The sequence below is a fragment of the Puniceibacterium antarcticum genome (assembly GCF_002760615.1).
GTDB classification, from domain to species: Bacteria; Pseudomonadota; Alphaproteobacteria; order Rhodobacterales; family Rhodobacteraceae; genus Puniceibacterium; species Puniceibacterium antarcticum.
In genome coordinates this window covers 1-52,333 of record NZ_AWWI01000117.1, presented here as the reverse complement: position 1 = coordinate 52,333, position 52,333 = coordinate 1, and the positions used below count along the sequence as shown (strand labels likewise).

General features: G+C 60.9%; 67 protein-coding genes and 1 tRNA gene. 52 read left to right on the top strand and 16 right to left on the bottom strand.

Annotated elements, in window-relative coordinates; translation table 11 throughout:
- The first annotated feature begins 212 nt into the window (after positions 1-212).
- From rpsJ to rplP, 10 genes are all read left to right on the top strand, one after another.
- Positions 213-521: a 30S ribosomal protein S10 gene (gene rpsJ / locus P775_RS16450; RefSeq protein ID WP_047995998.1), complete on the top strand. Its 309-nt coding sequence runs from the start codon at positions 213-215 to the stop codon at positions 519-521.
- 14 nt (positions 522-535) lie between these two features.
- Positions 536-1,414 (top strand): 50S ribosomal protein L3, encoded by an 879-nt coding sequence (gene rplC, locus P775_RS16445; RefSeq protein ID WP_099911986.1) that lies wholly within the window; start codon positions 536-538, stop codon positions 1,412-1,414.
- Positions 1,411-2,028 carry a 50S ribosomal protein L4 gene (gene rplD / locus P775_RS16440; protein WP_099911985.1) on the top strand — a complete coding sequence of 206 codons (618 nt, stop codon included), beginning with the start codon at positions 1,411-1,413 and terminating at the stop codon, positions 2,026-2,028. The genes rplC and rplD overlap by 4 nt, the downstream gene beginning before the upstream one ends.
- A complete protein-coding gene (locus tag P775_RS16435; protein WP_099911984.1) occupies positions 2,025-2,321 on the top strand; it encodes a 50S ribosomal protein L23 in 297 nt (98 codons plus the stop codon). The genes rplD and P775_RS16435 overlap by 4 nt, the downstream gene beginning before the upstream one ends.
- Before the next feature lie 449 nt (positions 2,322-2,770).
- On the top strand, positions 2,771-3,793 hold the full coding sequence (locus P775_RS16430) for a collagen-binding domain-containing protein (RefSeq protein WP_099911983.1): 1,023 nt from the start codon (positions 2,771-2,773) through the stop codon (positions 3,791-3,793).
- Between the two features lie 444 nt (positions 3,794-4,237).
- Entirely contained in the window at positions 4,238-5,080 is an 843-nt protein-coding gene (rplB, locus tag P775_RS16425) for a 50S ribosomal protein L2 (RefSeq protein ID WP_099911982.1), read from the top strand.
- Between the two features lie 3 nt (positions 5,081-5,083).
- Positions 5,084-5,362 (top strand): 30S ribosomal protein S19, encoded by a 279-nt coding sequence (rpsS, locus tag P775_RS16420; RefSeq protein WP_099911981.1) that lies wholly within the window; start codon positions 5,084-5,086, stop codon positions 5,360-5,362.
- A gap of 3 nt (positions 5,363-5,365) precedes the next feature.
- Positions 5,366-5,746 carry a 50S ribosomal protein L22 gene (gene rplV, locus P775_RS16415; protein WP_099911980.1) on the top strand — a complete coding sequence of 127 codons (381 nt, stop codon included), beginning with the start codon at positions 5,366-5,368 and terminating at the stop codon, positions 5,744-5,746.
- Positions 5,746-6,468, top strand: coding sequence for a 30S ribosomal protein S3 (gene rpsC, locus P775_RS16410; protein WP_099911979.1), 723 nt, complete (start codon positions 5,746-5,748; stop codon positions 6,466-6,468). The genes rplV and rpsC overlap by 1 nt, the downstream gene beginning before the upstream one ends.
- A gap of 3 nt (positions 6,469-6,471) precedes the next feature.
- Positions 6,472-6,885: a 50S ribosomal protein L16 gene (gene rplP / locus P775_RS16405; protein WP_099911978.1), complete on the top strand. Its 414-nt coding sequence runs from the start codon at positions 6,472-6,474 to the stop codon at positions 6,883-6,885.
- Between the two features lie 108 nt (positions 6,886-6,993).
- On the opposite strand, the gene P775_RS16400 is transcribed toward rplP, so the two are convergent.
- On the bottom strand, positions 6,994-7,392 hold the full coding sequence (locus P775_RS16400) for a SpoIIAA family protein (protein ID WP_099911993.1): 399 nt from the start codon (positions 7,390-7,392) through the stop codon (positions 6,994-6,996).
- A gap of 146 nt (positions 7,393-7,538) precedes the next feature.
- Positions 7,539-8,105, bottom strand: a complete 567-nt coding sequence (locus P775_RS16395) for a SpoIIAA family protein (protein WP_099911977.1) — start codon at positions 8,103-8,105, stop codon at positions 7,539-7,541.
- Between the two features lie 130 nt (positions 8,106-8,235).
- On the opposite strand from P775_RS16395, the gene P775_RS16390 reads away from it, so the two are divergent.
- From P775_RS16390 to P775_RS16330, 13 genes are all read left to right on the top strand, one after another.
- Complete coding sequence (locus P775_RS16390) at positions 8,236-8,856, top strand: TIGR02466 family protein (RefSeq protein WP_099911992.1); 621 nt, start codon at positions 8,236-8,238, stop codon at positions 8,854-8,856.
- A 211-nt stretch (positions 8,857-9,067) separates the two neighbouring features.
- Positions 9,068-9,271, top strand: coding sequence for a 50S ribosomal protein L29 (rpmC, locus tag P775_RS16385; RefSeq protein WP_099911976.1), 204 nt, complete (start codon positions 9,068-9,070; stop codon positions 9,269-9,271).
- A 13-nt stretch (positions 9,272-9,284) separates the two neighbouring features.
- A complete protein-coding gene (gene rpsQ, locus P775_RS16380) occupies positions 9,285-9,530 on the top strand; it encodes a 30S ribosomal protein S17 (protein ID WP_099911975.1) in 246 nt (81 codons plus the stop codon).
- A 59-nt stretch (positions 9,531-9,589) separates the two neighbouring features.
- On the top strand, positions 9,590-9,958 hold the full coding sequence (rplN, locus tag P775_RS16375; protein WP_047996064.1) for a 50S ribosomal protein L14: 369 nt from the start codon (positions 9,590-9,592) through the stop codon (positions 9,956-9,958).
- Positions 9,958-10,269, top strand: a complete 312-nt coding sequence (rplX, locus tag P775_RS16370) for a 50S ribosomal protein L24 (RefSeq protein WP_099911974.1) — start codon at positions 9,958-9,960, stop codon at positions 10,267-10,269. Before rplN ends, rplX begins: the two co-directional genes overlap by 1 nt.
- The gene (gene rplE, locus P775_RS16365) at positions 10,262-10,825 is read left to right on the top strand and encodes a 50S ribosomal protein L5 (RefSeq protein ID WP_099911973.1); all 564 of its coding nucleotides are present in this window, start codon (positions 10,262-10,264) and stop codon (positions 10,823-10,825) included. The genes rplX and rplE overlap by 8 nt, the downstream gene beginning before the upstream one ends.
- A gap of 14 nt (positions 10,826-10,839) precedes the next feature.
- Complete coding sequence (rpsN, locus tag P775_RS16360) at positions 10,840-11,145, top strand: 30S ribosomal protein S14 (protein ID WP_099911972.1); 306 nt, start codon at positions 10,840-10,842, stop codon at positions 11,143-11,145.
- Between the two features lie 12 nt (positions 11,146-11,157).
- A complete protein-coding gene (gene rpsH / locus P775_RS16355) occupies positions 11,158-11,550 on the top strand; it encodes a 30S ribosomal protein S8 (RefSeq protein WP_099911971.1) in 393 nt (130 codons plus the stop codon).
- Positions 11,551-11,562: 12 nt separating this feature from the next.
- Entirely contained in the window at positions 11,563-12,096 is a 534-nt protein-coding gene (rplF, locus tag P775_RS16350; protein WP_099911970.1) for a 50S ribosomal protein L6, read from the top strand.
- 11 nt (positions 12,097-12,107) lie between these two features.
- Positions 12,108-12,467, top strand: coding sequence for a 50S ribosomal protein L18 (rplR, locus tag P775_RS16345; RefSeq protein WP_099911969.1), 360 nt, complete (start codon positions 12,108-12,110; stop codon positions 12,465-12,467).
- 128 nt (positions 12,468-12,595) lie between these two features.
- The gene (gene rpsE, locus P775_RS16340) at positions 12,596-13,183 is read left to right on the top strand and encodes a 30S ribosomal protein S5 (protein ID WP_099911968.1); all 588 of its coding nucleotides are present in this window, start codon (positions 12,596-12,598) and stop codon (positions 13,181-13,183) included.
- A gap of 12 nt (positions 13,184-13,195) precedes the next feature.
- Entirely contained in the window at positions 13,196-13,387 is a 192-nt protein-coding gene (rpmD, locus tag P775_RS16335) for a 50S ribosomal protein L30 (protein WP_099911967.1), read from the top strand.
- Between the two features lie 191 nt (positions 13,388-13,578).
- A complete protein-coding gene (locus P775_RS16330) occupies positions 13,579-14,019 on the top strand; it encodes a GFA family protein (protein ID WP_099911966.1) in 441 nt (146 codons plus the stop codon).
- A 67-nt stretch (positions 14,020-14,086) separates the two neighbouring features.
- On the opposite strand, the gene P775_RS16325 is transcribed toward P775_RS16330, so the two are convergent.
- On the bottom strand, positions 14,087-15,094 hold the full coding sequence (locus P775_RS16325; RefSeq protein ID WP_099911965.1) for a zinc-dependent alcohol dehydrogenase family protein: 1,008 nt from the start codon (positions 15,092-15,094) through the stop codon (positions 14,087-14,089).
- A gap of 250 nt (positions 15,095-15,344) precedes the next feature.
- On the opposite strand from P775_RS16325, the gene rplO reads away from it, so the two are divergent.
- The 17 genes from rplO to P775_RS16240 all read left to right on the top strand — a co-directional run bounded on the left by rplO (position 15,345) and on the right by P775_RS16240 (position 31,234).
- Complete coding sequence (rplO, locus tag P775_RS16320; protein WP_099911964.1) at positions 15,345-15,836, top strand: 50S ribosomal protein L15; 492 nt, start codon at positions 15,345-15,347, stop codon at positions 15,834-15,836.
- A gap of 110 nt (positions 15,837-15,946) precedes the next feature.
- Complete coding sequence (gene secY, locus P775_RS16315; protein ID WP_099911963.1) at positions 15,947-17,311, top strand: preprotein translocase subunit SecY; 1,365 nt, start codon at positions 15,947-15,949, stop codon at positions 17,309-17,311.
- A complete protein-coding gene (locus tag P775_RS16310) occupies positions 17,308-17,952 on the top strand; it encodes an adenylate kinase (RefSeq protein WP_099911962.1) in 645 nt (214 codons plus the stop codon). The genes secY and P775_RS16310 overlap by 4 nt, the downstream gene beginning before the upstream one ends.
- Before the next feature lie 314 nt (positions 17,953-18,266).
- The gene (gene rpsM / locus P775_RS16305; protein ID WP_099911961.1) at positions 18,267-18,635 is read left to right on the top strand and encodes a 30S ribosomal protein S13; all 369 of its coding nucleotides are present in this window, start codon (positions 18,267-18,269) and stop codon (positions 18,633-18,635) included.
- A gap of 15 nt (positions 18,636-18,650) precedes the next feature.
- Positions 18,651-19,043, top strand: a complete 393-nt coding sequence (gene rpsK, locus P775_RS16300; RefSeq protein ID WP_099911960.1) for a 30S ribosomal protein S11 — start codon at positions 18,651-18,653, stop codon at positions 19,041-19,043.
- A 113-nt stretch (positions 19,044-19,156) separates the two neighbouring features.
- Positions 19,157-20,173, top strand: coding sequence for a DNA-directed RNA polymerase subunit alpha (locus tag P775_RS16295; RefSeq protein ID WP_099911959.1), 1,017 nt, complete (start codon positions 19,157-19,159; stop codon positions 20,171-20,173).
- Positions 20,174-20,365: 192 nt separating this feature from the next.
- The gene (gene rplQ / locus P775_RS16290) at positions 20,366-20,782 is read left to right on the top strand and encodes a 50S ribosomal protein L17 (protein WP_099911958.1); all 417 of its coding nucleotides are present in this window, start codon (positions 20,366-20,368) and stop codon (positions 20,780-20,782) included.
- 191 nt (positions 20,783-20,973) lie between these two features.
- Entirely contained in the window at positions 20,974-22,353 is a 1,380-nt protein-coding gene (locus tag P775_RS16285; protein WP_099911957.1) for a trypsin-like peptidase domain-containing protein, read from the top strand.
- 3 nt (positions 22,354-22,356) lie between these two features.
- On the top strand, positions 22,357-23,670 hold the full coding sequence (locus P775_RS16280; RefSeq protein ID WP_099911956.1) for a replication-associated recombination protein A: 1,314 nt from the start codon (positions 22,357-22,359) through the stop codon (positions 23,668-23,670).
- A 60-nt stretch (positions 23,671-23,730) separates the two neighbouring features.
- Entirely contained in the window at positions 23,731-24,108 is a 378-nt protein-coding gene (gene crcB / locus P775_RS16275; RefSeq protein ID WP_099911991.1) for a fluoride efflux transporter CrcB, read from the top strand.
- Positions 24,105-25,145, top strand: a complete 1,041-nt coding sequence (locus tag P775_RS16270; RefSeq protein ID WP_099911955.1) for an RluA family pseudouridine synthase — start codon at positions 24,105-24,107, stop codon at positions 25,143-25,145. Before crcB ends, P775_RS16270 begins: the two co-directional genes overlap by 4 nt.
- Positions 25,145-25,843 (top strand): HAD-IA family hydrolase, encoded by a 699-nt coding sequence (locus P775_RS16265; RefSeq protein WP_099911954.1) that lies wholly within the window; start codon positions 25,145-25,147, stop codon positions 25,841-25,843. Before P775_RS16270 ends, P775_RS16265 begins: the two co-directional genes overlap by 1 nt.
- On the top strand, positions 25,840-26,559 hold the full coding sequence (locus tag P775_RS16260) for an ATP12 family chaperone protein (RefSeq protein WP_099911953.1): 720 nt from the start codon (positions 25,840-25,842) through the stop codon (positions 26,557-26,559). The genes P775_RS16265 and P775_RS16260 overlap by 4 nt, the downstream gene beginning before the upstream one ends.
- 197 nt (positions 26,560-26,756) lie before the next feature.
- Positions 26,757-27,773 (top strand): amino acid ABC transporter substrate-binding protein, encoded by a 1,017-nt coding sequence (locus P775_RS16255; protein ID WP_099911990.1) that lies wholly within the window; start codon positions 26,757-26,759, stop codon positions 27,771-27,773.
- 137 nt (positions 27,774-27,910) lie between these two features.
- Positions 27,911-29,125, top strand: a complete 1,215-nt coding sequence (locus tag P775_RS16250; RefSeq protein ID WP_099911989.1) for an amino acid ABC transporter permease — start codon at positions 27,911-27,913, stop codon at positions 29,123-29,125.
- A 1-nt stretch (position 29,126) separates the two neighbouring features.
- Positions 29,127-30,419, top strand: coding sequence for an amino acid ABC transporter permease (locus tag P775_RS16245; RefSeq protein WP_099911952.1), 1,293 nt, complete (start codon positions 29,127-29,129; stop codon positions 30,417-30,419).
- Positions 30,420-30,466: 47 nt separating this feature from the next.
- Positions 30,467-31,234 (top strand): amino acid ABC transporter ATP-binding protein, encoded by a 768-nt coding sequence (locus P775_RS16240; RefSeq protein WP_099911951.1) that lies wholly within the window; start codon positions 30,467-30,469, stop codon positions 31,232-31,234.
- A 24-nt stretch (positions 31,235-31,258) separates the two neighbouring features.
- Here P775_RS16240 and P775_RS16235 read toward each other — a convergent pair whose 3' ends face one another.
- The 7 genes from P775_RS16235 to ttcA all read right to left on the bottom strand — a co-directional run bounded on the left by P775_RS16235 (position 31,259) and on the right by ttcA (position 38,802).
- Entirely contained in the window at positions 31,259-31,747 is a 489-nt protein-coding gene (locus P775_RS16235) for a SixA phosphatase family protein (protein WP_245875725.1), read from the bottom strand.
- Between the two features lie 104 nt (positions 31,748-31,851).
- Entirely contained in the window at positions 31,852-32,742 is an 891-nt protein-coding gene (gene argB / locus P775_RS16230; RefSeq protein ID WP_099911950.1) for an acetylglutamate kinase, read from the bottom strand.
- 140 nt (positions 32,743-32,882) lie between these two features.
- Positions 32,883-33,533, bottom strand: coding sequence for a ribosome biogenesis GTP-binding protein YihA/YsxC (yihA, locus tag P775_RS16225; protein WP_099911949.1), 651 nt, complete (start codon positions 33,531-33,533; stop codon positions 32,883-32,885).
- On the bottom strand, positions 33,533-34,276 hold the full coding sequence (locus P775_RS16220) for an MOSC domain-containing protein (protein ID WP_099911948.1): 744 nt from the start codon (positions 34,274-34,276) through the stop codon (positions 33,533-33,535). The genes yihA and P775_RS16220 overlap by 1 nt, the downstream gene beginning before the upstream one ends.
- Positions 34,273-36,102: a membrane protein insertase YidC gene (yidC, locus tag P775_RS16215; protein WP_099911947.1), complete on the bottom strand. Its 1,830-nt coding sequence runs from the start codon at positions 36,100-36,102 to the stop codon at positions 34,273-34,275. Before yidC ends, P775_RS16220 begins: the two co-directional genes overlap by 4 nt.
- A 171-nt stretch (positions 36,103-36,273) precedes the next feature.
- On the bottom strand, positions 36,274-37,821 hold the full coding sequence (locus P775_RS16210; protein ID WP_342749660.1) for an EAL domain-containing protein: 1,548 nt from the start codon (positions 37,819-37,821) through the stop codon (positions 36,274-36,276).
- Positions 37,822-37,929: 108 nt separating this feature from the next.
- Complete coding sequence (gene ttcA, locus P775_RS16205) at positions 37,930-38,802, bottom strand: tRNA 2-thiocytidine(32) synthetase TtcA (protein ID WP_099911945.1); 873 nt, start codon at positions 38,800-38,802, stop codon at positions 37,930-37,932.
- Between the two features lie 300 nt (positions 38,803-39,102).
- Between ttcA and P775_RS16200 the strand changes: the two genes are divergently transcribed.
- Together P775_RS16200 and P775_RS16195 are read left to right on the top strand one after the other, a co-directional pair.
- Complete coding sequence (locus tag P775_RS16200; RefSeq protein WP_099911944.1) at positions 39,103-39,552, top strand: RES family NAD+ phosphorylase; 450 nt, start codon at positions 39,103-39,105, stop codon at positions 39,550-39,552.
- Between the two features lie 250 nt (positions 39,553-39,802).
- Positions 39,803-40,345 carry a DUF3833 family protein gene (locus tag P775_RS16195; RefSeq protein ID WP_099911987.1) on the top strand — a complete coding sequence of 181 codons (543 nt, stop codon included), beginning with the start codon at positions 39,803-39,805 and terminating at the stop codon, positions 40,343-40,345.
- Positions 40,346-40,396: 51 nt separating this feature from the next.
- Here the strand turns inward: P775_RS16195 and P775_RS16190 are convergent, their stop codons facing one another.
- From P775_RS16190 to rpmH, 4 genes are all read right to left on the bottom strand, one after another.
- The gene (locus tag P775_RS16190; protein WP_099911943.1) at positions 40,397-40,657 is read right to left on the bottom strand and encodes a hypothetical protein; all 261 of its coding nucleotides are present in this window, start codon (positions 40,655-40,657) and stop codon (positions 40,397-40,399) included.
- A 490-nt stretch (positions 40,658-41,147) separates the two neighbouring features.
- Complete coding sequence (gene yidD, locus P775_RS16185) at positions 41,148-41,369, bottom strand: membrane protein insertion efficiency factor YidD (protein WP_099911942.1); 222 nt, start codon at positions 41,367-41,369, stop codon at positions 41,148-41,150.
- The gene (gene rnpA, locus P775_RS16180) at positions 41,366-41,782 is read right to left on the bottom strand and encodes a ribonuclease P protein component (RefSeq protein ID WP_099911941.1); all 417 of its coding nucleotides are present in this window, start codon (positions 41,780-41,782) and stop codon (positions 41,366-41,368) included. The genes yidD and rnpA overlap by 4 nt, the downstream gene beginning before the upstream one ends.
- A 24-nt stretch (positions 41,783-41,806) precedes the next feature.
- Positions 41,807-41,944, bottom strand: coding sequence for a 50S ribosomal protein L34 (rpmH, locus tag P775_RS16175; protein WP_089270676.1), 138 nt, complete (start codon positions 41,942-41,944; stop codon positions 41,807-41,809).
- Positions 41,945-42,237: 293 nt separating this feature from the next.
- Between rpmH and P775_RS16170 the strand changes: the two genes are divergently transcribed.
- The 5 genes from P775_RS16170 (at position 42,238) to P775_RS16150 (ending at position 46,800) form a co-directional block, all read left to right on the top strand.
- Positions 42,238-42,972 carry a TVP38/TMEM64 family protein gene (locus P775_RS16170; protein WP_099911940.1) on the top strand — a complete coding sequence of 245 codons (735 nt, stop codon included), beginning with the start codon at positions 42,238-42,240 and terminating at the stop codon, positions 42,970-42,972.
- A 3-nt stretch (positions 42,973-42,975) separates the two neighbouring features.
- A complete protein-coding gene (locus tag P775_RS16165; RefSeq protein ID WP_099911939.1) occupies positions 42,976-44,394 on the top strand; it encodes a dihydrolipoyl dehydrogenase family protein in 1,419 nt (472 codons plus the stop codon).
- Between the two features lie 20 nt (positions 44,395-44,414).
- Positions 44,415-45,797 carry a sensor histidine kinase gene (locus P775_RS16160; RefSeq protein WP_099911938.1) on the top strand — a complete coding sequence of 461 codons (1,383 nt, stop codon included), beginning with the start codon at positions 44,415-44,417 and terminating at the stop codon, positions 45,795-45,797.
- A 65-nt stretch (positions 45,798-45,862) separates the two neighbouring features.
- Positions 45,863-45,939: transfer RNA gene (locus P775_RS16155), tRNA-Arg, on the top strand.
- Between the two features lie 357 nt (positions 45,940-46,296).
- On the top strand, positions 46,297-46,800 hold the full coding sequence (locus tag P775_RS16150; protein ID WP_099911937.1) for a GNAT family N-acetyltransferase: 504 nt from the start codon (positions 46,297-46,299) through the stop codon (positions 46,798-46,800).
- A gap of 246 nt (positions 46,801-47,046) precedes the next feature.
- Here the strand turns inward: P775_RS16150 and P775_RS16145 are convergent, their stop codons facing one another.
- Positions 47,047-48,006, bottom strand: a complete 960-nt coding sequence (locus P775_RS16145; RefSeq protein WP_180287477.1) for an ice-binding family protein — start codon at positions 48,004-48,006, stop codon at positions 47,047-47,049.
- Positions 48,007-48,272: 266 nt separating this feature from the next.
- Here P775_RS16145 and P775_RS28135 point away from each other — a divergent pair, with 266 nt between their 5' ends.
- Positions 48,273-48,566: a hypothetical protein gene (locus P775_RS28135; RefSeq protein ID WP_180287476.1), complete on the top strand. Its 294-nt coding sequence runs from the start codon at positions 48,273-48,275 to the stop codon at positions 48,564-48,566.
- 119 nt (positions 48,567-48,685) lie between these two features.
- Here the strand turns inward: P775_RS28135 and P775_RS16135 are convergent, their stop codons facing one another.
- Entirely contained in the window at positions 48,686-49,282 is a 597-nt protein-coding gene (locus P775_RS16135; protein WP_099911935.1) for a YceI family protein, read from the bottom strand.
- A gap of 46 nt (positions 49,283-49,328) precedes the next feature.
- Here P775_RS16135 and P775_RS16130 point away from each other — a divergent pair, with 46 nt between their 5' ends.
- The 4 genes from P775_RS16130 to P775_RS16115 form a co-directional block, all read left to right on the top strand.
- On the top strand, positions 49,329-49,538 hold the full coding sequence (locus P775_RS16130) for a hypothetical protein (RefSeq protein ID WP_099911934.1): 210 nt from the start codon (positions 49,329-49,331) through the stop codon (positions 49,536-49,538).
- Positions 49,539-49,558: 20 nt separating this feature from the next.
- Positions 49,559-50,284, top strand: coding sequence for a CDP-alcohol phosphatidyltransferase family protein (locus P775_RS16125; protein WP_180287475.1), 726 nt, complete (start codon positions 49,559-49,561; stop codon positions 50,282-50,284).
- A gap of 14 nt (positions 50,285-50,298) precedes the next feature.
- Complete coding sequence (locus tag P775_RS16120) at positions 50,299-51,882, top strand: sulfatase-like hydrolase/transferase (protein ID WP_342749659.1); 1,584 nt, start codon at positions 50,299-50,301, stop codon at positions 51,880-51,882.
- Positions 51,879-52,333, top strand: a 455-nt coding sequence (locus tag P775_RS16115) for a lysylphosphatidylglycerol synthase transmembrane domain-containing protein (RefSeq protein WP_143520935.1), incomplete at its 3' end; no start/stop codon positions are given. The genes P775_RS16120 and P775_RS16115, both read left to right, overlap by 4 nt.

Genomic DNA, 52,333 nt, shown 5'->3' with positions numbered 1-52,333 from the left:
CGCCATCCGCGAAGGCGGCCGCACCGTCGGTTCGGGCGTCGTCTCCAAAATCCTCGAGTAAGGCAGGCCTCGGGTGCGCCGTTCAGGTGCACCCTCGGAACCACCCCTCGTTGGGTGCGCAGCTTTGCGCACCTCACCAATACGGGTTCGATGAGGGGGCAGGATGAACCTGCCTCCTCCTCTCAACTCAAACGCCGCGAAAGGCCAAGATCATGCAAAGCCAGAACATTCGCATTCGGCTCAAGGCTTTCGACTACCGCGTCCTGGATGCCAGCACGCAGGAAATCGTCAACACAGCCAAGCGGACCGGTGCCGCTGTGCGCGGGCCCATCCCGCTGCCGAACAAGATCGAGAAATTCACTGTTCTGCGTGGACCCCACGTGAACAAGAAATCTCGTGATCAGTTCGAAATCCGGACGCACAAGCGTCTTTTGGACATCGTTGATCCGACCCCCCAGACCGTGGACGCGCTGATGAAGCTCGACCTCGCCGCTGGTGTGGATGTCGAGATCAAGGTTTAAGGGGGCAGAAACAGATGCGCTCTGGAATCATAGCAAAGAAAGTCGGCATGACCCGGCTTTTCATGGAAGACGGCAAGCAGATCCCTGTGACCGTTCTCCATGTCGACAACCTTCAGGTCGTGGCGCAGCGTACTGCTGACGCACACGGGTACACAGCTGTTCAGCTGGGCACCGGCACGATCAAGGCGAAAAACGTCAGCCAAGCGATGCGCGGTCACTTTGCCATCGCCAAGGTAGAACCCAAGCGCAAAGTCGCTGAGTTCCGCGTGGCTGCCGAAAACCTCATCGCCATTGGCGAAGAGATCACAGCTGACCATTACTTTGAAGGTCAGTTCGTGGACGTTTCCGGCACCTCGATCGGTAAGGGTTTTGCCGGTGCGATGAAGCGTCACAACTTCGGCGGCCTTCGGGCGTCGCATGGTGTGTCCGTTTCGCACCGTTCGCACGGCTCCACCGGTCAGTGTCAGGATCCGGGCAAAGTCTTCAAAGGTAAGAAGATGGCCGGTCACATGGGCGCTGCCAAAGTCACGACGCAGAACCTGCAAGTGGTCAAGACCGATGCCGAGCGTGGCATCATCATGATCAAAGGCGCTGTGCCGGGCTCCAAAGGTGGTTGGGTGACGATCAAGGACGCGGTCAAGAAACCGACGCCCGAGAACATCATTCTGCCCGCGGCCCTGCGTTCCGCTGGTGAAGAAGCCAAGCGTCTGGCCGAGGAAGCTGCAGCCGCAGCCGCCGCGGAAGCCGCAGCAGCAGAAGCAGCAGCAGCAGAAGCCGCAGCAGCCGCCGAGGCAACCGCACTGGCCGAGGCCGAAGCCCAGATCGAATCCGATAAGGGTGAGGCCAACGACCAGAGTGAAACCCTGGACGAGAACAAGGAAGGCGACAAATGAAACTCGACGTGATCAAACTTGACGGCGCGACTGCCGGATCGGTCGAGCTGGGCGACGAGATTTTTGGTCTCGAACCCCGCGCCGACATCCTGCACCGTGTGGTCCGCTGGCAGCGCAACAAAGCGCAGGCCGGTACACACTCGACGCTGGGCCGCTCTGAAGTGTCCTACTCGACCAAGAAGATCTATCGCCAGAAGGGCACCGGCGGCGCACGCCACGGGTCCCGCAAGGCACCGATCTTCCGTTCGGGTGGTATCTACAAGGGCCCGACGCCGCGCAGCCACGCACACGAACTGCCCAAGAAGGTTCGCGCGCTGGGTCTGAAGCATGCACTGTCCGCCAAGATGAAGGAAGGCTCGCTCATCATCATCGAGAGCGCCGAATCCGATGGCAAGACAGGCGCACTGGCCAAGCAGATCAAATCGCTTGGTTGGAAGCGCACGCTGATCATTGACGGCGCCGCCGTGAATGAAGGCTTTGCAAAGGCAGCGGCCAACATCGAAGGTCTGGATATCCTGCCGTCGATGGGCGCAAACGTCTATGACATCCTTCGCCGTGACACGCTCGTGCTCACCAAGGCGGGTGTCGAAGCATTGGAGGCTCGACTGAAATGAGCACTAAGGCAGAACATTACGACGTGATCCGCAAGCCGATCATCACCGAAAAATCGACCATGGCGTCGGAAAACGGTGCGGTCGTGTTCGAGGTCGATATCGCGTCCAACAAGCCCCAGATCAAAGAGGCCGTTGAGTCGCTCTTTGGTGTCAAGGTCAAGGCCGTGAACACCACGATCACCAAGGGCAAGGTCAAGCGGTTCCGCGGCCAGCTCGGTCGTCGCAAGGACGTCAAGAAGGCTTATGTGACGCTCGTTGAGGGCAACACAATCGACGTGACCACCGGTCTCTGAACCGATTGAACGTTGAAAAATTTGACCCCGGCTGCGCAAGCGGCCGGGGTTTTCTGTTCTCAAAGCCCTTTGTTTCCTGTTACGACCTTTCCGGGTGGTGCCGTCGCGTGCGATCGCTGTTGCAACACACGCGGCAGGCGGCCCACATGGCGGGCCCGCGCGGTACGACAGCCCCCCGCGGGCGCACAGACCTCTCGCAGGAAGCGGCAGGCGGGCTGAGAATTCAAACTGTGCGTGGTGCCTGGCCCGGAGGGCTGACGTTCCGAATTCCACCGATCGTGACACCCAAAAAAGGTCAGACGCGGGGATGTGGCCCCGAGGGCTTAAATCGTGACGTAGCGTAATCTTACCAATACGTTAAGCAAATTGTTAAAATTTTATTGCCAGAACACAGATTTCCTCCTAATCCACACTCGTGAAATGTTACAACTTTTATGAGTGATTGATTAATGAGCAGATTTCTCTATCTCACCGTTGCCGCCGTTCTGGCGGCCGGAAATGCGAACGCCGCCGTCCTCACAGGTGCGGACCTTCTCAACCAGTTCAACGTCATCACCCTTGGTGATCTCGACTTTGGCGAAGAAATTGATGGCCGCGTCTATGTAGGCGGCAACATGAATGTCAGCCAGACCCGGCAGGTCTACAGTAAACCTTACCGGACACCTGCATCCAGCTTCGATGAACTGGTGGTCGAGGGTAATATTACCGGCGAAGGCATCAACATTAACAATGCCGGCGACGTATCCGTGCGCGGCAGTGTGACCAACACCAATCTGGAGCTCAACGGTAATGGAACTGCCACCATCGGTGGCACGCTTACGGCCAAGGGGAGCCAGGGCACAAAGCTGACGGGGCAGTCCGGCACGGCCGGCTTTGATGACCGCTTTCCGACCGACGTCGCCAAGACAATGACCGATCTCTCCACCAGTCTGGCCGCTGAAACGACCACCGCCGCACCGACCCTCACCTCTGGCGGCACGCTGGAGTTCAAGGCGAGCGGATCCCTCAGCGATGTGTTCGTCTTTTCACTGGCCTACAGCGATTTTTCGAACTTCCTTGGCTCAGTCGTCCAGAACCTGAACATCGGCGGGCTCGACGGCGTTTCGGCAATCATCAACGTGACCGGCGTCGGCGCCAACAACGTATCCCTGTTTGGTTTTGCGGGCGGCGGCAATCTTGAGGCGGCTGACAACGTTATCTGGAACTTTGCCGATGCCACCGGCACCCTGTCCATTCAGAAGCAGTTTTTCGGCTCGATCCTCGCGCCACTGGCGAACGTGACAAACACCACCCCGTTTGAGGGCACGCTTGTCGCAAAAACTGCAAGCCTGCGTGGCGAGGCGCATGTGCAAGGCTATACCGGCACCCTCCCGACGGTTTCGGCTGTTCCGCTGCCCGCTGGGGTTGCACTGCTGGCCTTCGGCATGGCGGCGCTTGGCGTGGTTGGTCTGTCGCGCCGTCGGCACGCCTGAGCGCTGCCAACACGGGCAGTCCGGCAACCGGCTCCCTATAAATATCCTGAAGGTTGAGGCGTGCATGGCACGCCTCTCGTCGTTTTGAGCGCGGGCCCGTCCTGACGGTGTACACGGGCTGTAACACGATCCGACCGCACCCTGGCTCTCTTTGATAACGCAATCCGCGCTTGATCGCACAGGCCCTGTCTTTCCCGCGTCAGCCACTTGACCGCCGCCCGCGACTCCCCTAAACGACCACATCGGCCCAGCCCCGGATTCGTCCGGGGCTTGCCTTTTGTCCATCGCGGGTCCGCCCGTGGGTCGGACACGATACATCGGGGACCTTAGGGGCCCTATACTCAGGTCACCCAAGTCAACCGTTTCTAGCGAAACGATGACGCCGGGGGGCTTTAACATAGGCGGGGGCATACCCCTGCCATTTGCTAACGGAAGACAGAAAGCATGGCACTCAAGTCGTATAAGCCGACGACGCCGGGCCAGCGCGGGCTGGTGCTGATCGACCGTTCGGAACTGTGGAAAGGACGCCCCGTCAAAGCTCTCACTGAGGGTTTGACGAAATCGGGCGGTCGGAACAATACCGGACGGATCACATCGCGGCGCCGCGGTGGTGGGGCGAAACGCCTTTACCGGATCGTAGATTTCAAACGGAACAAATTCGACGTATCGGCCACCGTGGCCCGCATCGAATATGACCCCAACCGGACCGCGTTCATCGCGCTGGTGCAGTATGATGATGGCGAACAGGCCTACATCCTCGCGCCGCAGCGTATGGCCATCGGTGACCGTATTGTTGCCGCCAAAAAGGCCGACATCAAGCCGGGCAATTCCATGCCGTTCTCGGGCATGCCGATCGGTACGATCGTCCACAACATCGAACTGAAGCCCGGCAAAGGCGGCCAGATCGCACGCGCCGCTGGCACCTATGCCCAGTTTGTTGGTCGTGATGGCGGTTACGCTCAGATCCGCCTCAGCTCAGGTGAACTGCGTCTGGTGCGTCAGGAATGCATGGCCACCGTCGGTGCCGTGTCCAACCCCGACAACTCCAACCAGAACTTCGGTAAAGCCGGCCGGATGCGCCATTATGGCAAGCGTCCTTCTGTTCGCGGTGTCGTTATGAACCCGATCGACCACCCGCATGGTGGTGGTGAAGGTCGGACCTCTGGTGGTCGTCACCCGGTTACTCCGTGGGGCAAGCCGACCAAGGGTGCAAAGACCCGCAACACAAACAAGGCGTCGCAGAAGCTGATCATCCGCTCGCGTCACGCCAAGAAGAAAGGGCGCTAATTAATGGCTCGCTCTGTATGGAAAGGCCCCTTCGTTGACGCCTATGTGCTCAAGAAGGCCGAAGCGTCCCGCGAAAGCGGTCGCAACGAAGTGATCAAGATCTGGTCGCGCCGCTCGACGATCCTGCCCCAGTTCGTGGGTCTGACGTTTGGCGTCTACAACGGTCAGAAACATATCCCGGTAAACGTCTCCGAGGACATGATCGGTCAGAAGTTCGGTGAATATTCGCCGACACGGACCTACCATGGCCATGCGGCTGACAAAAAAGCGAAGCGGAAGTAAGCCATGAGCAAGGATAAAAATCCCCGCCGCGTGGCCGACAACGAAGCAATGGCAAAACTGCGCATGCTTCGCACCAGCCCGCAGAAACTGAATCTGGTCGCAGCGATGATCCGCGGCAAGAAGGTTGACAAGGCCCTGACGGACCTGACCTTCTCAAAAAAGCGGATCTCGGACGATGTGAAGAAATGCCTTCAGTCGGCCATCGCCAACGCCGAGAACAACCACAATCTTGACGTGGACGAGCTGATCGTGGCCGAGGCCTATGTCGGCAAGAACCTCACGCTCAAGCGCGGTCGCCCGCGTGCACGTGGCCGGTTCGGCAAGATCGTGAAACCGTTCTCGGAACTCACCATCAAGGTGCGTCAGATCGAGGAGCAAGCCTAATGGGTAACAAGACCAATCCGATCGGGATGCGGCTGCAGATCAACCGCACCTGGGATTCCCGCTGGTACGCAGACACCAAGGATTACGGCAACCTCCTGCTGGAAGATCTCGCCATCCGCGCGTTCATCCACAAAGAGTGCGTCCAGGCCGGTGTGTCCCGCGTCATCATCGAACGTCCGCACAAAAAGTGCCGCGTGACGGTGCACACCGCCCGTCCGGGTGTCATCATCGGCAAGAAAGGTGCAGACATCGAAGGCCTGCGTCGCAAGCTGGCCGCGATGACCAAATCCGAACTGCACCTCAACATCGTTGAGGTCCGCAAGCCGGAACTGGACGCGCGTCTGGTTGGCGAAAGCATCAGCCAGCAGCTCGAACGCCGGGTGTCCTTCCGTCGCGCCATGAAGCGCGCCGTGCAGAACGCCATGCGTATGGGTGCCCAGGGTATCCGTGTGAACGTCGCGGGCCGCCTTGGCGGTGCCGAGATCGCCCGGACCGAATGGTATCGTGAAGGTCGTGTGCCGCTGCACACGCTCCGCGCGGACATCGATCACGCACATGTCGAAGCTGCAACAGCTTACGGCATCATCGGGATCAAGGTCTGGATCTTCAAAGGCGAGATCATGGAGCACGACCCTCAAGCACGTGACCGCAAGTCACAGGAACTCCAGGACGGCCCGTCACCCCGTGGTGCTGGCGGCGGTCGTCGCGATGATCGGAGATAAGCGATGCTTCAGCCAAAGCGTACAAAATTCCGCAAACAGCATAAGGGCCGGATTTCCGGTCTGGCCAAAGGCGGTAGCGACCTGAACTTCGGGACCTTCGGTCTCAAGGCACTTCAGCCCGAGCGTGTGACAGCGCGTCAGATCGAAGCGGCTCGCCGCGCGATGACACGTCACATGAAGCGTCAGGGCCGTGTCTGGATCCGCATTTTCCCGGATACACCGGTCACTTCCAAACCCACCGAAGTTCGGATGGGTAAGGGTAAAGGCTCCGTCGATTTCTGGGCCTGCAAGGTCAAGCCGGGCCGCGTCATGTTCGAACTCGACGGCGTGGACGAAACCACCGCACGTGAGGCCCTGCGCCTTGCCGCGATGAAGCTGCCGATCAAAACCCGTGTTGTCCTCCGCGAGGATTGGTAACCGGGTCGCGGGCTTACCCCCGCGGCGATAAATGCAAAAGCCCCCGCCGAGCGATCGGCGGGGGCTTTTGTGTTTTTGAAAACCCTTGCGTCGCGAGGGCTGGATGTGTCAGGCCGTGACGGGCCGCGCATCGACAAAGTTCCAGGCGCCGGTCTCTTCCGTCTTGTCGAACGCTTTCGCCTCGACCGGAATGATCTTGTCCATGAACCCGATCATCGACGCCGCGCTGTCGGGCGCGCCGATGACCGCATATTTTGCCACATGGCTCAGCGCGCGGAACCGCGACTGGATCACATCGCCGTCCAGCATGCTGTCCCAGTCGCTGCCGGTGAAATCGCTCAGGTCCAGCAGCATGTTCACCTTGTCGGTCTCGTCAAAGACGGTGTTCATGTACTTGGCCATCGCCTCGGACGCGTCATCGTCGATGCGCCCGGAGATGCGGAACGCATAGACCTTGGGGTTATCCGTGGGGATCTGCTTGATCGGTCCGTGTGCAAACGTCTGCATGGTGTCTTCCTCCATTACGTTGCCGGAAGAACCCGCACCGCGGACATTTGGTTCCTTTTGCAGGATTGCGGGCTGCCCGCACGGCCTGCGCAATGGCCGATGGTGCAGGGCAGGCGCCTCCGACAGCTTGCGCCGTCGGCTTCGCCTCAGCTCGGGCAGACCTGCACCCTTTGGCGCGCGGCGCGGCGTTTGTTGGGGTTGCGCCCGCTAACCGCGTTGCGCAGATCCACAAGCTCCGGCAGGTGATGATCCTGATCGTCAGCGCAGAAAAAGATCTTGAGGTCGTCTTCATAGCTCTGCACGTCGGGCAGGTCTGCATCCGGCAAGGACAGCACGCCCTGCTCCGCACTATTCTCTTGCGGTTCGCACAGCCAGCTCATGGCGGCCTCTTGCTCGGAAAGGGGAAAGACCATGACGGGGCAGGGGATCAGGACGGGCATGATCCGGTTGAGCGCGCCACGAGTCACAATCACCGCCACCCGGTCAAACTTGTTCCAGTATGTCAGCCCCATCTTCGCATCAACAAAGAGCGCCCGCAGCGAAGAGTGATGGTAGCTGTTCTCGATCCGCACCAACAGCCGCAGTCGGTCGTGTTCGCAAAGCGCACTTTCCAGTGCGGGGATCAGTATCCTTTCATAGTCCGCTTCGGTCACCGTCCCCTTGACGCGAAAGCCTAGCATGCCATCCTCCGGGATAGACATCATCTCGATCATTGCCGTTTTTTCCTGACGTGATTCGTTGAGACCTTAGGCCTTATACTGGTATTTTGGCTGGCCGTCATTGATCTGCGGCAAAAGGTCGGCGGCTCTCGCCATGCCTGTGCGGCTGGGCTATGACGCTGCCATGACACAAATTGATTCCCTCTTCGTGACCCGCCTCTACCGAGCCCATCTGTCCGAACATGGCAAACCCGTGGATCTGACCGAGATGGAAGCCTCCTGCTATTCGATCGCCCAGGATGATGAAGCCGGGCAGGAGTGGTGCGAGGAAAACGACTATGTCGGCTACACCTCCTATGCCTCGCTCACCGATCTTGGCTGGCGCTTTCCGATCTTCAAGGATCTGACCAAGGTGCTGGACAAACACGTCGCCGCCTTTGCCAAGGATCTGGCATTCGAGCTCGACAGCAAAAAGCTCAAGCTCGAAGACATCTGGATCAACATCCTGCCCGAGGGTGGGGTGCACAGCGGCCACATCCATCCGCATTCGGTGATCAGCGGCACGACCTATGTGACGATGCCCAAGGGCGCCAGCGCGATCAAATTCGAAGATCCCCGCCTGCCGATGATGATGGCCGCCCCGACCCGCAAGAAAAAGGCCCCGCAAGAGCTGCGCCAGTTCGTCTACATCGCCCCCGAAGCGGGCGAGGTGCTGCTGTGGGAGTCCTGGCTGCGCCACGAAGTCCCGCTCAACCTTGCGGAAGAAGAGCGGATCTCGGTAAGCTTCAACTACAGCTGGGGCTGAGGGGCAGACTGCCGGCCCGGCTTTCTGCAGGCCGCTGAAACGTGCTGCGTGCAAGACTATTTCGGGCCTAGTCTTCATCAAACTGTCGTCAGGCCTTGCCATAAGGCATATCCCCCTGTATGCGACCCCCTCATCATGGACTCCACCGGAATCAGGGTGACCCACGCAAATCGGCATGGGGCCTACCGGTGATGTTGAAAGGAAGGGCGACATGAACGCCAAGGAACTGCATGACAAGACACCGGACCAGCTCCGGGAAGAACTTGTCTCTCTGAAAAAAGAAGCCTTCAACCTGCGTTTCCAGCAGGCCACCGGCCAGATGGAAAACACATCGCGCATGAAGATCGTGCGGCGTGAAGTGGCGCGGGTCAAAACCGTGCTGAACCAAAAGGCCGCTAACGCGGCTGCAGAATAAGGGAGCCTGACAGATGCCCAAACGTATTCTTTCCGGCACCGTGACAAGCACCGCCAACGCCCAGACCGTTACGGTCAAGGTCGAGCGCCGCTTCAAGCACCCGGTTCTGCAAAAGACAATCCGTAAGTCCAAAAAGTACCGGGCTCACGACGAAGCTGAAAAGTTTCAGGTTGGGGACATGGTCCGCATCATCGAATGCGCGCCCAAGTCCAAGACAAAGCGCTGGGAAGTCGTTCTCGAAGAGACAACGACCAACTAGTTTGATCGAAACCATGGGGAGAAGGCTAACCAAGCCCCCCAAAGGTCAGGAGAAACCACATGATCCAGATGCAGACCAATCTGGATGTAGCTGACAACTCCGGCGCACGCCGGGTGCAGTGCATCAAGGTTCTGGGTGGTTCCAAGCGTAAGTACGCATCCGTGGGCGACATCATTGTCGTCTCGGTCAAGGAAGCCATCCCACGCGGTCGCGTGAAAAAAGGGGACGTCCGCAAGGCCGTCGTCGTTCGCACCGCCAAAGAAGTCCGTCGCGATGACGGCACAGCGATCCGTTTCGATCGTAATGCTGCCGTGATCCTGAACAACGCAGGCGAGCCTGTCGGTACCCGTATTTTCGGACCGGTTGTGCGCGAACTGCGTGCCAAGAACTTCATGAAGATCATCTCGCTTGCGCCGGAGGTGCTGTAATGGCTGCTAAACTCCGCAAAGGCGACAAGGTCATCGTTCTTGCAGGCAAGGACAAGGGCACCACGGGCACCATCACGACTGTCGACCCCAAGTCGGGCAAGGCAATCGTCGAAGGCGTGAACATGGCGATCCGTCACACCAAGCAAAGCCAGAGCACTCAAGGCGGCCGCGTCCCCAAGGCGATGCCGATCCAGCTGAGCAATCTGTCTTTGGTTGATACCAACGGCAAGGCAACCCGTGTCGGCTTCAAGATCGAAGGCGACAAAAAGGTTCGTTTTGCCAAGACCACGGGGGACGTGATCGATGCTTGATACAGAAAACTATACCCCACGGCTCAAGGCCCAGTTCAACGACACCATCAAGGCCGCTCTGAAAGAAGAGTTCGGCTATTCCAATCTGATGATGGTGCCGCGTCTGGACAAGATCGTGCTGAACATCGGCTGTGGCGCCGAAGCTGTCCGTGACAGCAAGAAAGCCAAGTCGGCACAGGATGACCTGACCACGATCGCAGGCCAGAAGGCTGTTGTGACCAAGGCCAAGAAATCCATCGCTGGTTTCCGGGTGCGTGAAGAAATGCCGCTCGGTGCCAAGGTGACTCTGCGCGGGGATCGTATGTACGAATTCCTCGACCGCCTGATCACCGTGGCAATGCCCCGCATCCGCGACTTCCGTGGCGTGTCGGGCAAGTCGTTTGATGGCCGCGGCAACTATGCCACCGGTCTCAAGGAACACATCGTCTTCCCGGAAATCAACTTTGATAAAGTTGACGAAAACTGGGGCATGGACATCGTGATCTGCACGACTGCCAAGACCGACGCAGAAGCCAAAGCGCTGTTGAAAGCTTTCAACATGCCGTTCAACAGCTAAGGGGAAATCAGAACATGGCAAAAAAATCCATGATTGAGCGCGAGAAAAAGCGCCAGCGTCTGGTGAACAAGTATGCTGCCAAACGGGCAGAGCTGAAAGCCGCCGCCACCGATGAGAGCAAGCCGTTCGAGGATCGCTTCAAAGCGCGTCTCAAACTGGCCGAACTGCCGCGCAACAGCTCGGCAACTCGTCTTCACAACCGCTGCCAGCTGACGGGGCGTCCGCACGCCTATTACCGCAAGCTGAAAATCAGCCGTATCATGCTGCGCGACCTGGGCTCCAAAGGCCAGTTGCCCGGCATGGTCAAGTCAAGCTGGTAAGGAGGGCATGATATGAACGATCCTATCGGCGATATGCTCACCCGGATCCGCAACGCACAAATGCGTGGCAAATCCACTGTGATGACACCCGCCTCCAAGCTGCGTGCCTGGGTTCTCGACGTTCTCGCGGACGAAGGTTACATCCGCGGCTACGAAGCGACCACTGGCGTCGACGGTCACCCGGCCATCGAAATCAGCCTCAAGTACTTTGACGGCACTCCTGTTATTCGCGAGATCAAGCGTGTTTCCACGCCCGGTCGCCGCGTCTACCTCGGTGTCGAAGATATCCCCGTGGTCCGTCAGGGCCTGGGTGTGTCGATTGTCAGCACGTCGCGTGGCGTGATGTCGGATGCACATGCACGGGCGGCCAATGTTGGCGGCGAAGTGCTTTGCACGGTGTTCTAAGGAGAACTGGTAATGTCTCGTATTGGGAAAAAACCGGTCGGCCTGCCTTCGGGCGTGTCTGCAACGCTCTCCGGTCAGACCATCGAAGTGAAGGGTTCCAAGGGAACCCAGAACTTCACAGCCACCGACGACGTGACTTTGACCGTGGAGAATGACGAAATTACCGTCACGCCCCGCGGCAAGTCCAAGCGCGCGCGCCAGCAGTGGGGCATGACTCGCACAGTTATTGCGAACATGGTTCACGGCGTGTCCGACGTCTTCAAGAAAGAGCTTGAAATCCGCGGCGTGGGTTACCGGGCGCAGCTTCAGGGCAGAGTCCTGAAACTGAACCTCGGCCTCAGCCACGATGTCAACTTTGAAATCCCTGAAGGAGTTACGGTCACTGCACCGAAGCCAACCGAGATCATCGTGGAAGGTCACGATTTGCAGCTGGTTGGTCAAGTGGCCGCAAATATTCGCGAATGGCGCCGCCCCGAGCCCTACAAAGGCAAAGGCATCCGCTACAAAGGCGAATATATCTTCCTGAAGGAAGGCAAGAAGAAATAAGGACGCGCAAAATGGCAAACAGTAAAAGAGATCTGTTCCTGAAGCGCCGTCTGCGCACACGGAACAAGCTGCGGGCAGTGAATGCAGGGCGCTTGCGCCTGTCGGTTCACCGCTCCAACAAGAACATCAGCGTTCAGCTGATCGACGATGTGAATGGCGTGACGCTTGCTTCGGCTTCTTCTCTCGAGAAGGATCTGGGCATCCTCGGCAAAAACAATCTGGAAGCCGCCGCCAAGGTGGGTACCGCGATTGCAGAGCGCGCCAAAAAGGCTGGTGTGGAAGAAGCTTACTTCGACCGCGGCGGCTTCCTGTTCCACGGCAAGGTGAAGGCTCTGGCCGACGCCGCACGCGAAGCAGGTCTGAAGATCTAAACCACGGCGTAGGGGGCCCGTTACTGGGCCCCCTCGATGATCCGGGGGCCACTGCCGCAGGGTGGGGGCCCACCAGGGATCGAGTTATTTTTGGTGCTTCTGGCGCCACAGTATAAGGATGCCTGTACATGGCAGAACGTGATAACCGTCGCGGTGGTGGGAACAATCGCCGCGAAGAATCCAATCCGGAATTCGCCGATCGCCTGGTTGCGATCAACCGGGTGTCCAAGACCGTCAAGGGTGGTAAGCGCTTTGGCTTCGCCGCACTTGTGGTTGTTGGCGACCAGAAGGGCCGCGTCGGCTTCGGCAAGGGCAAGGCCAAAGAGGTCCCCGAGGCGATCCGCAAGGCAACCGAGCAGGCCAAGCGCAAGATGATGCGCGTTCCCCTGCGCGAAGGCCGCACGCTGCACCACGACATGGAAGGCCGTCATGGCGCCGGTCGCGTGATCATGCGCTCTGCACCGCAGGGTACCGGGATCATCGCCGGTGGTCCGATGCGTGCCGTGTTCGAAATGTTGGGCATTCAGGACGTGGTCGCAAAATCGACCGGTTCGCAGAACCCCTACAACATGATCCGTGCAACGCTGGACGGTCTGGGCAAAGAAACGTCGCCCCGCATGGTCGCACAGCGCCGTGGCAAGAAGGTCGCTGACATTCTTGGCCACAAGGAAGAAGCTCCCGCTCCCGAAGCGGCTGCCGAGTCGGCAGAAGCGTAAGGATCTGAACAAATGGCAAAAACCATCGTCGTCAAGCAGATCGGCTCCCCGATCCGCCGCCCCGCGAAACAGCGTCAGACCCTTATCGGTCTCGGCCTGAACAAGATGCACAAGACCCGCGAACTTGAAGACACTCCCGCCGTGCGCGGCATGGTCAACAAGATCTCGCACCTTGTCACCATTGTTGAAGAGCGCGGCGAGTGATCGCCCGCTGACAGGCCTCGGCCTGTCGAGAGATACAAGCGCCCTCCGGGAAACCGGGGGGCGTTTTCGCGTTTTCCGGCCCTTCCATTGCCCGGGGTGATCCGAAAGTCCGTATCGCCTTTTGCCCGCATTTATTGTCCCCTCCGCTCGGCGCGCCAGGCCCATGGCGCGACCCTCAGGAGGAGAAATTCATGACCAGTCCCTATGCAGGCGGATGCGAACACGTTCACATCAAGGCAAGTGCCGAGCCGATCGACAACCACGAATGCCATTGCAATGTCTGCAAGGGCGTGACCGGCCAGCAGCACACCCATGTCGCGTTCTTCAACTACGGTGATGTCTCGGTCGATCATCCCGAAAAGATGAAACGCCAGCCCTTCAACGCGGCAAACCCGAACGGCCCGCTGGAGCTGTGCACCTGCGCGGATTGCGGCGCGGCGCTGATGCTGGATGACAAGGAAAAGCGCATTCGCGTCGCTGTTCCCAATGTCATGGGCTATGATGACGCGGCTTTCCCGACGGCAAGCTATCACGCCTTCTATGACGAATCGAAGCCCTATGAAAAACCCTCAGACGGCCGCCCGGTCTATGAAGGCCTGCGCCCAGATTTCACTTGGCCCGCTTCGGCCTGATCCCAGGGATCAGCGGATAGGAAAAGCCCCGGCACTGCCGGGGCTTTTGACGTTCAGGGCAGGGGCGTCAGATCTCCAGGGTGATCTTGCCGAAATGCGCGCCGCTCACCTCATGGGCAAAGGCCTCTGCGATATCGTCCAGCGCAAAGCTGCGGTCCAGCACCGGGCGCAGGCCTGTCGTCTCCATCGCGCGCACCATGTCGCGCTGATGGGTGGCACTGCCCACGATCAGCCCCTGCAGTGTCTGGTGGCGCGCCATCAGCTTGGCGGTCGGAACCTCGCCGGACCGTCCGGTCAGCACCCCGATCAGCGCCATGTGACCACCGATGCGGCAGGCGTCGATGGACTGACCCAGCGTCGCAGGGCCACCCACCTCGATCACGTGATCAACACCGCGCCCGCCGGTCATCTCGGCAATGCGCCGACCCCAATCCGCATGGGTCTTGTAATTGACGCCACCCGCCGCGCCCATCTCGCGCAGACGCTCCAACTTGACGTCTGACGACGAGGTCGCGAACACCCGCGCGCCCATGGCCCGCGCGATCTGCAGCGCATAGATCGACACGCCCCCGGTGCCCAGCACCAGCACATCATCCCCGGCCTTCAGCCCGCCATCCACCACCAGCGCGCGCCAGGCCGTCAGGCCTGCGGTGGTGATGGTTGCGGCCTCTGAATGGCTCCAGCCCTTGGGCGCATGGGTAAAGGCGCTGGCAGGCAGCGTGACATGGGTGCGGGCAAACCCGTCGACCCCGTCGCCCGGCGTGGTGGAAAAATTGTCAATCGGCGGCGCGCCGTCCTGCCAATGCGGAAAGAACAGCGACACAACATTGTCCCCTGCGCTAAAGGTTGTGACGCCCGCGCCAACCGCCTCGACCACACCGGCGCCGTCGGACATCGGAATGCGCCCGTCCTCGGTCGGCATCTTGCCTGTCACCACGCCAAGGTCATGGAAGTTCAGGGAACTGGCATGCACCCGTACGCGGATCTCTCCTGCAGCGGGGGCTGGCGCCTCTGCCATTTCAACAACCTGCAGATTCTCAAGCCCTCCCGGGGCTTTCAGCCTGATCGCTTTCATTGCCTGTCCTTTTTGGTTATGTCGTCCGGGCACCACAGGGATGCGGCGCCGTCTGTGCTCACCTAAGCACGGACTGCCCCAGATCAATGTCCGCAGATCGGATGGGGTGTCACACGATTGCACTCTTGAACCGGGACGGCTGCGCGTCTATACGCCCCCGGTGGTCCTATGGGGCCCGACTCATATTTGACAACGCCGTGTTTGCCCACTCCGTCGCTGGAGGGCAGTTCCGGCAAAAGGAGAAGCGACAATGAAACTGCATGAACTTCACGACAATCCCGGTGCCACCAAAAAGCGCAAGCGTATTGGTCGCGGTGCGGGTTCCGGCATGGGTAAGACCGGTGGCCGTGGTATCAAGGGTCAGAAGTCCCGTTCGGGTGTGGCGATCAAGGGCTACGAAGGCGGCCAGATGCCGCTCTACCAGCGTCTGCCCAAGCGCGGCTTCAACAAGCCGAACCGCAAGTCCTTTGCTGTCGTCAACCTCGGCCTGATCGAGAAATTCGTGAACGAAGGCAAAATCGACGCCTCCGCACAGATCACCGAAGACGTGCTGATCGCCTCGGGTCTGGTCCGTCGCAAGCTGGACGGCATTCGTCTGCTGGCCAAGGGCGTGTTCAGCACCAAGCTGGACGTTGCCGTGACCGGCGCTTCGAAATCCGCGGTTGAAGCGGTCGAAGCGGCAGGCGGGTCCGTCACGATCACTGCCCAGGTTAAAACTGCCCAGGTTAAAGCGGCCGAATAACCGGTTGTGAGCGGCGCTCGCGCCGCTTACATTCGTTTCAGGTTTTCCCCGACGCCGCCCGAGCCGTTAAACCGCTCCGGGCGGCGTTTGTCTGACAAGAGAGATCCCTTATGGCATCCGCAGTAGAACAAATGGCCTCGAACACGAGCTGGGCTGCTCTGGGCAAGGCGACGGATCTGCGCAACCGCATCATCTTTACGCTCGGTCTGCTCATCGTCTATCGCCTTGGCACCTACATTCCCGTTCCCGGCATCGATGGCGGGGCGCTGCGTGACTTCATGCAGCAGGCCCAGCAGGGCATCGGCGGCATTCTCACCATGTTCACCGGCGGCGCGCTGGGGCGGATGGGGATCTTTGCGCTGGGGATCATGCCCTATATCTCGGCCTCGATCATCATCCAGCTTTTGACCTCGATGGTTCCCTTCCTTGAACAACTCAAGAAAGAGGGCGAACAGGGCCGCAAGAAGATTAACCAGTACACCCGCTACGGCACGGTGTTCCTGGCCACATTCCAGGCATACGGCCTGTCCAAAGGCCTTGAATCCGGCAGCCTCGTCACCGATCCGGGCCTCTACTTTCAGGCCTCCTGTGTCATCACCCTTGTCGGCGGCACGATGTTCCTGATGTGGCTTGGCGAACAGATCACAGCGCGCGGCATCGGCAACGGCATCTCCCTGATCATCTTTGTCGGCATCATCGCCGAAGTCCCCGCAGCCCTGGCACAGTTCTTTGCCTCCGGCCGGTCGGGCGCCATCAGCCCGGCAGTGATCATCGGCGTGATCCTCATGGTCGTGGCGGTCATCATGTTTGTGGTGTTCATGGAACGCGCGCTGCGCAAGATCACCATCCAGTATCCCCGCCGTCAGGTGGGCATGAAGATGACCGAAGCGCAGAATTCACACCTGCCGATCAAGGTGAACCCGGCGGGCGTCATCCCGGCGATCTTCGCCAGCTCCCTGTTGCTGCTGCCGACCACGATCGCGACCTTCAGTCAGACGGGGTCCACTGGTGTGGTCATGTCGACGATCCTGGCCTATTTCGGCCCCGGTCAGCCGCTCTACCTGCTGTTCTTCGCCGCGATGATCGTGTTCTTTGCTTATTTTTACACCTTCAACGTCTCGTTCAAGCCGGATGAAGTGGCCGAAAACCTCAAGAACCAGAACGGCTTTGTTCCCGGCATCCGCCCGGGCAAGAAAACCGCCGATTATCTGGAATATGTGGTCAACCGGGTGCTGGTTCTGGGCGCGGCCTACCTTGCCGCTGTCTGTCTTCTGCCTGAAATCCTGCGCAGCCAGTTCGCCATTCCGTTCTACTTTGGCGGCACGTCCGTGCTGATTGTGGTCAGCGTAACCATGGACACCATCCAGCAGGTGCAAAGCCATCTTCTGGCCCATCAATACGAAGGTCTCATTCAAAAGTCGCAGCTGCGCGGCAAGAGTAAGGCCCGCAAGACCAAGGGACCGTCACGTCGATGAACATCATACTGATCGGCCCGCCGGGTGCGGGCAAAGGGACACAGGCGCGGATGCTTGTGGAAGAACGCAACATGATCCAGCTGTCCACCGGCGATATGCTGCGCGAAGCCCGCGACAGCGGAACAGAGATGGGCCTTGTTGTGGCGGACGTCATGGCGCGCGGCGATTTGGTCACGGATGAGATCGTGATCGGCCTGATCCGCGAAAGGCTGCAGGGTGACACGGCGGGGGGGCTGATCTTTGACGGCTTCCCGCGCACGCTCAAGCAGGCAGATGCTCTGGGCGAACTTCTGGCCGACCTGGGCCAGAGCCTTGATTACGTGATCGAACTGCGCGTCAACGATGACGCGCTGGTCGACCGGATCACCGCACGCTCCACCTGCGCCACCTGTGGTGAGGTGTATAACGACAACATCAAGCCGGTCCCGGCCGATGGCAAATGCTCGAACTGTGGCGGCACGCACTTCAAGCGCCGCGCCGATGACAACGAACAAAGCCTCAAGAAGCGCCTGATGGAATATTACAAGCAGACCTCGCCACTGGTCGGCTACTACTACGCCAAGGGGCAGTACAGCCGCGTTGACGGCCTGGCCGAAATGGATGACGTGCACACCGCCATCACCCGGAAGCTCGACGCCTGACACAGCCGTCCGCTGATCCGCTGACGCCTCATGGATGTCTGCGGGTCGGCTCCCCTTTCCTGAATCAGGGGGCTGTGTCGCCGCTGACCCACTCCGTCGCAGGTTGTCGCGGGGATGCGTCACAATCGGACTTGACGCCTGTTCCGAATCCCCATACCCACCCCTATCTCTGCAAGAGAATCGCCTTTGCGGGTTGTTTCGCCTCAATTCGCAAGAACACCTGATCAGCCGAAAGCCCGCAGGCACCTGCCACGGGCCTGATGTTGTGAAAAAAGGGTCTGGAGCTACGGACCCGCAACGAAAAGGAATGACACGTGGCACGTATCGCCGGCGTAAACATCCCGACCCACAAACGGGTCCCGATCGCCCTCACCTATATCACCGGAATTGGCCCCTCGCTGGCCAAGGAAATCTGCACAGCCGTGAACATCGACGAAACCCGTCGCGTGAACGAACTGTCCGACGCCGAAGTGCTCTCCATCCGTGAGCATATCGATGCGAACCTGACCGTCGAAGGCGACCTGCGCCGTGAGACCCAGATGAACATCAAGCGTCTGATGGACCTTGGCTGCTACCGTGGCCTGCGTCACCGCCGCAACCTGCCGGTTCGCGGTCAGCGGACCCACACCAACGCTCGCACCCGCAAAGGCCCCGCTAAGGCCATTGCTGGCAAGAAGAAATAAGGGAGGGCTGACAACATGGCACGCGATACAAGACGCGCAAGCAAGAAGAAAGTCTCCAAGAACATCGCCGCAGGTGTGGCGCATGTGAATTCTTCTTTCAACAACACCAAGATCCTGATCTCCGACGTGCAGGGCAATGCCATTGCATGGTCCTCGGCCGGCACCATGGGCTTCAAAGGGTCGCGTAAATCGACACCTTACGCTGCTCAGCTCGCCGCCGAAGATGCCGGCAAGAAAGCTCAGGAACACGGCGTGAAAACCATCGAAGTCGAAGTGCAGGGCCCCGGTTCGGGACGTGAATCCGCACTGCGCGCTCTGGCAGCTGTCGGTTTCAACATCACTTCGATCCGTGATGTGACCCCGATGGCCCACAACGGCTGCCGCCCGCCGAAACGCCGCCGGGTCTGATTTCACACTCTTCTGGTTGGGGCTGCGCCTGTGTGCACGGCCCCAATCCGTCATTTTAACCTCGGGCGTTTTTGCCTTTAGGACATGAGGCAAAAGCAGGAATGGAGGGACGTATGATCCACAAGAACTGGGCTGAACTGATCAAGCCAATGCAGCTTGAAGTGAAGCCGGGCAATGATCCGACCCGCGTCGCGACCATCATCGCGGAACCGCTTGAGCGCGGCTTTGGTCTGACCCTCGGAAACGCGCTGCGGCGCGTGCTTCTGTCGTCGCTGCAGGGGGCTGCCATCACCTCTGTGCAGATCGACAACGTGCTGCACGAATTCTCGTCCGTGGCCGGTGTCCGTGAAGACGTGACAGACATCGTTTTGAACCTCAAGGGTGTTTCTCTGCGCATGGAAGTCGAAGGGCCGAAACGCCTTTCGATCAATGCCAAGGGCCCCGGCGTGGTCAAGGCCGGTGACATTTCCGAATCCAACGGTATCGAGATCCTGAACAAGGATCACGTGATCTGCCACCTCGACGACGGTGCGGATCTGTTCATGGAACTGACTGTGAACACCGGCAAGGGTTATGTTTCGGCTGACAAGAACAAGCCGGAAGATGCCCCCATCGGCATGATCCCGATCGATGCGATCTATTCGCCGGTCAAAAAGGTCGCTTACGACGTCCAACCCACCCGCGAGGGCCAGGTGCTGGATTATGACAAGCTGACCATGAAGATCGAAACCGACGGATCGCTGACACCCGAAGATGCCGTGGCCTATGCTGCGCGCATCGTTCAGGACCAGCTGTCGATCTTTGTCAACTTTGACGAACCGGAATCGGCCAACCGTCAGGATGATGACGATGGTCTGGAATTCAACCCGCTCCTCCTCAAGAAGGTGGACGAGCTGGAACTTTCCGTCCGTTCGGCAAACTGCCTCAAGAACGACAACATCGTCTACATCGGCGATCTGATTCAGAAAACCGAAGCCGAGATGCTGCGCACCCCGAACTTTGGCCGCAAGTCGCTGAACGAGATCAAAGAGGTTCTGTCGGGCATGGGTCTGCACCTTGGCATGGATGTCGAGGACTGGCCGCCAGACAATATCGAAGACCTTGCCAAGAAGATGGAAGATACTTTCTAAGATTGGCTTAACAGAATGCGGGAATGCCCCTTTTGGGGCATTCTCCATACCCGGAGCCATATGGTTTCCATACGCGATCCATACGGTTTCCATACCACCCCGACCCGGGCAAATCCGCCCCAATGACGGGCAAGACACGCATCTTGCCCCGGACAAAGCATAGAGCCACATAAGGCTTAAAGGAGACATAAAATGCGTCACGCAAAAGGCTACCGCCGCCTGAACCGGACCCACGAGCACCGCAAGGCACTCTGGGCCAACATGTCAGGCTCGCTCATCGAGCACGAACAGATCAAGACCACGCTGCCCAAAGCCAAAGAGCTTAAGCGCGTGATCGAAAAGCTGGTAACCCTCGGAAAACGCGGCGATCTTCACGCCCGTCGCCAGGCCAATGCCCAGCTCAAGCAGGACATGCACGTTGCCAAGCTGTTCGAAGTCCTCGGCCCGCGCTATGCGGAACGTCAGGGTGGCTACGTCCGCGTTCTGAAGGCCGGTTTCCGTTATGGTGACATGGCGCCGATGGCGATCATCGAATTCGTCGACCGCGACGTCGACGCCAAAGGCGCGGCTGACAAGGCCCGCCTCGCAGCCGAAGAAGCCGCCGCATAAGATCCTTTCAGGATCAAGAGTTTAGAGGCCCTTGCCATTGTTGGCGGGGGCCTTTTTCGTTGGCGTCCCGCCGGTTGCGGCGTGGTGCAGTTGCGTATTTGGAAAGAGAAGAAGCAGGGGGCCGTGCCCATGCCCCAGCCTTGCAATCAGTGCCCCCGGGGCGCATATCTGAACCCTGAGGGAGACCGCATATGTTCCGCATCATTCTGATTTCATTCATGCTTCTGGCGACGAGCCTGTCGGCACAGGTTCAGAAGGTGCCGGGGTCTCAGGCGGAAATATCCCTGAGCTTTGCGCCGCTGGTCCGCGCGGCGGCCCCGGCCGTGGTGAACATATACGCCAGCCGCGTGGTACAGGCGCGCTCGCCCTTTCTGGACGATCCGGTTTTTGGCAACTTTTTCAGAGACTTCGGCGCAGGACGGCCAAGGGTGCAGAACTCGCTCGGTTCGGGCGTGATCCTGTCGGGGGACGGCTATGTGGTTTCGAACTACCATGTGGTGGGGCAGGCGACGGACATCCGCGTGGTGCTGAACGACCGGCGCGAATATTCCGCAACCGTGTTGCTGGGGGATGAGGAAAGCGATCTCGCCATCCTCAAGCTCGACGGCGCGACGGACATGCCACATCTCGATCTGCGCGACAGCGACACGGTCGAGGTGGGCGAACTGGTTCTTGCCATCGGCAATCCCTTTGGCGTCGGGCAGACGGTGACCAGCGGCATCGTCTCGGGTCTTGCACGGTCCGGCACGGCCACAGGCAACACGCGCGGCTATTTCATCCAGACCGATGCGCCGATCAATCCAGGCAATTCCGGCGGTGCCCTGATCGACGTTCAGGGGCGGCTCATCGGGGTGAACACCTCTATCCTCAGCCGTTCGGGCGGATCGAACGGCATCGGCTTTGCCATTCCGGCAGCACTGGTTGCGCAGTTCGTCGATCAGGCCCGCAGCGGCACCGACCGGTTCGAACGTCCCTGGGCGGGCATTTCAGGGCAGCCGGTGGATGCGGATCTGTCGGAAAGCCTAGGGCTGGTTGTGCCGGGTGGGGTGGTCGTGTCCGAACTGCATCCCGACAGCCCCTTCCGCACCGCCGGGATCGAGGTGGGTGATGTGATCACCGCTGTGGACGGCCAGCCGGTGAACACCCCGCCCGAGATGATCTATCGCATGTCGATCCGTGGTCTGGGCGCCACGGCCAAGGTGACGCGTCTGCGCGGCGACACGGCAGAGACGGTTGTGGTCGACATGATCGCCGCCCCCGAGGTTCCGGCGCGGGACGCGCAGACCCTGGGCGCGCGCGAGGTACTGCCGGGGCTGCATCTGTCCAACATCAACCCGGGTGTGTTGGCCGAAACCGGTTTGCCGCTGGCGTCAAAAGGTGTGCTGGTGCTGGATCCCGGCCCCTACGGCCTGCGCATCGGGCTGCAGGCTGGCGATATCCTGCGCAGCGTCAACGATCAGGCCATCGAGGCGGCGGATCGGGTGGGCACAGCCCTGCGCCGGGCCGGATCGCGCGTGACGCTTGAGATTCTGCGCGGCGGGCAGCTTGCTCAGATCCGGTTCCGGGTCTGAGCCATGGCCGATCTTTTCGAAAGCCCCCCTGTTCCGGACAATGCCCCGCGCCCATTGGCCGACCGCCTGCGGCCCCGGACGCTGGCCGAGGTGATCGGCCAGCAAAAGGTCATCGGCCCAGAGGGGCCTTTGGGCGTGATGCTGGCCTCGCATTCGCTCGGCTCGCTGGTGTTCTGGGGGCCGCCGGGGGTGGGCAAGACCACCATTGCACGTCTGTTGGCGGATGAGACGGACATGCACTTTGTCCAGATCAGCGCGATCTTCACCGGCGTGCCGGAACTGCGCAAGGTCTTCGACGCGGCCAAGCATCGTCGCCAGAACGGGCAGGGTACACTGCTGTTCGTGGATGAAATCCACCGCTTCAACAAGGCGCAGCAGGACGGCTTTCTGCCGCATATGGAGGATGGCACGATCCTGCTAGTCGGCGCCACCACGGAAAACCCGTCGTTTGAACTCAACGCCGCCTTGCTCAGCCGCGCGCAGGTGCTTGTGCTGGAACGGCTGACACTGGGCGAACTCGAACTCCTCGCCCAGCGGGCGGAAAAGGAACTGGCCCGCGCCCTGCCGCTCGACGGTCCGGCGCGCGAGGCGCTGCTTGAGATGTCGGATGGCGATGGCCGCGCCCTGCTGAACCTGATCGAACAGGTGGCCGCCTGGAAGGTGGAGGGCAAGCTCGGCATCGATCAGCTGACCACCCGCCTCATGCGGCGTGCAGCGCAGCACGACAAGTCCGGGGAAAGTCATTACAACCTGATCTCCGCCCTGCACAAATCGGTGCGCGGCTCTGACCCCGACGCCGCGCTGTACTGGTTCGCGCGGATGCTGGAGGGCGGCGAAGATCCCCGCTTCCTCGCCCGGCGCATCACCCGCATGGCGGTCGAGGATATCGGCCTTGCTGATCCGCAGGCGCAGGCCGTCTGTTTGCAGGGGTGGGAGACGTATCAGCGGCTTGGCTCACCCGAAGGCGAACTTGCGCTGGCACAGGCGGTCGTCTACCTCGCCCTCGCGCCGAAATCCAATGCGGTCTACGGCGCCTACAAGGCCGCGCGCAAGGCCGCCAAGGCCACCGGCTCAGTCTCCCCGCCCAAACACATCCTGAACGCCCCCACGGCGCTGATGAAGGATCTCGGCTATTCCGACGGCTATTCCTATGACCACAGCGCCGAGGATGCCTTTTCCGGGCAGGACTATTTCCCCGAAAGCATGGGTCGCACGGTGTTTTATGAACCGGTCGAGCGCGGGTTCGAACGAGATCTGAAAAAACGCGTGGACTATTTCAACAATCTGCGGGCCAAACGCCAGCAGACAAAGGGCTGAAACCGCCGCAACAGGCGCCTTTGCTTGACATTTGACCCCTCAGGCGCGATGCACCCGGGCATGGTTTTCACGCTGATACAGGTCGCCTTGGGCGGCGCCTTGGGGGCTTCGTCACGCTATCTGACGGGGCTGGCCACGATCCGCATTCTGGGGGCGGGCTACCCTTGGGGGACGCTGACGGTCAACATTGTCGGCTCCTTTCTGATGGGTGTTGTCGTGGTGGCACTGGCGCAGACCGGCGGAAACCGCTATGCGCCCCTTTTGATGACGGGATTCCTGGGCGGTTTCACAACCTTCTCGGCCTTCTCGCTGGATGCGATCAGCATGTATGAACGGGGTGCCGTCGGACTTGCGGCGGGGTATGTGCTGGCCTCTGTGATCCTATCCTTAGCTGCACTTATGGCGGGCCTGTGGGTCGCGCGGGGGATATTGGCATGAGCCAGGTACAGACACTTACGGTTTCACAGGATGATGGCGATCAGCGGCTGGACCGCTGGCTGCGGCGCATCTTTCCGCATCTGGCCCAGACGCGCATCGAAAAGATGTGCCGCAAGGGCGAATTGCGCGTTGATGGCGGGCGGGTCAAGGCGAACACCCGGCTTGTCGCGGGGCAACAGGTGCGCGTACCGCCGCTGCCCGATCCCGGTCAGATCCAGTCGGGCCCCAAGACCGAGGTCACCTCGGCTGACGCGCGGCTGATGCGCGACATCGTCCTTTATCAGGACGACCATGTCATCGCGATCAACAAGCCCGCAGGCCTGCCCACCCAGGGCGGCAGCAAGCAGACCCGCCATGTGGACGGGCTGTCTGTGGCGCTGCAATACGACTACGACGAAAAACCGCGTCTGGTGCATCGTCTGGACAAGGACACATCCGGTGTTCTGCTGCTGGCGCGCACCCGCGCTGCGGCACAGGCGCTGACCGCGTCGATGCGGCACAAGGAAACGCGCAAGATTTACTGGGCGCTCGTCGCCGGGGTGCCGACGCCCTATCTGGGCGAGATCAAGTATGGTCTGGTCAAGGCCGCCGGTCGCGGCGCTGGCGGTGAGGGCGAAAAGATGATCGCCGTCCACCCGCGCGACATGAACAGCACGCCGGATGCCAAACGCGCCTACACGATCTATGCCACGCTTTACCGCGTTGCGGGCCGTGCTGCCTGGGTCGCGATGGAACCGCTGACAGGCCGCACCCACCAGCTGCGCGCGCATATGGCCGAAATCGGCCATCCGATCATCGGTGATGGCAAATACGGCGGCTCTGGCCAAGAGAATCAGGGCGATGGCTGGGGTGCCCAGCTGGGCGGCATCATTTCCAAGAAACTGCACCTGCATGCGCGGATGATGCGCTTCGAACATCCCGTGACACACAAGATCATCACTGTGACCGCGCCGCTGCCCGATCACATGGCGCATAGCTGGGACACCTTCGGCTGGACCGAAGATCTGGCCCAGGAAGACCCGTTCGAGGCGATCTGATGGCCAAGGATCCTAAACTGGCTGAGCTGCGTCTGGTGGTGTTCGACGTCGACGGCACGCTGGTCGACAGTCAGGCGGATATCCTTGCCGCGATGACCGCCGCCTTTGCCTCGGCTGATCTCGCGGTGCCCGGCCGCGACGATATCCTTGGTATCGTCGGGCTGTCCCTGCCAGAGGCGATGACCGTGCTTGTGCCCGGCATTGCGACGCCGCTGCGGCGTGATCTGGTCGCCGGCTACAAGGCCGCCTACACGGACCTGCGCGCCGAAAACGGGGTCGAGGCGTCTTCGCCGCTTTATCCTCACGTGCGCAAGGTGTTGGAAGAGATGCACGCCATCCCCGAACTGCTGCTCGGTGTCGCCACCGGCAAATCGCGCCGGGGCCTGGACAGGCTGCTGGATGGTCACGACCTGCGTCATCTGTTCGTAACTCAGCAGGTGGCGGACAATCACCCCTCCAAACCCCACCCCGCGATGTTGAAAAGCGCCCTTGCGGAAACCGGGGTTGCGGCGCATCGCGCGGTGATGGTGGGGGACACAAGTTACGACATGGAAATGGCACGGTCGGCGGGGATGCTCGCCATTGGTGTGGGCTGGGGCTATCATGACCGCGCCCGCCTGAAGGATGCACATATCATCCTCGACGACATCCGCCTGCTGCCCGGCCTCTTGCAACAGATCTGGGAGCAGATGGCATGAGCGAATGGGCCCCAAAACGGTTCTGGACCGCCTCCGAAGTGACAAAAGCCGAAGGCGGCTTTGCCGTCGCGCTGGACGGTCGCCCGGTCAAGACCCCGGCCAAGGCAGCGCTTGTGGTGCCAACCCCGGCACTGGCGCAGGCCATTGCCGCTGAATGGGACGCGCAGGGCGACAAGATTGATCCGACCTCAATGCCCTTCACCCGGGGCGCAAATGCCGCCATCGACAAGGTGCGCATCCAGCACGGCGAAGTCGCTGACATGCTGGCCGCCTACGGTGACAGTGACCTGCTGTGCTACCGCGCCGAAAGCCCCGTCGAACTGGTCGTGCGGCAGGCGGCCGCGTGGGATCCGATGCTCGATTGGGCCGAAATGCAGCTTGGCGCGCGCTTAGCGCCTCGAGCGGGTCTCATGCACGCCCCGCAGCACCCAGACGCGTTGCAGACCCTGCGCCGCCAGGTCCATGCGCTGGACCCCTTTGCACTGGCCGCCTTTCACGACCTAGTGTCGCTGACCGGCTCTCTGGTGCTGGGATTCGCGGCAGTATCCGAACAGGCGCCCGCCTCTGACCTCTGGACCCTGTCCCGCATCGACGAAGACTGGCAACAGGACCTCTGGGGCGCAGATGAAGAGGCGCAGGAGATTGCAGAACTGAAACGCGCGGCCTTTTTGCAGGCGCAGAAGTTCTTTTTGCTCTCGCAGAAACCGACAAAGTGACTGCCTGAGGGCTGACGCTTGGTAAAGCATGTGCCAAGTCGCCTTTTTACTAGGCATCACGCTTGACCTTCAAATATGAATCCGACCACAATTGGTCACACAAAGGGGGGAGGGTCCCTGCTTTGGTCTTTGCGGCCCAATGGGCCGGAGAAAAAAAACCGCTTCGCAAGGAAGCGGACAAACAGGAAGAGGTTAGTATGAGAAAAACCGTAACTCTTGGCGCAATGACAGTAGCGGCCTTCGCGGCTGGGGCTGCTGGAGCTGCCACCCTCGACGACGTCAAGGCACGGGGTAAACTGAACTGCGGCGTGAACACCGGTCTGGTCGGGTTCGCAGCTCCGGACGCCAATGGCGAATGGCAGGGTTTTGACGTCGGTATCTGCCGCGCCGTCGCTGCCGCCGTTCTTGGGGATCCCACAGCAGTTGAATTCATTCCCACAACCGGCAAGACACGCTTTACCGCGCTGTCCTCGGGTGAAATCGACATTCTCGCCCGCAACACCACTTGGACGTTCACGCGCGATGTCGACCTCAAGTTCGATTTCGTCGGCGTGAACTATTATGACGGTCAGGGCTTCATGGTTCCCAAGGCACTGGGCGTCAGCTCGGCCAAGGAACTTGATGGCGCGACCGTCTGCATCCAGACCGGCACCACGACCGAGCTGAACCTCGCGGATTACTTCCGCAAGAACAACATGACCTACCAGCCGGTTCCGATCGAAACCGAAGCTGAAGCCAAGCAGCAGTATCTCGCTGGTGCCTGCGACACCTACACGACAGATGCGTCCGGCCTGGCCGCGTCGCGCGCCTCGTTCGAAAACCCCGGCGATCACGTCGTCCTGCCGGAAATCATCTCGAAAGAGCCGCTTGGCCCTGTTGTCCGTCATGGCGACAACGACTGGGGTGACATCGTGCGCTGGACCTTCTACGCGCTCGTCGCAGCCGAAGAATATGGCATCACCTCGGCCAATATCGAAGAACTCTCGGCCGGCACCGACATGCCCGAAGTCAACCGTATCCTTGGCACCGAAGACAACCTCGGCGCGATGCTGGGTCTGGAACCGGGCTGGGCCAAGGCGGCGATTGCTGCAGGTGGCAACTACGGCGAACTGTTCGAAAAGAACATCGGCGAGAACACACCGATTGCCCTGTCGCGTGGTCTGAACGCACAGTGGACCGATGGCGGCCTGATGTACGCACCGCCGTTCCGGTAAAATCACAAGACCCTAGGGCGCGCGGGGAAACCCTCGCGCCCTTTCTACCAAAGCCTAGGGCAACATAACCCCCGAGAATCGTCAGATGGGATCAACCCGTCGGCGTCAAGAAGCCGGGGAAATCAGGGATGTCATTCATGACGGTACTCAGCGACCCGCCGGTCGGCTCATTTCGGCTATCCATGCTGATCTACGATTCGAAATATCGGTCCTACACATTTCAGTTCATCGCCCTCATGATCGTGATTTCGCTGTTCGCGTATCTCGGGTCGAACCTTCTGACGAACCTGCAGGCGGCGGGGCTGAACATCAGCTACGGCTTCCTCGGGGAATCCTCGAATTACGACATCAACCAGTCACTGATCGACTATTCCAGCCGGTCCACGCACCTGCGCGCGGCCTTTGTCGGCGCGCTCAACACTCTGCTTGTCGCCTTTCTGGCCTGCATCACGGCCACGATCATCGGTGTCATCGCCGGTGTGCTGCGCCTGTCGCCCAACTGGCTTGTCCGCAAGCTGATGGCCGCCTATGTCGAGGCGTTCCGCAACGTGCCGGTGCTGATCTGGATCATCATCATCTTCACTATCCTGACGGCGGTGCTGCCCGCCCCCAGTGCGTTCCGGGGCGAAAACCCTGATGCGACGATGCTGTTCGGGGCCATCGCCTTTACCAACCGGGGGCTCTATCTGCCTGCGCCCATCTGGGGACCGGGCTCGCTGATCCTCGGCGTGATCTTTGTCGCCTCGATCATCGGCGTCTTTGCCTACCGCTCTTATGCCACAAAGCTGCTGTTCGACACGGGCAGGCTGTTGCCGATGGGCTGGCCCTCTTTCGCGATCCTGATCCTGCCCACGCTGCTGGCCTATTTCATTCTTGGTCGGCCCGTCACGCTCGAATATCCCGAACTGGCTGGTTTCAACTTTCAGGGGGGCATTCAAATCCTCGGATCGCTGATTGCACTCTGGTGGGCGCTGGCGATCTATACCGGCGCCTTCATCGCGGAAAACGTCCGCGCGGGCATTCAGTCCGTCAGCAAGGGCCAGGCCGAGGCCGCCGCCTCGCTGGGCATGCGTCCCAACCGGACAATGAACCTTGTTGTCCTGCCGCAGGCGCTGCGGGTGATCATCCCGCCGCTGATCTCGAACTATCTCAACATCACCAAGAACTCATCGCTCGCCATTGCCGTGGGCTATATGGACATCACCGGCACGCTGGGCGGCATCACGCTGAACCAGACGGGGCGGGCGATCGAATGCATCCTGCTGCTGATGGCCTTCTATCTGGTGATCAGCCTGACGATTTCGGGCCTGATGAACGTCTATAACAACGCCGTCAAACTGAAGGAGCGCTGAGATGTCAGACACCCACCAGCAATCCATCGGTTTTGTGCGCGATTCCATGCTGCCGCAGGTCGCCCCACCCTTGGGCGAAACCGGCATCTTCAAGTGGATGAAGGCGAACATGTTCTCCTCCATCGCCAATGGGGCGCTGACGCTCGCGGCGCTGGCTGCCATCTATTACCTGCTGTCCGGCGTGCTGCCCTGGTTGCTGAACGGGGTCTGGCAGGCCGATTCGATCCGCGAGTGCCGCGAAATCCTGGACGGCAAGGTTGGCGGTTGCTTTGCCGTTCTGGCCGAACGCTGGAACCAGCTGCTGTTCGGGTTCAAATACCCGTCCGAGCTTTACTGGCGCCCGACCCTGGCCTTTGTGCTGCTGTTCGTGGCCATCGCCCCGGTGCTGTTTCGCAAGGTTTTCCCGGCGCAGATGCTCTGGTTCTCGGCTCTCTACCCGTTCGTCGCCTATTTCCTGATCTGGGGTGGCTCGGTCCTGATCCCGCTGTTTGCGCTTTTGGGCTTTGTCCTGGGCTACGTGTTCTACAGCACCTTCGTCGCGCGCAGCTTCGCGCTTGGCTCCTTTGGCGGGATCCTAGTCGCCATGGCGGTCTGGTACATCACCGGCTTTCTCCCGATCGAAGGCGTCCTTGCCACAGAGGCGGTTGCCAGCCGCGACATGGGCGGCTTCATGCTGAACCTGATCCTGGGGACAGTCTGCGTGTCGCTGTCGATCCCCTTTGGCATCGCGCTGGCGCTGGGGCGGCAGTCGGACATGCTGATCATCAAATGGATCTGCGTCGTCTTCATCGAATTCATCCGTGGCGTGCCGCTGATCACCCTGCTGTTTGTGGCAAGCGTGATGCTGGCCTACTTTTTCCCGCCGGATGCCAATATCGACCTGATTCTGCGGGTCATCATCATGATCACCATGTTCGCCTCGGCCTATATCGCCGAGGTGATCCGGGGGGGCCTCGCCGCGCTTCCGACAGGGCAGTACGAGGCAGGTGATTCTCTTGGCCTCGACTATGCCCAGAAGATGCGGCTGATCGTGCTGCCGCAGGCTCTCAAGATCTCGATCCCGGGCATCGTCAACGTCGCCGTGGGCCTGTTCAAGGACACGACGCTGGTCTCGGTCATCTCGATGTTCGATCTGGTCGGCACCATTCGCGGGCCGGTTCAGGCTTCCAGCGAATGGAATGGCGTCTACTGGGAACTTCTTGGTTCTGCAGCACTGCTGTTCTTTGTCGTCTGCTACGGCATCTCGCAATATTCACAGTGGTTGGAGCGTCAGCTTCAGACCGATCATCGTTGATCCCTCAAGCAGCATAGCGATAGGGAAAGTAACAGGAGAGCTGACACATGGCTGAAACTGCTCAGATGCAGGTATCCGACGAGGTTGCCGTATCGATCGAGAACATGAACAAATGGTACGGCACCTTTCACGTGCTGCGCGATATCGACCTGACGGTGCATCGCGGCGAGCGGATTGTGATTGCCGGCCCGTCTGGGTCGGGCAAATCCACCCTGATCCGCTGCATCAACGCACTTGAGGAACACCAGAAGGGCCGGATCACCGTGGATGGCACTGTGTTGTCATCGGACCTCAAGAACATCGACCGGATCCGTTCAGAGGTTGGGATGGTGTTTCAGCATTTTAACCTCTTCCCGCACCTGACGATTCTTGAAAACTGCACGCTGGCGCCGATCTGGGTGCGCAAGACCCCCAAGAAAGAGGCCGAGGAAGTGGCGATGCACTTCCTGAAAAAGGTTAAGATCCCAGAGCAGGCGGACAAGTACCCCGGCCAGCTTTCGGGTGGTCAGCAGCAGCGTGTGGCGATTGCCCGCTCGCTCTGCATGCGGCCACGCATCATGCTGTTTGACGAACCGACATCGGCCCTAGATCCCGAGATGATCAAGGAAGTGTTGGATACCATGGTCGAACTTGCCGAAGAGGGCATGACCATGCTCTGCGTCACCCATGAAATGGGTTTTGCCCAAGCGGTCGCAAACCGGGTGATCTTTATGGATGCCGGGCAGATTGTCGAACAGAACGAACCCAAGGAATTCTTCAACAACCCTCAGCACGAGCGTACGAAGCTGTTCCTGAGCCAGATCCTCGGCCACTGAGGCGTGATCTCAGAACTCTTGGCCTCAGACTGACATCAATTCGCGCGGGATCACAAAGTCCCGCGCGTGTCCCGTTCCGGGCAGCAGATCCGCCCAGTCGGCGGTGTCAAAATCCACGATCAGCGTGGCGCCGGTTGGATAGTCGCGGAACCGCACGTGAGAGGGCCGTATATCGGTCAACCGCGCGGCAAGGGCGGCGATGCCGGGGTTGTGGCCCAGCATCAACACCACACGCCCCGTCGCGCCTCTCAGCACGTCCAGCAGCACTTCAGGGCTTCCAAGGTACAGATCGCGTTCAAACCGCACTGGCGCTGTCAGTTGCAACAGCGCCAGCGTCTCGCGTGTGCGCTCGGAGGTGGAACACAGCACCTCATCCGGCAGATAGCTTTCTGCCCGAAGCCATTCCCCCAGAATATGCGCACTTGCCTTGCCCCTTGGGTTCAAGGGGCGTTCGTGGTCTTCCTGATCCAGTGACCAGTCGGACTTTGCGTGACGCATGAGGATAAGGCGCATGGGCGTGCTGTTCCTTGAGGCCGGGCATCGACGGCGATGCTTCAGTCTTTCACGAAGGCGGCTCTGTGAAAAGCCGCCTCAGCCCTCTGCCGCGTCCTATCCCGTCACTGCGGGTCGCGAGGGGCCAGATCCGCGGCGCGAATTAGTGAACCCGCGCCATGTTCGGTGAAGATTTCCAGCAGAACCGCATTGGGCACACGACCATCCAGGATGACAACACCGCGCACCCCGTCCTCGATGGCCTTCAGCGCGGTTTCCGTCTTGGGAATCATGCCCCCTGCAATGGTGCCGTCTGCGATCATGCTGCGCACTTCCTCGGGGGTCATGGCGGTCATGATCTCGCCCTCGGCATTTTTGACGCCCGACACATCGGTCAGCAGCAGCAGACGATCCGCCTTGAGCGCGCCTGCGATGGCGCCAGCCGCAGTGTCGCCGTTGACATTGAACGTCTCGACCGGGTCCATGCCTGTCGCAACGGGGGCAACGACGGGGATGATGCCTGCGGCCATGAGGTCGCGCAGCACCTGCACGTTCATTTCGACCGGGCGTCCGACCCAGCCCAACTCGGGGTCTTCCATCTCGCAGACCATAAGGTCGTCATCCTTGCCCGACAGACCCACGGCGCGGCCACCTTCATCCATGATGGCCTGCACGATGCGTTTGTTCACAAGGCCTGTCAGGACCATCTCGACCACTTCGACGGTCGCCTGATCTGTGACGCGCTTGCCGCGCACAAATTTCGATTCGATGCCCAGACGGCTTAGCAGATCGTTGATCATCGGCCCGCCGCCGTGCACCACAACCGGGTTCACCCCGACTTGCCGCATCAACACAATGTCGCGGGCAAATTCGGCCATCGCATCAGCATCGCCCATGGCATTGCCACCGAATTTGACCACCACGATGGCGCCGGAATAGCGCTGCATGTAGGGCAGGGCCTCTGAAAGAGTCCGGGCAGTAGCAATCCAATCCTGATTCATGGCGCGTTTCTTCATCCTTATTGGTCCTTATCCGAGTCCTTGGGGTTATCCGACGTGTCGGGACAACGTGCAAGGGCAGCGTAAGATCCGCTTCCAGGGCAGGGATGTTGCGCGGGGCTTGCAACACCGCGCCCTAGGGCGCGGGCGGCGCAAGATCAGGTCAGTGTCGCGATGATCGAGCGCAGAAGCGGGATTCCATCCCCTTTTTCTGCGCTGGTCATCACCAGCTCGGGATAGGCGGCGGGGTGCTTGGACAGCTTTTCGCGCACCTGATCCAGGATCTTGACCTGATCAGAGTCCTTGACCTTGTCAGCCTTGGTCATGACCACCTGAAAGGTTACCGCGCTCTTGTCGAGCAGGGTCATGATCTCTTCGTCGACAGGTTTGATGCCGTGACGGGTATCGACCAGGACAAAGGCCCGGCGCAGCGTGGCGCGGCCCGACAGATATTGTTTCAGCAGGCGCTGCCACTTTTCGACTACGGCCAAGGGCGCATTGGCATAGCCATAGCCGGGCAGATCGACCAGATAGTGGCTTTCTGCCAGGGTGAAAAAGTTGATTTCCTGCGTGCGCCCCGGCGTGTTCGACGCCCGCGCCAGACCCTTGCGGCCGGTCAGCGCATTGATCAGGCTGGATTTGCCCACGTTGGAGCGCCCGGCGAAACAGACCTCAAGCCGGTCGTCGGGTGGCATGCCGTCCATGGCGACCACACCCTTGAGGAATTCGGTTTCACCCGCAAAAAGCACGCGGGCGGCTTCGATGATCTGTTCATCGGGCTGTTCGGCAAGAGTAAAGGGTATTTGCATCAGAGCGGCCTCACAGTGTCGCCAAGCACGATGTCGCCCGATCGGACAACCTCGGCCAGGACGGAAAAATCCCGGTGACCCCAGCTGTCGAGTGCGGCCAGCGTATCGGTGTCACGCATCCCGGTATCGGGATTCGCGGTGGTTGCGGCGCAGCGAACAGTCCGTTCGCGGACCTTGAAGACGGCATTGCCGATCTGCACCTCGCGGCCTATCCAGCCGAACTCCGCCCAGGGGGCAAGGCCATCCAGCCAGATATTGCCCCGCCAGCGATGGATCGACAGGGCCTGTCCCAGTTTCTGCTCGACCGCGCGGTGCGAGGACATGTTGCAGAGCGTGACACTGGCGAAATTGCTGTCGGTCATGCCGCGTTCCCGTGCCCGCACGATGCGCACCGATGCGGCGCGGTTCTCGGGCATCAGGGGTTTGACCCAGTCAAGAAAGGCATCTTTGTCCCGATCCGGTGAAAAAGTCAGATCGGGGCGGGAAGGGTGGCGCAGCGTGATCAGTTCCGAGCTTTCCTCAAGCCTGGCTGTCACTGCCATCAGCTGCGGCGCCTTGGAGATCCTGCTGAAGTTGCCACAGGAAACCCAATGGCTGCCATCTGCGTCAGACGCTTCATGCGCCACGGCCCAGACCCTGTCCCAAGGAAGGGTCTGGCCCGCCGACAGCGTCACCCGCTCCAAAGCCTCTCGGCCGTGGCTTTTTATCGGGTGACGCCAGATGTCGGTGACGCGTCCGGTCATTTCTTGTCGGTTTTCGGATCGCCCTTGGGTTTCAGTCTCAGGCTGCGGAGGATGTTGCCAAAGACGTCAGGCTTGAACCCTTGGGTACGCATGATGATGTACTGCTGGGTAAAGGTGATCGTGTTGTTCGCAATCCAGTACAGGACCAGACCGCTGGCAAAATGACCCAGCATGAACATGAAGACCCACGGCATCCAGGCAAAGATCATCGCCTGTGTCTTGTCCGTGGGCGCCGGATTCAGCTTTTGCTGCAGCCACATCGAAATACCCAGTACAATCGGCAGGAAGCCGAGGCTGAGGATCGCAAGGAACGAGGTGGCATCCGGCGGCGCAAAGGGCAGCAAGCCAAACAGGTTCAGGATTGAACTGGGATCCGGCGCAGACAGATCGCGGATCCAGCCGATCCAGGGTGCGTGGCGCAATTCCAGCGTGACAAAGATCACCTTGTAGAGCGAGAAGAAGATCGGGATCTGCATCACGATCGGGAGGCAGCCCGAAGCCGGGTTGACCTTGTTCTTCTTGTAAAGCTCCATCATGCCCTGCTGAAGTTTCTGACGGTCGTCGCCGGCATTCTCCTTCATCTTCTCCATCTCGGGCTGCAATTCCTTCATCTTCGCCATCGAGACGTAGGATTTGTAGGCCAGCGGGAAAAGCAGCGCCTTAATCAGCAGGGTAAGGCAGATGATGGACCAGCCCATGTTGCCGATCAGCTGATTGAGGTGATGCAGCACCCAGAAAATCGGCTTGGTCAGGAAAAAGAACCAGCCCCAGTCGATGCTGTCGATGAACCGGTCAACGCCTGCGTTTTGATAGTCGCGGATGGTTTCCCATTCCTTGGCACCGGCGAACAACTGCGTTGTCACCTCTTTCGTCTCGCCAGGAGCGACGGTCATCGTCGGCAGAACCGCTTCGGTCTGATAGATGTCGCGGGCATCATCGTATTTTGCGACGGCCTTGAACGGTGTTCCAGTTTCCGGGATGAGTGTCGACATCCAGAAGTGGTCGGTAAAGCCGATCCAGCCACTGTCCGCGACCGACATAACCTCTGCGCGTGCACCTTCTGAGGGCATCACGTCAAGGTCGGGCATGTCGGAATAGTCGGTTTCTGTCAGGGTGCCATCGGCCATGGCCACGACGCCCTCGTGCAGGATGAAGAACTTCTTGCGACCCTCGGGCTCTCCGCGACGTGCGATGATCCCATAAGGGGCAAGAGAGGCCTGCGCGCTGCCGGCGTTTTCAACCGACTGCGTGACCTTGAACATGAAGTTCTCGTCCACCGCGATGGTGCGGCGGAAGATCATGCCCGTCGGGCTGTTCCAGCGCAGAGTCACGGGGGTTTCGGTGGTCAGGGTCTCGCCATTTTCGACGGTCCAGGGGGTGTTGGCCCCGGGAACATCCTCAAGACCAAGACCGGTACCCGGCGCCCAGCCATAAAGCGCGTAATAGGGATGCGGCGAACTGACCGGGCCCAGCATCTGGACGATGGGTGACTCCGGTTCGATCGTGACGCGATAATCCTTGAGCTTGAGATCGTCGATCCGGCCGCCGATCAAGGAGATCGACCCCGAAAGCCGCGCCGTTTCGACCGGCACGCGGGGCGTGTCGGCCGTGACTGCGGCTGCAGACTCGGCGCCCGGCACGGTGCCGGCGGCGGCCGAGGGGGCGGTCGCAAGCGAAGGGCTGGCGGGGTTTTCAGTCTCGGTCACTGCAGCTTGATTGGGATCCACTGCCGCCTTGTCGGGCGGAGGAAAGAGGAGAAACCAAGTCAGGATCACGACGAAACTGAGCACTGTTGCCAGGATGAGGTTCTTATTCTGATCGTCCATGAGGGACTGCACCTGTCCTTTGTAAGTCAGGCTTGGGTTCAACAGACAAGGGGGCCAAAGGTCAAGCGGTTTCGCCCGGTTTTACGGCGTCCTGCGTCCAATGGCGGCTTTGTTCGGGCGCAAAGCTTCGTGACCGGGCTGCGTGCCATGGCCAAACGAGTTCTTGGGACATCAGTTGCTGCGACGACCAAGCCGGGGTGTATCAGCGATGCGGGCATTGTGAATCTTGATCCAGGTCGACAGTTTTTCGGCCGGCATCGGGCGGGCGATGCCAAAGCCCTGCACCTGATCACAGCCGAGCTGGGCCAGCAGCGCATGTTCGCCAACGCTTTCCACACCTTCACCCAATGTCTCCAGCCCCAAGCGATCTGCCATGCTGAGGATGGCGGCAATCATCCGGCGCTGCCCCTCGTCCCGGTCGATGCGGGTGACAAAGCTCCGGTCGATCTTGAGCCGGTTGATCGCAAAGCGGCGCAGCGAGTTGATGGAGGCATGGCCGGTGCCAAAATCATCCAGATCGATGAAGCAGCCCAGTTTGGACAGATCCGCGATATTGCGCACAATGATGCCGTCGGTGGTTTCGGCAATCACGGTTTCCAACACTTCGATGCCCAGCCGCTGCGGCGTCAGCTCGTGGCGGTCGATTTCCCATTTGAGCGTCTCGACAAGCTTTGGATTGCGCAGTTCGGACGTGGAAAAGTTAATGCTCACCCGTGGAACCTTGATTCCGGCAAGGTCCCAGCCGCGCAATTCGGTCAGCGCATGGCTCAGCATCACCTCACCCAGCCGCTGCATGCGTCCGTCTTCTTCCAGTGTGATCAGGAACTGCTGCGGGGCGATCACGCCGCGTTCCGGATGAACCCAGCGGGCCAGCGCCTCTACCCCGCTGACGCGACCGGTCGAGGTGCAGAGCTGCGGCTGATACCAGGGCTGGATCTGGCCGTTTTCAAGGGCCCGCGCCGCCTCACTGCGCAGGGAGCGGCGGGCGGTGCGCGCGGCCCTAATGCTATCGGTCCAGGCCCGTATCGCCGAAGGTCCGTTAGCCAGTGCCTCGTTCAGCGCGGCACCTGCCGCCGCAAAAAGATCCTCTCCCGGGGCATTGTCCGACAGGCGGGTGCTGCTGCAGAATCCGATGGCGGCTGTCAGATACTGGGTCGTTTCCTCGATCAGCGCCGGTTCTTCGACGGCGCCCTGAATGCGCCCTGAAATCTGCAGCAGGGTTTCCAGATCAAGGCGCAGCTCGGGGGCAAGAAGCACCATCAGGCGGGCATCCCCGATGCGCACGATCAGATCATCCCGGCGCAAGAGCGCGCGCAGCCGGGACAGGACAAGGTCGCGGGTCGCTTGCGCCGCAGAATCGCCAAACCGCGCCTCCAGCGCCTCTATCCCGTCGATGTCTATAAGAATGCAGGCCGTGGACATCGATTCAGCGCGGGCGCGGATCAGCGCGGTATCTGCCAGCACAATGGCGCCTTGGCTGTCGGTCAGATCGGTTGGCCGTGACAGAAAGGCGTCCATAGACGCAGGAAGTTCAAATCCGCCTGCAAGTGCAAAGACGACGGGCACACCCAGCGCGACAAACAACAGGAGATCCTCGCCGCCAAGCCAGAAGCTGCCCAGCACCAGCGCGGGCAGAAACGCCAGAACATGCGCGCCCCTGAGGGCATTGCGCAGCAGAATTTTAAGGCGTTTGAGTCGTGACGTCATCGTGTCTGGCACAGGATTGCCTCTTGTTTTGAACAGAAGCAGTTTATGTGCGCGAGGTAAACGACAGGCTTATTTCAGTCCTCAGACATCAAAATAATTTCCAAAATGAAAAAAACAGCCTCAGTCCTGGTCACCAGACAGGACAGAGGTCCGCTGGCCAAGCGCGAGGCCGGCAAAATCGAACAGCTTCGGGTCCAGCAGATGCGAGGGGCGCGCATTCATCAGCGCGCGGAACATCACCTGACGGCGGCCGGGGCTGTTTTTTTCCCAGCCATCGAGGATCTGCTTGACCTGCTGGCGCTGCAGACCGTCCTGAGAGCCACAGAGATCGCAGGGGATGATCGGATAATTCATCGCCGTGGCAAACTTTTCGCAATCCGCCTCGGCCACATGGGCGAGGGGGCGGTAGAGGAACAGATCGCCCTCTTCATTCACCAGCTTGGGGGGCATGGTGGCGAGACGGCCACCGTGAAAGAGGTTCATGAAGAACGTCTCAAGTATATCGTCGCGGTGATGGCCGAGGACAACGGCGGAACAGCCCTCTTCTCGGGCAACTCTGTAGAGATTTCCGCGTCTTAGCCGGGAACACAGCGCACAGAACGTGCGCCCGGCGGGGATCTTGTCCATGACGATGGAATAGGTGTCCTGATACTCGATCCGGTGCGGCACATCCATGCGTTCCAGAAACTCGGGCAGGACCGTGGCGGGGAAACCGGGCTGGCCCTGATCGAGGTTGCAGGCCAGCAGATCGACCGGCAAAAGCCCGCGCCATTTGAGCTCGTAGAGGATGGCGAGCAGGGTATAACTGTCCTTGCCGCCCGACAGACAGACCAGCCATTTGGGCGGCTTGCCGTCCGTGGCGGGGGCGATCATGCCATATTGTTCGACGGCTTCGCGCACGTTCTGAACCAGCCGCTTGCGCAGCTTCTTGAACTCGGTGCTTTTGGGGGCGCCGTGGAACAGGGGGTGAATATCGTCGGACTGATCTAGCATGTTGATCGCTTAATGCAGTTGCGTGCACCGGGCAAGAGCCGTGCGATGCGGTCACACATGGACGCAACGGCCGGTCGGAAATGAACAGGTGGATTGCGTATGGAAAGCGTATGGATTTCGTATGGCTGGGGTAGGGCGGGGGCTGCCCGGAGGCGGGTTGCTGGCTCCGCCTTATGTGCAACCGCTCCATACGGCACTTTGTCAGCATTTTGCAACGCGGATCAATTGTTGCATCTGGCAGCAGATCGGATAGCGCAGGCGATGATGACACGTTCCTTTAGCATTGAGTAATGCAGAGCCATGAGACCACTTGAGCCTATTGATCTGGCGGTATGGAGAATTCTGCCCGCCAAGCTGCTTGCGACTCCTGCTCAGCCAGCGATGGCCCCAGAGGGACGCTTTCACCATTCGTGCCAAATCGCTGCTTATGCATCCCTGAGTCCTGAGGGTGCAGGTGTCGCAATCCAGCGCTACCTTTCTGATACCGTTGGCCGAATAATGGTACCCATGTGGCTTGAAGCGGATTGCGTGGCTGATGAACGCGGCAACAAGGACGCATCCGTGGTCTGGCAGGATATTCGCGCGACAGGGCAACTGTCTCCGACTTGGGCAATCTCAGATTTTGCCCGGGGTGCAGGTGCCAAGGCGATGCTGTATTCTTCGCGCTCACGTCCAGATCTAAGTCACGTTGTTGTTTTCGATCCCAGCTGTTTAAGGTTTGTTGGTCCAGTCCGTTCCTTCGAGTCGTAGATCCCCGTCTCACGGATGAGAAATGACTCGCACGGGACCTTCGGGCGAAGGACCTGAACGTCCGGTCCGCCTTTTTGATCTGATAGCGCGATCCGTGTCTGGCAGTGGGGCCTGTTGCAGGGTGTTTCTTGTCACTTATATGGAGTGCGTCGTTTCTGTGTTCTGCAAAGGCTGGCGACTGATCCCTGTCCGCTTGGCAAGCCGCGCCCGCGCGCTAGCTGCACCCCTGAACAGACAGGGAGTGCCCATGATGCGCCGCGTGATACTGGCCTTGACGCTGGCCCTTTTGGCGGCTTGCACCGGCAAGCCGGGTTTTGACGATGCCAGCCTGAGTGACCGCAAGCTGAACCTTGAAGAGTTCTTTGACGGGGAACTGGTGGCCTATGGTCAGTTTCAGGATGTGTTCGGCACGGTGCGGCGGCAGTTCCGCGTCGATATCAAAGGCGACTGGGACGGCAAGCGCCTGCGCCTGCAAGAGGATTTTGTCTATGAGGACGGCGCGACCGAGCAGCGCGTCTGGACGCTGTTCAAGATCGGGCCGGACAGCTGGCAGGGCACGGCGCCGGGTGTGATCGGACAGGCGGTGGGTCAGGAACAGGGCGACCGGTTCAACTGGCGCTATACCATCGATCTGCCAGTGCCGTCGGCGGATGGGACATCCGAGACGATGCGCGTCAGCTTTGACGACTGGATGTGGCAGCTGTCCGACGAGCGGCTGTTCAACCGCGCCTATATGAAGAAATACGGCGTCGATATCGGCGATGTGTCGATCAGTTTCGAAAAGCTGCGCTGAGCCTTTGTTGTCGGGCAAAACGGGCTGCAGGGTGACTGCAGCCCGTCCGCATCAGAAAAGATGCGGCAGCCGGATCCGTGCGGGATCCTGCAAAGGGAGCGGGCCGCGCTTGGGCGGCAGGCCGATGTCACGCCGCATGTGGTCGCTCAGCCCATCCGCAGACATTGGCGGAGGCCGCTGGCTGGCCCGTTCGCGCCGGATCAGGGCGGAGAGGGCCGCGAGCAGCACCCGCCAGGCGCCAAAGCGGCGGATGACATCCTGCAGCGGAGGAAAATTGTCGGGAACGGAAGTCGGTTCAACAAGTCTGATCATTTGGGGGATTCCGGCAGCCAAAGGCAGGCCGGACCTTTCGATCTGGAGGTGAAAGAGCCGGAGACGGATTGCATGGGTTACATGCAAAAAGACGCCGGATCAGGGAGTTAGGGGTTTTGGTAGAAGGACCGGTGCTGGCAGTCGCACAGTGACCGGACGGGGTGGGTTACGCCTGAGCGCAACCGCGCACAAACATCAGATCCACGCCTGCGAGGAATGTACTTGATCGAGTCATGGTCATCCCTCCTGTGTCTGGATGTTTGTGTGCGACCCGCTTAGCAAGGCAACGCGAGTCGGCCAAGAATTTTTTTGAATGACAGGTTGAATCTGTAAGATTCCGCACGGGGGTGTGTCTTTGATGTCCCGCTGGTGGGGCAAAAGCGCTGTGGGAGATCGCTGAAACGGGTTTTCGCGCTTTGCGCTTTGGTCGGGCGCCCTGGGTCAAACGCGACATGCGCTGGCTGTTGTCTCGGGGCGATCGCGAAACGCCTCAGTCGGGCACGTTGTCGATGCCCGAGCCGCCCCAGGGGTGGCAGCGACCCAGTCGACGCAGGGTCAGCCAGCCGCCGCGAAGCGCGCCGTGGCGTTCCAGCGCCTCAAGCGCATAGGCCGAACAGGTGGGGTGGAACCGGCATCCGTGCCCGACCCATGCGGAGAAGGTCAGCCGATAAAAGCGGACGGGCAGGGCGACGATATGGGCCAGCGGAGTCATCTGTGCAGCTTGCGCAACGCGTCGCGCAGATCCTGCTGAAGATCGGGAAAAGGGCGTTTGGCGGTCGCCTCGAACCGGCCGATCAGGACGTAATCCCAGCCGGGACGTGCGATTTCGGGCAGGACCAGCCGCGCCGCTTCGCGCAGGCGGCGTTTGGCGCGGTTGCGCGCGACCGAATTGCCGACCTTCTTGGAACAGGTAAAGCCGACGCGCACTGTTGTGGCATCGTCATGGCGGTTGCGCGCCTGAACCATCATGCTGGCGGTGCCCTGACGCCCGGCCCGGGCGGCTGCCAGAAATTCGGCGCGGTTCTGCATCCGCTGAAGACGCGGTGTCAGGCCCGGCTCTGGGCAAAGAGAAACCGCCGGGGGCTTTGTCCCCGGTTCAGTTTCGGGGGCCTCCGGCGGTGTCATCTCTTGAACGGTCTCGACCAGCGCTTACGCGCTCAGCGATTTCCGACCGCGTGCGCGGCGGGCGTTCAGGATCTTACGACCGGCTTTGGTCGCCATACGCGCGCGGAACCCGTGGCGGTGCTTGCGCACGAGGTTCGAGGGCTGAAAGGTGCGTTTCGTCATCGCTCCGTCTCCGTCTTTAGGCTGGCCCAGGCGAGCGGATTCGCGGGGGCTGATACATTCGAAGCCCGGGCTATAGGCAAGGGTGGCTGATATGTCAAACGGCGAAGGCGCCTATGTTGCAACATTTTCAGCCCTTGTGGCGTTCATTGTTACAGTTTGGCGGTTTGGTCGTGATTTAACGGCTTGCAGCTCACTGCACATCAAGCACCCGTGAGGCGGCTTTCGTTCTGCAGCGGCTCTGCGCATGATCTATGTCAGACAGGACGCAAACTGCAAGAAAGAGTGCCCATGAGATGCCCGACATGACCCAGCCCAAGAAGACGTCCGGGGGGATGCGGGCTTTGCCACTGATCGTCATCCTGGGGATCGCGGTGGTGGGGTGTTTCACGCTGCGCGATTATCTGACCTTTGACACCCTGCGTGACAACCGCGAGGCGCTGCTGGCGTTTCGCGATGCGCATTATGGCGCCACGGTGGCGGTGTTCATGTTGGCTTATATAGCGATCGTGGCATTTTCGCTGCCGGGGGCGAGCCTTGGGACCCTGACCGGCGGCTTTCTGTTCGCGACCTTTCCGGGGGCGCTGTTCAACGTGACGGCGGCGACGCTGGGGGCGGTTTTGATCTTTCTGGCGGCGCGCTGGGGCTTGGGCGAACGGCTGGCGGCGCGGATGGAAACCGGCGAGGGGCTGGTGAAGCGGATCAAGGATGGTATCGACGACAATCAGTGGTCGATGCTGTTCCTGATCCGGCTGGTGCCGGCGGTGCCGTTCTTTGTCGCCAACCTTGTACCGGCGCTGGTGGGGGTGCCGTTGCTGCGCTTTGCGGTGTCGACCTTCCTTGGCATCATTCCGGGGGCGGTTGTTTATACTTCTGTCGGCGCGGGGCTTGGCGAGGTGTTCGAAAGGGGCGATACGCCTGATCTTGGCATCATTTTCGAGCCGCAAATCCTGTTGCCGATTCTCGGGCTATGTGCGCTGGCGGCGCTGCCTCTTCTGCTAAAGGCCGTGCGCGGCAAGAAAGGACTCTGAGCCATGGAACGTATCAAGGCGGATATTCTGGTGATCGGGGCCGGATCTGGCGGCCTGTCGGTGGCGTCGGGGGCGGTGCAGATGGGGGCATCGGTTGTGCTGCTTGAGGATCACAAGATGGGCGGCGACTGCCTCAATTATGGCTGCGTGCCGTCCAAGGCGCTGATTGCCAGCGGCAAGGTCGCCTATGGGATGGGTCATGCCAGCGTCTATGGCATCGCGGATGTGGCGGCGCAGGTCGATTATGCCGCCGCCAAGGATCATGTGCAGGGGGTGATCGAGCAGATCGCCCCGGTTGATTCGCAGGAGCGGTTCGAGGGGCTGGGCGTGCGGGTGATCCGCGAAAAGGGCCGGTTCATTTCCGAAACCGAGGTGCAGGCTGGGGATCACATCATTACGGCGCGCCGGGTGGTGATCGCCACCGGATCGTCCCCGCTTGTGCCGCCAATCCTGGGGCTGGATCAGGTGCCCTATCTGACCAACGAAACGCTGTGGAGCTTGCGCGAGCGGCCCGCACATCTGCTGATCATCGGCGGCGGCCCCATCGGCATGGAAATGGCGCAGGCGCATCGCCGACTGGGCAGCAAGGTCACGGTGATCGAAGGCGGCAGGGCGTTGGGCAAGGATGATCCCGAGATGACCGGGATTCTGCTGGAACAATTGCGCGGCGAAGGAATCGAGATTGCCGAATATGCCAGGGCGCAAGAGGTGCGTGGCACTGGGGGCGCGATTGAGGTCGAGGTGGACGGCGGCGCGGTGTATCGGGGCAGTCACCTGCTGATCGCCGTGGGGCGGCGCGTCAATACCGATGCGCTGGATCTGGACAAGGCCGGGATCAAGACCACAAAGACCGGCGTGCAAGTGGATTCCAGCCTGAAGACCACCAACAAACGCGTCTATGCCATCGGCGATGCGGCGGGCGGGCTGCAGTTTACCCATGTGGCGGGCTATCATGCGGGCATTGTCATCCGCTCGGCCCTGTTCGGCCTGCCGGCCAAGGCCGCAACCGCGCATATCCCGCATGTCACCTATACCGATCCCGAACTGGCGCAGGTCGGCCTGACCGAAGAGCAGGCGAAACAGGAACATGGCCTGAATGTCGAGGTCGTGCGGTCCCACTACGCCCATAATGACCGCGCCATTGCCGAGCGCAGAACCACCGGTCTGATCAAGGTCATGGTGGTGCGGGGGCGTCCGGTGGGGGCCACGATCATCGGCCATCAGGCCGGAGAGCTGATCAACCTCTGGGCGCTGGTTCTGGCCAACGGGCTGAAAATGAAGCATGTGGCAAACATGGTCGCGCCCTATCCAACCATCGGAGAACTTAACAAACGCGCCGCAGGTGCCTATTTCAGCCCAAGGTTGTTTGAAAGTGCTACGGTGAAACGTATCGTGGGAATAGTGCAGCGCTGGCTGCCCTGAGAGATCTGAAGTAACCGCTCATGCTCAACACGCTTTCCGGCCGGTTTCTTGTTCTGACAGCGGTCTTCGTGATGCTGGCCGAGATCCTGATCTTTGTGCCTTCGGTCGCGCGCTACCGGGAGGATTATCTGCTTGCCCGGCTGGAGCGGTCGCAGATCGCGTCGCTGGCGCTGCTGGCGGGCGACACGATCGACAAGGATCTTGAGGAAGAGTTGCTGCAGAACGCCGGCGTGTTCAACATCGTGCTGCGGCGGGACGAGGCGCGCCAGCTTGTGCTGTCCTCGCCCATGCCCGGGCAGGTCAGCGCGACCTATGATCTGCGTGATGCAACCGGGCCGGGCCTGATCCGCGATGCACTGAAGGCGTTGCTTGATCCGGAGCCGCGGCTGATCCGGGTGATCGGCAACCCGCTGCGCGATGCGGGTCTGCTGATCGAGATCACCATGGACACCGACGATTTGCGCAAGACGATGATCGAATTCAGCCTGCGCATCCTGATCCTGTCGGCGGTGATTTCGGTGATCACTGCACTCATGCTGTTTCTGGCGGTGCGGCGTCTGTTGGTGCGCCCGATCAAGATCGTGGTCGGGCATATCCAGAGCTATGCCCAGGCCCCCGAAGACGCGCGCCGCATCCTGGTGCCCACCGCCACGATCCGCGAGTTGCGCGAGGCCGAAGATGCATTGCAATCCATGGAAACCCAGCTGACCCAGGCGCTGCGGCAAAAGGAACGCATGGCCCAGCTGGGCGGCGCCGTGGCGCGGGTCAGCCATGATCTGCGCAACATCCTGACCTCGGCGCAGCTGTTCACCGACCGCATCGAGATGTCAGAGGATCCGACCGTCAAGCGCATGGCGCCCAAGCTGGTCAATTCCATCGCCCGGGCTGTGTCGCTGTGTGAAACGACGCTGGCGTTTGGGCGCGCCGAAGAACCGACGCCGGTGATGACGCTGTTTTCGCTCAGCCCGCTGGTGGCCGAGGTGATGGAAAACGAACGGCTGGCGATCGGCGAGGACGATGTGAGCCTGTCCGAAGATGTGCCGGCCAATCTGATGATCCGTGGCGATCCCGAACAGATCTTTCGCGCGATTTCCAATCTGGTGCGCAATGCGCGTCAGGCGATCACCGGCACCGGCAAACCCGGAGAGATCTGCGTGAGCGCGCGGGTCGAAGAGGGGAGCTGGGTCATCGAAGTGTCCGACACCGGGCCCGGCCTGCCTGCCAAGGCGCAGCAGCATCTTTTCCAGCCATTTCAGGGCGGTGTGCGCAAGGGTGGCTCTGGTCTGGGGCTTGCCATCGTGCAGGAACTGGTGCGCGGCCATGGCGGCACACTGGCCCTGCGTGAGACGGACGGAAGCGGTTCGTGCTTCGTGATCCACCTGCCGATGGGCGACGTTGGGTAAGGCGTGATTTGCGTGAACATTTCTCCTTGCAAAGGTTTTGCCCAGAGTCTAAACCCCGCTCCAACGCACCCGTAGCTCAGCTGGATAGAGTACTTGACTACGAATCAAGGGGTCAGAGGTTCGAATCCTCTCGGGTGCACCATTTCCATTTTTCAAGACGTCACATGACTTTGACCTTCGCGTCGCAAACTGACCTTATTCGGTCGGCTCAGCGGTCTTGAACGCGCTGTTATTTCTCAATCTATGATCATGACAGTCTGGCAGGGTGTGAATTTCGTCCCATGCGGACCTTTAACCGACCCGTAAAGATGCTGTAGTGCGGCCTGTCAGAGCCGACATTCGCCGCAGGCGTTAGAAGCGGATGACTTAGCTGACCCGGCTCGCCTTTGCGCGAGGTAAAGCGGGCGCTCGTGTGTGATGTGGCGAAGGGCGGGGGCGAGGCTATAGTGACCAATGCTGCACGACCGTCAGCTTGTCATATCTGTGAAGTTTTCCGAACATGTCCAATGTCATAGAGACAGAACGCTTGATACTTTCCGCACCGAAGCTGTCTGAGGTACCAGTGCTGTTTGAGTTTCTGGGCGACAACCTTGCAATGCACCATACGCATTGGGATTCAAGCATTGCAGAGTGTCGCCGCAGGATTGCAGTACACGAACGCAAGAGACGCCACGATGGCTTTGCCCCTTGGACCGTTCGTGACAGGCAGACCAAGAGAGTGATCGGTTGGGGCGGTCTGTATGACGATCCCTTCGATCCCGGCTGGGGCATTGAGTTGGCTTACTACTTTCATCCGTCCGTTTGGGGAAATGGCTATGCGACTGAGCTTTGCAAAGCGGCGCTAGATGTCGCTGATCAACACCTGGGAGCCGAGAAGGTTTCTGCTTTTGCTCATCCTGAAAACCTTGCTTCAAACGCCTTGTTGAAAAAGATGGGCTTCGAGTACCAGCGCTTCGTGGTTGGCATGCATCGCAATCTTTATAGTCGCCAACGACGAGGCTAACCCATGGGCGTTCAACAAAGCTGGCTTTGGTCGCAGCCGCAGTGAAATGGTACCGCGTCGGCACAGCAGTGCTTGTTGCGGGCCGTGGCGCGCAGTTGTTTCCCCCAGCTCCGGCGTTTCGGTCTTGAACCCGGATCACCCTGCGCGGCCTCAAGTGAGGGGGGTGAGCGCGCAGCATGGATTGCCGGTGTCGCTGGGGAACGTCGGAAACCAGTGATGACTCCCGTTGCCGAAACCCGCGCCGGGTCAGGCGCGCGCAGGGCGTCGCCTTGCGAACAGAGCCAGCGCTGTGAGGGCGGATAGCATCAGGACCAGCGCGGTCGGGGTCGCAACGGCACTTGTTGCCTCGCTCGATGCGTCGGAGAGAGGGTGCAGAGACCCGAGGGGCGCGGATTTCAGGAAACTGACCGTGCCATTGTCTGCCACCTCCAGCCCGCCGCTCAGGCCGTTGCTGCCGACATGATCACCCACGCCGAAGATGGAAATGTCGTTCATTTCCAGGGTCACGGCGCCGACATCTGCGAGTGCTCTGCCCAGAATGGACGCGCCGGTTTTCACCGAGATGCTTGTCAGCGCCAGAATGTTGCCCACAAAGGTCGAACCGGCATTGATCGTGGCAGAGCTGCCGACATTCCAGAACACGCCCGCGCCGGAGCCTGTGTTGATCACATTCACCACCGAATAGGTCGATGTGATCAGTGTCGACGGCATCTGAAAGATCCAGGCGGCATTGGCATTGCCGCCACCATCAAGGGTCAGCATCCCCGCGAGATTGGTCGCGGCGGCAGCGACCGTGTAGACACCCGGTGCCAGCGTGAGCCCGGTCAGATCCGCTCCCAGTGTGGTGCCGGTCCCGAGAGACCTGAGACCGGCGCGCGCGGTGGTCAGATCGCCTTGCGCCGAGGCTGCCAGCCCCGTTCCGGCATGCAGCTGGCCGGATGTCACCTGCGGATCATAGGCGGGAACGCCGGGCAGGGACAGAAAGCCGGTGATCGCATTGGCCGCGCCAGAGGTCCAGACACCGACATTTCCCGCGATGGTGCTTGTGGGGACGTTGGTGACCGTCGTGGCGCCCAGGACGGCAAAGCTGGTCAGATCCGTGCTGAGCAATGTCGCGGTGCTTGCCGGATGTGGCGCGCAGAGAAGTGCTGCAAGCGCGACGCCACAGATCAGCAGGGTTGGTGCCTTGCGGAACAGATGTGCCAATTCACTTATCCTCAGGATAATAAATCGCTGCACCCGTACAGGGGCCAATGCACATAAAACACTCATCCCGCAGGGATCGCCGTCCTGATGTTCAGGTGTGGCGCTGTCAGAGATAGTGGGATATTGCTGGCTGAGGGATGCCTCATCGCCAGTGGAAATTCTGCGGCTCATGCACGCAGATTGCCCTTACGTCAATAAGGCCATCCACATGGCGTGTCAAGGTTGTCGTGTAATCAACCCTGCGGCGAAATCCGGGTTTTGGTGGCGTGTCAGTGCCTCTGGTCCGGCGGATCGGGCTGAATTCAGCCGCGCAATCCGGGGTGCCTGTGGCCTATCGTTTCGCCGACACCGTCAGCATCATCGGGTGCGCCGTCAAGGCCGTGAACGTGCCGGGGCAACTGACAGTCACCTGTGAAGAATTCGGGGTTGTCATGGATATTCTGCGCCAGGGTGCTTTCTGGCAGGCAGATGGTGACAAGGCCGGTTCGCACGCAGCACACTTTTCCGCATGCGGCGGGGGTGGTCGCCACGGGGCAGTGCCGCCTGTAGCCGCTAGGTAGGTAAACCGGTCGAGCCTATGTACATCCTTCTTGACCACGGGGCGGCCCTATCCCGAACAGGCGGCGCGCGGTCTTGATCGGGGAAAAGCCCCAAACGCCGCCGCGCCGCAGGGCAAGGATCAGTCCATCCGCATCGCTTCGGTTTCGATCATGATCTTCACCTCATCCCCGACAAGGCCGTTGTCCACGCCATAGCTCATGCCGAAATCGCTGCGCTTCAGCTGGCCCGTGGCCGAAAGACCCAGAACAAAGCGTTTGTGACCAAAGGGATAGGGTCCTTCGCCCATCAGGGCCACGTCCAGCGTCAGGGGGCGTGTTTCGCCAAGGATGGTCAGATCACCGGTGACGGTGCCGGTGGTGTCGCCGGTGGGTGTGCCACTGTCGGCGGTGAAGGTGATGGTGGGATGCTCCTCCACCGAAAGGAAATCGCCGCTGCGCACGTGGTTGTCGCGCGCCTCGTTCATGGTGTTCAGGCTGTCAGAGGTGACGGTCACCGTGACATCCGTCAGCGCCTGTGTGTCCATGTCATAGGTGAACCCGCCGGACACTGTGCCGAACAGGCCCAGCGTGTCAGCATAGCTCAGGTGCTGGATCAGAAAGGCCACCGTGGTGTGTTCGGGGTCAAGCTCGTATCGTTGCGGTTCCGCCGCGGCGGGCAGGGCAAATGCGGTGCAGATGACAGCACAGAGATGGGCACGGGAAAGGGGGATTGTCATGGGCAGCTCCTGATCTGTTCATGGGTCACGTAGGGGAAAAGTTAAGATGACAGGCGACGCCGGCAAGTCGCATCCGCGTATCGGCCCTATCCTTCCCCGCCGATCACGCGGTTTGGTCTTCACGCGCACATCGCACGGCGTCGACCTCATGCGCCGAATATGCACGATGCGGCGGTTTCGCGCGGTCACGTTTTTGCACGACGATGTGCGTCCTTTGCCGCTTGAAATCGCGCAGGCGCGCCTACGTCTGATCTGATGGCAAATGACACTCTCCCTTTGGTAAAGGCGCTCGCTGCCCCCACCCGCGCGCAAGCGCAGGGCGCGGCGCTGGGTTTTATGCTGGCCGTGCCGGTCTTTGCGCTGGCGCGGGGGCTGGATCCGTCGGCGGGGCCGGGTGCGGCCCTGCTGGCGTTGGGCCTGTTTGTGACCAGCGCCGCCGCGGCGCTGCAGGCCATGGCCCCCCTGGGGTATGCCCGCCCTAGCTTTGGCGCGCCCAATGCGGTGACCCTGCTGCGGCTGGCGCTGGTCTGCACGCTGGCGGTGGCGCTGGTGCGTGACGGTCTGCTGGCCAGCAATGGCCTTGCGGTCTTTGCCATCGCGGTGCTGGCGCTGCTGCTGGATGGGCTTGACGGCTGGCTGGCGCGGCGCGGCGGGCGGGGCACGGCGTTTGGTGCGCGCTTCGATATGGAGGTTGACGCCGGTCTTGCCTGTATGTTGTCGCTGATCCTGATGGTGGCAGGGCATGTGGGGGCAGAGATCCTGATCCTTGGCTTCAGCCGCTATGCCTTTATCGTGGCGGGCTGGGGACTGCCCTGGCTGCGCGCACCCCTGCCAGAGCGCTTCGGGCGCAAGGTGGTCTGCGTGTTGCAGGTCGGCGCGCTTTGCCTCTTGCTGCTGCCGGGTCTGCCGACGGGTCTGGCGAGGGCGCTTGCGCTGGGGGCTGCGTCAGCGCTGCTGTGGTCCTTTGGCCGCGATTTCCTGTACCTCGCGCGGCGGCGATGAGGATGTGGCGGGCTGTGGCCGCTGGCCTGCTGCTGTATCTGGTGCTGGCGCTGCCGAACACGCCGCAGGGGTTTTCCGGGCTGCCCGCCGTGCCGCTGGAATGGCCGGTGCTGGTGCTGGGGCTGATCCTGTGGCCTGCCAGGCTGCGCGGGGGGCGGGAGATCTGCCTTGGGCTCTGTCTTGTGGTGATGCTGATTGTGCTGCTCAAGGGCGCCGATATCGCGATGCTGTCCGCGCTGAACCGCCCCTTCAGCCCGGTGGTCGACATGTTCCTGATCCGCGCGGGGCTGAACGTGCTGGCGGGCAGCATCGGCACGCCGGCGGCCTGGCTGTTGGTGGCAGGTGGCGCGCTGGTGTTTTTGGGGCTGGCGGTGCTGGTGTTTCTGGCGCTGCGCAGCCTGACCCGTCTGTCACCGCCCCTGCGGGCGCGCCCGGCCCTGCGCATCACGCTTGTGGCGGCAACGGCGCTGGCAGTGGCGGATCTGGGCCAGTCGCGCGGCCTCTGGCAACTGCCGCTGGATCCGCCCGGCGCGGCGCTGAATGCCACAATCGCCACGGCGCAGATCGCGCGCAGCGCCACCGCCCTGTCCGATCTGCGCGATTTTCGCGCCGCTGCGGCACAGGATCCCTATGCCAGCAGCACGGGGTTGTTCGACAAGACCGGCGGGCATGACATCATTGTCCTGTTCATCGAAAGCTATGGGCGGTCGAGCTTTGACAATCCGCTGTATGCCGACACCCATGTGCCGACGCTGCGGCGCGCCGAATCTCAGCTGGCCAAGGCGGGATATGCCATGCAAAGTGGCTGGCTGACCTCGCCCACCGCAGGCGGGCAAAGCTGGCTGGCCCATGGCACGCTGGCCTCTGGCCTCGCAACCTCGGATCAGGGGCGCTATGGCGCGCTGCTTGCCTCGGACCGGCAAAACCTGTTCCATCTGGCACAGGCCTCGGGGTTTCGCACGGCGGCGGTGATGCCCGCGATCACGCTGCCCTGGCCCGAGGGGGAAACAATGGGGTTCGATACGATCCTTGCGGCAAAGGATCTGAACTATGCGGGACAGCCGTTCAACTGGATCACCATGCCGGATCAATACACGCTGTCGGCGTTCGAGGCGCTTTTGCCGCCTGACCCGCGCGCGGATTTCATCCAGATCGCGCTGATTTCGTCCCATGCGCCCTGGGTGCCGATCCCCGAAATGATCGACTGGGCGGATGTGGGGGATGGCAGGGTGTTTGACGACTGGGCCACATCGGGCGATCCGCCCGCCGTGGTCTGGCAGGACCCGGACCGCGTGCGCGATCAGTATCGCCGCGCCATTGATTATGCGCTGCAGGCGGCAATGGAATACGCCGCGCGGCGGGGGGATCAGCCGCTGTTCCTGATCCTGGGCGATCACCAGCCTGCAGGCTTTGTCGCCGGGATCGACAGCCGCGATGTCCCTGCGCATCTGATCGGCCCGCCCGATCTGGTGGCAGAGGCGGCGGGCTGGGGCTGGCGCGACGGGCTGGTGCCGGACGGTAATACCCCTGTCTGGCCGATGGAGGATTTCCGCGACCGCTTCATCCGCGCCTTCAGCCGCGAGCAGGGCGGGATATGAGCCGGCGCATGGGTTATCTGCTGCGCCTTGGGGTGTCGTTGGCGGTTCTGGCGGCGCTGGTCTGGATCATCGATGCCCCTGCGGCCTATGACCGGCTGCGGAGTATGGATCTGCGCTGGATCGCCGTGGCGGTGGTGTGCTTTTCGCTGGTGACCCTGCTGATGGCCCGGCGCTGGCAGATCACCGCGCGCAGGCTCGGCGCCTCTTTCGGTTTCGGCTGGGCGGTGCGTGAATATTACCTGTCGCAGATGGTGAACCTGTGCCTGCCCGGCGGCGTGCTTGGCGATGCGGGCCGCGCGGTCCGCACGCCCCGGGGCACGGGGGGCCTGACCCATGCCGCCCATGCGGTGATGATCGAACGGCTGATCGGTCAGGGCGGTGTGCTGTTGGTCGGGCTGTTCGGCGTGGCGCTGGCCTTGCTGCCGGGGGGCGTCGACTGGCCGGGCTGGCT

What these genes read in the sequence shown, in the direction of transcription:
- P775_RS16235 (WP_245875725.1), bottom strand. Translation starts at nt 31,747, where the DNA reads ATGCGCCTTATCCTCATGCGTCACGCAAAGTCCGACTGGTCACTGGAT.
- rpsE (WP_099911968.1), top strand. Translation starts at nt 12,596, where the DNA reads ATGGCAGAACGTGATAACCGTCGCGGTGGTGGGAACAATCGCCGCGAA.
- P775_RS16325 (WP_099911965.1), bottom strand. Translation starts at nt 15,094, where the DNA reads ATGAAAGCGATCAGGCTGAAAGCCCCGGGAGGGCTTGAGAATCTGCAG.
- rpsC (WP_099911979.1), top strand. Translation starts at nt 5,746, where the DNA reads ATGGGTAACAAGACCAATCCGATCGGGATGCGGCTGCAGATCAACCGC.
- P775_RS16170 (WP_099911940.1), top strand. Translation starts at nt 42,238, where the DNA reads ATGCCCGACATGACCCAGCCCAAGAAGACGTCCGGGGGGATGCGGGCT.
- P775_RS16270 (WP_099911955.1), top strand. Translation starts at nt 24,105, where the DNA reads ATGAGCCAGGTACAGACACTTACGGTTTCACAGGATGATGGCGATCAG.
- P775_RS16160 (WP_099911938.1), top strand. Translation starts at nt 44,415, where the DNA reads ATGCTCAACACGCTTTCCGGCCGGTTTCTTGTTCTGACAGCGGTCTTC.
- rplB (WP_099911982.1), top strand. Translation starts at nt 4,238, where the DNA reads ATGGCACTCAAGTCGTATAAGCCGACGACGCCGGGCCAGCGCGGGCTG.
- rpsJ (WP_047995998.1), top strand. Translation starts at nt 213, where the DNA reads ATGCAAAGCCAGAACATTCGCATTCGGCTCAAGGCTTTCGACTACCGC.
- rplD (WP_099911985.1), top strand. Translation starts at nt 1,411, where the DNA reads ATGAAACTCGACGTGATCAAACTTGACGGCGCGACTGCCGGATCGGTC.
- P775_RS16200 (WP_099911944.1), top strand. Translation starts at nt 39,103, where the DNA reads ATGAGACCACTTGAGCCTATTGATCTGGCGGTATGGAGAATTCTGCCC.
- rpsN (WP_099911972.1), top strand. Translation starts at nt 10,840, where the DNA reads ATGGCAAAAAAATCCATGATTGAGCGCGAGAAAAAGCGCCAGCGTCTG.
- P775_RS16190 (WP_099911943.1), bottom strand. Translation starts at nt 40,657, where the DNA reads ATGATCAGACTTGTTGAACCGACTTCCGTTCCCGACAATTTTCCTCCG.
- rplN (WP_047996064.1), top strand. Translation starts at nt 9,590, where the DNA reads ATGATCCAGATGCAGACCAATCTGGATGTAGCTGACAACTCCGGCGCA.
- rplF (WP_099911970.1), top strand. Translation starts at nt 11,563, where the DNA reads ATGTCTCGTATTGGGAAAAAACCGGTCGGCCTGCCTTCGGGCGTGTCT.
- P775_RS16245 (WP_099911952.1), top strand. Translation starts at nt 29,127, where the DNA reads ATGTCAGACACCCACCAGCAATCCATCGGTTTTGTGCGCGATTCCATG.
- P775_RS16165 (WP_099911939.1), top strand. Translation starts at nt 42,976, where the DNA reads ATGGAACGTATCAAGGCGGATATTCTGGTGATCGGGGCCGGATCTGGC.
- rpsQ (WP_099911975.1), top strand. Translation starts at nt 9,285, where the DNA reads ATGCCCAAACGTATTCTTTCCGGCACCGTGACAAGCACCGCCAACGCC.
- yidC (WP_099911947.1), bottom strand. Translation starts at nt 36,102, where the DNA reads ATGGACGATCAGAATAAGAACCTCATCCTGGCAACAGTGCTCAGTTTC.
- P775_RS16135 (WP_099911935.1), bottom strand. Translation starts at nt 49,282, where the DNA reads ATGACAATCCCCCTTTCCCGTGCCCATCTCTGTGCTGTCATCTGCACC.
- yihA (WP_099911949.1), bottom strand. Translation starts at nt 33,533, where the DNA reads ATGCAAATACCCTTTACTCTTGCCGAACAGCCCGATGAACAGATCATC.
- rplV (WP_099911980.1), top strand. Translation starts at nt 5,366, where the DNA reads ATGAGCAAGGATAAAAATCCCCGCCGCGTGGCCGACAACGAAGCAATG.
- rplO (WP_099911964.1), top strand. Translation starts at nt 15,345, where the DNA reads ATGAAACTGCATGAACTTCACGACAATCCCGGTGCCACCAAAAAGCGC.
- P775_RS16130 (WP_099911934.1), top strand. Translation starts at nt 49,329, where the DNA reads ATGACAGGCGACGCCGGCAAGTCGCATCCGCGTATCGGCCCTATCCTT.
- P775_RS16195 (WP_099911987.1), top strand. Translation starts at nt 39,803, where the DNA reads ATGCGCCGCGTGATACTGGCCTTGACGCTGGCCCTTTTGGCGGCTTGC.
- crcB (WP_099911991.1), top strand. Translation starts at nt 23,731, where the DNA reads ATGGTTTTCACGCTGATACAGGTCGCCTTGGGCGGCGCCTTGGGGGCT.
- P775_RS16255 (WP_099911990.1), top strand. Translation starts at nt 26,757, where the DNA reads ATGAGAAAAACCGTAACTCTTGGCGCAATGACAGTAGCGGCCTTCGCG.
- P775_RS16310 (WP_099911962.1), top strand. Translation starts at nt 17,308, where the DNA reads ATGAACATCATACTGATCGGCCCGCCGGGTGCGGGCAAAGGGACACAG.
- P775_RS16295 (WP_099911959.1), top strand. Translation starts at nt 19,157, where the DNA reads ATGATCCACAAGAACTGGGCTGAACTGATCAAGCCAATGCAGCTTGAA.
- P775_RS16390 (WP_099911992.1), top strand. Translation starts at nt 8,236, where the DNA reads ATGACACAAATTGATTCCCTCTTCGTGACCCGCCTCTACCGAGCCCAT.
- rplC (WP_099911986.1), top strand. Translation starts at nt 536, where the DNA reads ATGCGCTCTGGAATCATAGCAAAGAAAGTCGGCATGACCCGGCTTTTC.
- rpsS (WP_099911981.1), top strand. Translation starts at nt 5,084, where the DNA reads ATGGCTCGCTCTGTATGGAAAGGCCCCTTCGTTGACGCCTATGTGCTC.
- P775_RS16395 (WP_099911977.1), bottom strand. Translation starts at nt 8,105, where the DNA reads ATGATCGAGATGATGTCTATCCCGGAGGATGGCATGCTAGGCTTTCGC.
- rplR (WP_099911969.1), top strand. Translation starts at nt 12,108, where the DNA reads ATGGCAAACAGTAAAAGAGATCTGTTCCTGAAGCGCCGTCTGCGCACA.
- P775_RS16240 (WP_099911951.1), top strand. Translation starts at nt 30,467, where the DNA reads ATGGCTGAAACTGCTCAGATGCAGGTATCCGACGAGGTTGCCGTATCG.
- rpmC (WP_099911976.1), top strand. Translation starts at nt 9,068, where the DNA reads ATGAACGCCAAGGAACTGCATGACAAGACACCGGACCAGCTCCGGGAA.
- rpmH (WP_089270676.1), bottom strand. Translation starts at nt 41,944, where the DNA reads ATGACGAAACGCACCTTTCAGCCCTCGAACCTCGTGCGCAAGCACCGC.
- secY (WP_099911963.1), top strand. Translation starts at nt 15,947, where the DNA reads ATGGCATCCGCAGTAGAACAAATGGCCTCGAACACGAGCTGGGCTGCT.
- rplQ (WP_099911958.1), top strand. Translation starts at nt 20,366, where the DNA reads ATGCGTCACGCAAAAGGCTACCGCCGCCTGAACCGGACCCACGAGCAC.
- ttcA (WP_099911945.1), bottom strand. Translation starts at nt 38,802, where the DNA reads ATGCTAGATCAGTCCGACGATATTCACCCCCTGTTCCACGGCGCCCCC.
- rpsK (WP_099911960.1), top strand. Translation starts at nt 18,651, where the DNA reads ATGGCACGCGATACAAGACGCGCAAGCAAGAAGAAAGTCTCCAAGAAC.
- P775_RS16220 (WP_099911948.1), bottom strand. Translation starts at nt 34,276, where the DNA reads ATGACCGGACGCGTCACCGACATCTGGCGTCACCCGATAAAAAGCCAC.
- rpmD (WP_099911967.1), top strand. Translation starts at nt 13,196, where the DNA reads ATGGCAAAAACCATCGTCGTCAAGCAGATCGGCTCCCCGATCCGCCGC.
- rpsH (WP_099911971.1), top strand. Translation starts at nt 11,158, where the DNA reads ATGAACGATCCTATCGGCGATATGCTCACCCGGATCCGCAACGCACAA.
- P775_RS16430 (WP_099911983.1), top strand. Translation starts at nt 2,771, where the DNA reads ATGAGCAGATTTCTCTATCTCACCGTTGCCGCCGTTCTGGCGGCCGGA.
- argB (WP_099911950.1), bottom strand. Translation starts at nt 32,742, where the DNA reads ATGAAGAAACGCGCCATGAATCAGGATTGGATTGCTACTGCCCGGACT.
- P775_RS16435 (WP_099911984.1), top strand. Translation starts at nt 2,025, where the DNA reads ATGAGCACTAAGGCAGAACATTACGACGTGATCCGCAAGCCGATCATC.
- P775_RS16150 (WP_099911937.1), top strand. Translation starts at nt 46,297, where the DNA reads ATGTCCAATGTCATAGAGACAGAACGCTTGATACTTTCCGCACCGAAG.
- yidD (WP_099911942.1), bottom strand. Translation starts at nt 41,369, where the DNA reads ATGACTCCGCTGGCCCATATCGTCGCCCTGCCCGTCCGCTTTTATCGG.
- P775_RS16260 (WP_099911953.1), top strand. Translation starts at nt 25,840, where the DNA reads ATGAGCGAATGGGCCCCAAAACGGTTCTGGACCGCCTCCGAAGTGACA.
- rnpA (WP_099911941.1), bottom strand. Translation starts at nt 41,782, where the DNA reads ATGACACCGCCGGAGGCCCCCGAAACTGAACCGGGGACAAAGCCCCCG.
- P775_RS16330 (WP_099911966.1), top strand. Translation starts at nt 13,579, where the DNA reads ATGACCAGTCCCTATGCAGGCGGATGCGAACACGTTCACATCAAGGCA.
- P775_RS16280 (WP_099911956.1), top strand. Translation starts at nt 22,357, where the DNA reads ATGGCCGATCTTTTCGAAAGCCCCCCTGTTCCGGACAATGCCCCGCGC.
- rplP (WP_099911978.1), top strand. Translation starts at nt 6,472, where the DNA reads ATGCTTCAGCCAAAGCGTACAAAATTCCGCAAACAGCATAAGGGCCGG.
- P775_RS16265 (WP_099911954.1), top strand. Translation starts at nt 25,145, where the DNA reads ATGGCCAAGGATCCTAAACTGGCTGAGCTGCGTCTGGTGGTGTTCGAC.
- P775_RS16285 (WP_099911957.1), top strand. Translation starts at nt 20,974, where the DNA reads ATGTTCCGCATCATTCTGATTTCATTCATGCTTCTGGCGACGAGCCTG.
- rplE (WP_099911973.1), top strand. Translation starts at nt 10,262, where the DNA reads ATGCTTGATACAGAAAACTATACCCCACGGCTCAAGGCCCAGTTCAAC.
- rplX (WP_099911974.1), top strand. Translation starts at nt 9,958, where the DNA reads ATGGCTGCTAAACTCCGCAAAGGCGACAAGGTCATCGTTCTTGCAGGC.
- P775_RS16400 (WP_099911993.1), bottom strand. Translation starts at nt 7,392, where the DNA reads ATGCAGACGTTTGCACACGGACCGATCAAGCAGATCCCCACGGATAAC.
- P775_RS16250 (WP_099911989.1), top strand. Translation starts at nt 27,911, where the DNA reads ATGACGGTACTCAGCGACCCGCCGGTCGGCTCATTTCGGCTATCCATG.